Source organism: Micromonospora sp. C95, assembly GCF_018070465.1.
Lineage (GTDB): Bacteria > Actinomycetota > Actinomycetes > Mycobacteriales > Micromonosporaceae > Micromonospora.
Genome location: NZ_JAGPXT010000032.1, coordinates 1 through 57,671, shown reverse-complemented (window position 1 = coordinate 57,671; position 57,671 = coordinate 1). Strand labels below are relative to the sequence as shown.

General features: G+C 71.4%; 35 protein-coding genes and 2 pseudogenes (1 of these 37 running past the window's edge). 17 read left to right on the top strand and 20 right to left on the bottom strand.

The window, feature by feature from the left end:
- Positions 1-2,284: pseudogene (locus KBX00_RS29900) on the bottom strand (C2 family cysteine protease); its annotated part reaches 1,112 nt to the left of the window's first position; the annotation flags it as partial.
- A gap of 1,206 nt (positions 2,285-3,490) precedes the next feature.
- Here KBX00_RS29900 and KBX00_RS29895 point away from each other — a divergent pair.
- Positions 3,491-4,438: a hypothetical protein gene (locus KBX00_RS29895; RefSeq protein WP_374225367.1), complete on the top strand. Its 948-nt coding sequence runs from the start codon at positions 3,491-3,493 to the stop codon at positions 4,436-4,438.
- A 2,946-nt stretch (positions 4,439-7,384) separates the two neighbouring features.
- Here KBX00_RS29895 and KBX00_RS29890 read toward each other — a convergent pair.
- The 3 genes and pseudogenes from KBX00_RS29890 to KBX00_RS25645 form a co-directional block, all read right to left on the bottom strand.
- A pseudogene (locus tag KBX00_RS29890) lies at positions 7,385-16,870 on the bottom strand (toxin glutamine deamidase domain-containing protein); the annotation flags it as partial.
- Between the two features lie 1,974 nt (positions 16,871-18,844).
- Positions 18,845-19,186 (bottom strand): hypothetical protein, encoded by a 342-nt coding sequence (locus KBX00_RS25650; protein WP_210830621.1) that lies wholly within the window; start codon positions 19,184-19,186, stop codon positions 18,845-18,847.
- Positions 19,183-19,575 carry a YbaB/EbfC family nucleoid-associated protein gene (locus tag KBX00_RS25645; protein ID WP_210830620.1) on the bottom strand — a complete coding sequence of 131 codons (393 nt, stop codon included), beginning with the start codon at positions 19,573-19,575 and terminating at the stop codon, positions 19,183-19,185. Before KBX00_RS25645 ends, KBX00_RS25650 begins: the two co-directional genes overlap by 4 nt.
- Before the next feature lie 151 nt (positions 19,576-19,726).
- On the opposite strand from KBX00_RS25645, the gene mycP (KBX00_RS25640) reads away from it, so the two are divergent.
- Positions 19,727-21,025: a type VII secretion-associated serine protease mycosin gene (mycP, locus tag KBX00_RS25640; RefSeq protein ID WP_301548610.1), complete on the top strand. Its 1,299-nt coding sequence runs from the start codon at positions 19,727-19,729 to the stop codon at positions 21,023-21,025.
- A 101-nt stretch (positions 21,026-21,126) separates the two neighbouring features.
- Here mycP (KBX00_RS25640) and KBX00_RS25635 read toward each other — a convergent pair whose 3' ends face one another.
- The 3 genes from KBX00_RS25635 to eccB all read right to left on the bottom strand — a co-directional run bounded on the left by KBX00_RS25635 (position 21,127) and on the right by eccB (position 23,345).
- The gene (locus KBX00_RS25635; protein WP_210830619.1) at positions 21,127-21,417 is read right to left on the bottom strand and encodes a WXG100 family type VII secretion target; all 291 of its coding nucleotides are present in this window, start codon (positions 21,415-21,417) and stop codon (positions 21,127-21,129) included.
- Positions 21,418-21,431: 14 nt separating this feature from the next.
- Positions 21,432-21,761 carry a WXG100 family type VII secretion target gene (locus KBX00_RS25630; protein ID WP_164449591.1) on the bottom strand — a complete coding sequence of 110 codons (330 nt, stop codon included), beginning with the start codon at positions 21,759-21,761 and terminating at the stop codon, positions 21,432-21,434.
- Between the two features lie 156 nt (positions 21,762-21,917).
- Complete coding sequence (eccB, locus tag KBX00_RS25625; RefSeq protein WP_210830618.1) at positions 21,918-23,345, bottom strand: type VII secretion protein EccB; 1,428 nt, start codon at positions 23,343-23,345, stop codon at positions 21,918-21,920.
- 140 nt (positions 23,346-23,485) lie between these two features.
- Here eccB and KBX00_RS25620 point away from each other — a divergent pair, with 140 nt between their 5' ends.
- On the top strand, positions 23,486-24,232 hold the full coding sequence (locus KBX00_RS25620) for an SUKH-3 domain-containing protein (RefSeq protein ID WP_210830617.1): 747 nt from the start codon (positions 23,486-23,488) through the stop codon (positions 24,230-24,232).
- Positions 24,233-24,295: 63 nt separating this feature from the next.
- Positions 24,296-25,033 (top strand): SUKH-3 domain-containing protein, encoded by a 738-nt coding sequence (locus KBX00_RS25615; RefSeq protein WP_210830616.1) that lies wholly within the window; start codon positions 24,296-24,298, stop codon positions 25,031-25,033.
- Between the two features lie 8 nt (positions 25,034-25,041).
- Here the strand turns inward: KBX00_RS25615 and eccD are convergent, their stop codons facing one another.
- The gene (eccD, locus tag KBX00_RS25610) at positions 25,042-26,430 is read right to left on the bottom strand and encodes a type VII secretion integral membrane protein EccD (protein WP_210830615.1); all 1,389 of its coding nucleotides are present in this window, start codon (positions 26,428-26,430) and stop codon (positions 25,042-25,044) included.
- A gap of 129 nt (positions 26,431-26,559) precedes the next feature.
- Between eccD and eccCa the strand changes: the two genes are divergently transcribed.
- The 5 genes from eccCa to KBX00_RS25585 all read left to right on the top strand — a co-directional run bounded on the left by eccCa (position 26,560) and on the right by KBX00_RS25585 (position 34,949).
- Entirely contained in the window at positions 26,560-30,522 is a 3,963-nt protein-coding gene (gene eccCa / locus KBX00_RS25605) for a type VII secretion protein EccCa (protein ID WP_210830614.1), read from the top strand.
- A 132-nt stretch (positions 30,523-30,654) separates the two neighbouring features.
- Positions 30,655-31,275, top strand: a complete 621-nt coding sequence (locus KBX00_RS25600; RefSeq protein WP_210830613.1) for a hypothetical protein — start codon at positions 30,655-30,657, stop codon at positions 31,273-31,275.
- Positions 31,276-31,307: 32 nt separating this feature from the next.
- Positions 31,308-33,053 (top strand): WXG100 family type VII secretion target, encoded by a 1,746-nt coding sequence (locus KBX00_RS25595; protein ID WP_210830612.1) that lies wholly within the window; start codon positions 31,308-31,310, stop codon positions 33,051-33,053.
- A gap of 106 nt (positions 33,054-33,159) precedes the next feature.
- Positions 33,160-34,461: a type VII secretion-associated serine protease mycosin gene (gene mycP, locus KBX00_RS25590; RefSeq protein ID WP_210830611.1), complete on the top strand. Its 1,302-nt coding sequence runs from the start codon at positions 33,160-33,162 to the stop codon at positions 34,459-34,461.
- 17 nt (positions 34,462-34,478) lie between these two features.
- Positions 34,479-34,949 (top strand): hypothetical protein, encoded by a 471-nt coding sequence (locus KBX00_RS25585; protein WP_210830610.1) that lies wholly within the window; start codon positions 34,479-34,481, stop codon positions 34,947-34,949.
- 3 nt (positions 34,950-34,952) lie between these two features.
- Here KBX00_RS25585 and KBX00_RS25580 read toward each other — a convergent pair whose 3' ends face one another.
- The 3 genes from KBX00_RS25580 to KBX00_RS25570 are packed head-to-tail and all read right to left on the bottom strand — an operon-like array spanning position 34,953 to position 37,068.
- The gene (locus tag KBX00_RS25580; protein ID WP_210830628.1) at positions 34,953-36,209 is read right to left on the bottom strand and encodes an SseB family protein; all 1,257 of its coding nucleotides are present in this window, start codon (positions 36,207-36,209) and stop codon (positions 34,953-34,955) included.
- Positions 36,203-36,688, bottom strand: a complete 486-nt coding sequence (locus KBX00_RS25575; protein ID WP_210830609.1) for an SUKH-3 domain-containing protein — start codon at positions 36,686-36,688, stop codon at positions 36,203-36,205. Before KBX00_RS25575 ends, KBX00_RS25580 begins: the two co-directional genes overlap by 7 nt.
- The gene (locus tag KBX00_RS25570) at positions 36,685-37,068 is read right to left on the bottom strand and encodes a YwqJ-related putative deaminase (RefSeq protein WP_210830608.1); all 384 of its coding nucleotides are present in this window, start codon (positions 37,066-37,068) and stop codon (positions 36,685-36,687) included. Before KBX00_RS25570 ends, KBX00_RS25575 begins: the two co-directional genes overlap by 4 nt.
- A 188-nt stretch (positions 37,069-37,256) precedes the next feature.
- Here KBX00_RS25570 and KBX00_RS25565 point away from each other — a divergent pair, with 188 nt between their 5' ends.
- From KBX00_RS25565 to KBX00_RS25545, 5 genes are all read left to right on the top strand, one after another.
- Positions 37,257-38,936: a right-handed parallel beta-helix repeat-containing protein gene (locus KBX00_RS25565; RefSeq protein ID WP_210830607.1), complete on the top strand. Its 1,680-nt coding sequence runs from the start codon at positions 37,257-37,259 to the stop codon at positions 38,934-38,936.
- 31 nt (positions 38,937-38,967) lie between these two features.
- Entirely contained in the window at positions 38,968-40,446 is a 1,479-nt protein-coding gene (gene eccE / locus KBX00_RS25560) for a type VII secretion protein EccE (RefSeq protein ID WP_210830606.1), read from the top strand.
- The gene (locus tag KBX00_RS25555) at positions 40,443-41,135 is read left to right on the top strand and encodes a hypothetical protein (RefSeq protein ID WP_210830605.1); all 693 of its coding nucleotides are present in this window, start codon (positions 40,443-40,445) and stop codon (positions 41,133-41,135) included. The genes eccE and KBX00_RS25555 overlap by 4 nt, the downstream gene beginning before the upstream one ends.
- A gap of 112 nt (positions 41,136-41,247) precedes the next feature.
- A complete protein-coding gene (locus KBX00_RS25550) occupies positions 41,248-45,621 on the top strand; it encodes an ExeM/NucH family extracellular endonuclease (protein ID WP_301548608.1) in 4,374 nt (1,457 codons plus the stop codon).
- 198 nt (positions 45,622-45,819) lie between these two features.
- A complete protein-coding gene (locus KBX00_RS25545; protein WP_210830604.1) occupies positions 45,820-47,220 on the top strand; it encodes a rhodanese-like domain-containing protein in 1,401 nt (466 codons plus the stop codon).
- A gap of 33 nt (positions 47,221-47,253) precedes the next feature.
- Here the strand turns inward: KBX00_RS25545 and KBX00_RS25540 are convergent, their stop codons facing one another.
- From KBX00_RS25540 to KBX00_RS25530, 3 genes are all read right to left on the bottom strand, one after another.
- Positions 47,254-48,705, bottom strand: a complete 1,452-nt coding sequence (locus tag KBX00_RS25540) for an ATP-binding protein (RefSeq protein ID WP_307869079.1) — start codon at positions 48,703-48,705, stop codon at positions 47,254-47,256.
- Entirely contained in the window at positions 48,702-50,360 is a 1,659-nt protein-coding gene (locus KBX00_RS25535; RefSeq protein WP_210830603.1) for an FAD-dependent oxidoreductase, read from the bottom strand. Before KBX00_RS25535 ends, KBX00_RS25540 begins: the two co-directional genes overlap by 4 nt.
- Before the next feature lie 118 nt (positions 50,361-50,478).
- Positions 50,479-51,042: a TetR/AcrR family transcriptional regulator gene (locus KBX00_RS25530; RefSeq protein ID WP_210830602.1), complete on the bottom strand. Its 564-nt coding sequence runs from the start codon at positions 51,040-51,042 to the stop codon at positions 50,479-50,481.
- A 108-nt stretch (positions 51,043-51,150) separates the two neighbouring features.
- On the opposite strand from KBX00_RS25530, the gene KBX00_RS25525 reads away from it, so the two are divergent.
- Positions 51,151-52,083 (top strand): SDR family NAD(P)-dependent oxidoreductase, encoded by a 933-nt coding sequence (locus KBX00_RS25525; RefSeq protein ID WP_210830601.1) that lies wholly within the window; start codon positions 51,151-51,153, stop codon positions 52,081-52,083.
- A 20-nt stretch (positions 52,084-52,103) separates the two neighbouring features.
- Here KBX00_RS25525 and KBX00_RS25520 read toward each other — a convergent pair whose 3' ends face one another.
- The 4 genes from KBX00_RS25520 to KBX00_RS25505 form a co-directional block, all read right to left on the bottom strand.
- Positions 52,104-52,703 (bottom strand): hypothetical protein, encoded by a 600-nt coding sequence (locus tag KBX00_RS25520; protein WP_210830600.1) that lies wholly within the window; start codon positions 52,701-52,703, stop codon positions 52,104-52,106.
- A gap of 93 nt (positions 52,704-52,796) precedes the next feature.
- The gene (locus tag KBX00_RS25515) at positions 52,797-54,044 is read right to left on the bottom strand and encodes a sigma-70 family RNA polymerase sigma factor (RefSeq protein ID WP_210830626.1); all 1,248 of its coding nucleotides are present in this window, start codon (positions 54,042-54,044) and stop codon (positions 52,797-52,799) included.
- A 56-nt stretch (positions 54,045-54,100) separates the two neighbouring features.
- Positions 54,101-54,436, bottom strand: a complete 336-nt coding sequence (locus tag KBX00_RS25510) for a YciI family protein (RefSeq protein WP_307869077.1) — start codon at positions 54,434-54,436, stop codon at positions 54,101-54,103.
- A gap of 150 nt (positions 54,437-54,586) precedes the next feature.
- Entirely contained in the window at positions 54,587-55,753 is a 1,167-nt protein-coding gene (locus tag KBX00_RS25505; protein ID WP_210830599.1) for a low temperature requirement protein A, read from the bottom strand.
- 138 nt (positions 55,754-55,891) lie between these two features.
- On the opposite strand from KBX00_RS25505, the gene KBX00_RS25500 reads away from it, so the two are divergent.
- On the top strand, positions 55,892-56,884 hold the full coding sequence (locus KBX00_RS25500) for a DUF817 domain-containing protein (RefSeq protein ID WP_210830598.1): 993 nt from the start codon (positions 55,892-55,894) through the stop codon (positions 56,882-56,884).
- On the opposite strand, the gene KBX00_RS25495 is transcribed toward KBX00_RS25500, so the two are convergent.
- The gene (locus KBX00_RS25495; protein WP_099848783.1) at positions 56,853-56,975 is read right to left on the bottom strand and encodes a 50S ribosomal protein L36; all 123 of its coding nucleotides are present in this window, start codon (positions 56,973-56,975) and stop codon (positions 56,853-56,855) included. The two genes, KBX00_RS25500 and KBX00_RS25495, sit on opposite strands and share 32 nt — an antisense overlap.
- A gap of 108 nt (positions 56,976-57,083) precedes the next feature.
- A complete protein-coding gene (locus KBX00_RS25490) occupies positions 57,084-57,461 on the bottom strand; it encodes a helix-turn-helix transcriptional regulator (RefSeq protein WP_210830597.1) in 378 nt (125 codons plus the stop codon).
- 87 nt (positions 57,462-57,548) lie between these two features.
- On the opposite strand from KBX00_RS25490, the gene KBX00_RS29480 reads away from it, so the two are divergent.
- On the top strand, positions 57,549-57,671 hold a 123-nt coding region (locus KBX00_RS29480), incomplete at its 3' end, for an NAD(P)-binding protein (RefSeq protein WP_301547485.1).

The window sequence follows — 57,671 nt, the reverse complement described above, 5'->3', positions numbered from 1 at the left end:
GCGGCTCAAACAACTGGGGTATGTTCTCCGGTCGATGCCCGGCGAGGGCCGCCATCGTGGCCAGCATCCCGCAGTCACCCAATATGCCCTGCTGCACCTGCGTCCGTCCGGGCTGGCCGTCGAAGAGCGGCGCCGGCTGGCCCGTTGCCGGCAGCAGGGAGCGCCCGTACTCGATCGGATGCTTGCGCTTCGGATCGGGCAGCGTCACCCGATCCGCCACAACGGTGACCTCGTCTGCTGTCACCGTCGGGGTGACCTCGACCTCGACGTCCGGGTCGGACGGCATCATCGCCTGCAGCGCCTCGGTCAGCGCCGTCGGCACCAGCCCCATCCGCCGCGCATCCGACTGGTAGTGGAAGCTGTGCGTGGCGAGCACCGCCATGGCGGCGGGATTCGACCCGTACTCGACGTTGAAGGCGGCGTAGGTACGCGTCCGGTCCTCGTCGAGCAGCGCGTTCCGGCCTGCGGGGGTGTTCAGGTCGTATGCGGGTACGGACCTCTCCAGGTTGAACTCGGGAGCGCCTTCGAGGGTGTACGGGCGCAGGTCGACGCGGCCGGTCAGGTCGACGTAGATGCCCTCGGTGGCGAGTCGGTCGGCCAGCGGCGGGTCGACCTGGCGGACCTGGTCCAGCAGGTTCGGCGGCAGGCCGATGAGCTGCCCGGCCAGGGCGGGCATCCGGGGCAGGGAGGACTGGCTCTGCTCCCCGTGCACGGCCAACTCGCGCAGCTTCGCGGCCACGTCGGCGGCGGGCGGCGGCTGGAGGTCGGGGGCGAGCCGGGTGCGGTAGTCGAGCGCGCGGAACCGCTCGACCATCGTCTGGTTGGGGTTGACGGCCAGGGCACCGCTCACCGCCTCCGGTGTGATCACCGGCAGGCTCAGCTGCATCACGTGGGTCCACACGTCGGCAGGCAGGACGGCGAGGCGGGCGGCTGCGTCGGGCGTACCCCAGCGGAGGCCCAGCCGGTCGACCAGGATGTCGATCTCGGCTCGCAGGGCGAGCCGGGTGGCGGGGTCGGCCTGGGCGTACCAGGCGGCCATCAGGCGCAGCTCGGCCACCCGACCTCGGTCGCGGACCGACAGGCCACCGGGGTCGATCGGTACCTCCGCCGCGCCCTGGTCGAAGAGCCCCACCTGGGCGGTACCAGTCTCGTGCCGCGCCAGTAGTTCGGCGGCCTCGTGCGCCACCGCGCGGTCGACCGCCATGTCCCCGGCGCGGTCGGAAACGGTGAGGGTGAAGGTGCCGTCCAGGTTGCGGATGGTCTGCGCCACCACACCGTCGGCAAGCGGCGCGGCGGTGACCCGGACGTGCAGCGGCGCCAGGCCGGGCGCACGCACCTCGAAGGCGTCGGGGCCGACCGCCACGATCTGATCCGCGCCGACCTGCTCCGCCAGGCTGGGCAGCACCAGCCTGGCCCGGTCCAGCACGGCCGGGGCGTCGGCAGCAGGCCGGCCGTGGCCGTGGAACGCCGAGCCGGGCAGCGCCGTCACGCTGCTGCGGGCCAACTCGACGTGGGCGTACCAGGGGCTCATCAGGTCGAGGAAGGCGCGCAGCGGCATCGGCGCCGGATGCTGCGAGTTCCACGGGTTGCGCAGCTGGACCTCGCCGTCCCTGACCGACACGATCTCGTAAGCGTGCCCCGCGACCAGTCCGTACGGTGGCTTGCCCCCGGGCTGGGTAGCGTAGGCGTCGGCCGGCCGGCTGCCGGTGATCAGTGGGCTGCCGGCGGACAACAGAGCCGCCAGTCGTGCCTCGGCGTCGGCTTCCCGGCCCGGTGTCGGGTTCAGTTCACTGACCCCGGTCGGCAGGCCGGTGAGCTGACCGAGCAGCTCCGCCTGCACCAGGCGGCTGCTGCCGTTGTCGAGACGGGCGTAGCCGAGCGGCGCCGCCTGAGCGGCGTCCACGCCCGGCCGGGCGGTCCACTGTTGCTGCCACTGGTCGTGGCGCTGCTGGGTCCAGGTCCGGTCGATCGCCGCGATCGCCTTCTCCAGCAGCGACGCCCAGGCCGATCCGACCACGGACTGGTCGGCGTACGCGCTGTGGCCGTTCGAGTTCGGGTGCAACGGCACGTCCGGGAAGACGGTCACCCGCAGCTGTCGACCGGTCGGCGTGATCGCGCGGTCCGGCCCACTGGTCTCGTGCAGCACCACGTCGACCGAGCCGTCCGGGTTCGGGTGGAACATCTGCGCGACCGTGTCCGGCAGTTGACCAGCCACCGAGCCGATCACGGCGATCATGCCGCAGTCGCCGAGGGCTCCCTGCTGGACGTCCTCCCGCTTCGGTGGCCCGTCGAACAGTGGCGGCGGTTGCCCGGTGCGGGCGTCCAGCGCCGCCCCGTAGACCGGGCCGGGCTGGTGTGCCGATTCGGGTGGCAGGGTCACCCGGTCTGCCGCGACGCGGATCTCTCCGGCCGTCTCCGGTGTCGCGGAGTTGTCCACGTGGGCGGCGGTGGTCGTCGGCACCGGGGTGATGCTGCGCAGAGCATCGGTCAAGACGTCCGGTACCAGCCCCATCCACCTGGCGGTGCCCTGGTAGTGGAAGTCGTGTCCGGTGAGCAGGGCCGCCGCCTGGTCACCGTGGAGACCGCGTAGCGCTGCCCGGGCCCGTTGCCGGTCCTCGTGCAGTTGGGCGCGCCGCCCAACCTCGGTGGTCAGATCGAACGCCGGGCGTGCGGCGCCGAGGTCGACGGCGGGCACGCTCGGCACCATGTACGGACGCAGGTCGTAGCGGCCGGTCAGGTCGACGTAGATGCCCTCGGTGGCAATCCGGTCGGCGAGCTGCGAATCCACCGCCCGGATCCGGTCGAGTCTTGCCTGCGGGAGGCCGACGATCTGACCGGCGAAGGCCGGCATCCGTGGCAGGCCGGCCTGCGCGTGTTCGGCCTCGGTCGCCAGCTCCCGCAGCCGGGCGTCCAGGTCCGCCTGCTGGGGCACCTGGAAGTCCGGCGCCAGTCTGGCCCGGTAGTCGAACAACCTGATCCGCTCGACCTCGGTGAGGGTCGCGCCACCGGCAAGCACCGTGGCGACCGCCTCGGGCGTGATCGACGGCACGCTGAGCCGCATCAGGTGCGCCAGCACGTCCCGAGGTAGGACCGCCCACCGTGACCGGACGTCCGGGTCACCGACCCGCAGGCCGAGGTGACCGGCGAGGGCGTCGATCTCGGCGCGCACGGCAGGTCGGGTGCCCGGGTCGGCGGCGTCGTACGTGGCGGCAAGCAGCCGGATCTCCGCCATCCGGCCCCGGTCGTGGGCGGTCAGCCCGGTCGGGTCGATGGGGCCCTGGACGTTACCCGGGTCCAGCGGACCGACGAGCGCCCGACCGGCCTCGTGCAGCGCCGCCAACTCGGCGACTTCGTGCGCCAGCGCCCGCGCCACCACCGGATCGGCGGCCCGGTCGGAGACCGTGACGGTGAGGACGCCGTCCGGGTCGCGGGTCGATCGGGCCACCAGGCCGTCGGGCAGCGGAGCACTGGCGAGCCGTACGGTGAGCGGATGCTGCCCGGCAGTGCGGATCTCGAACAGGTCCGGCCCGATCGGGGTCACCGCGTCCACCCGGGCGTACTGCGCGATCTGCGGCAGCGCGGACCGGGCCAGATCCAGCACCGCCGCCGGGTCGGCCACCGGGCGGCCCAGACCGTGGAAGGTGGAGCCCGGAACGGCACCGGCAGTGATCGCGTCGCCCGTCGATACCCTGGCGTCATGGCCACGCCCGCCGACCTGTACGCCGCCATCCTCGCCGACCCCGACGACCTCGACCTGCGGCGACGCTACGCCGACGCCATCGAGACCACCGATCCCGAGCGGGCCGATCTGATCCGCCTCGACCTGGAAGGGGCCGACGGCACCAGGGAGATGCTGTTCCTGCACCGGCGGATCCACCCGCGCCTCGCCGATCCCGTGGCTCACCTGCTCGTCGACTGGCGAATCCGCAACGGCCTCATCGAGTCGGTCACCATGACCGCGCGTACCCTCATCGACCACGGCGACGAGGTCTGGGCCCACCACCCCGTCCGCCACCTGGTCCTGACCGAAGCCGCCGGCCTCATGACGGACGTCGCCCAGGTCGCCTGCCTCGACCGCCTGGTCGCCCTCGACCTGCGCGGAAACCCGATCGGCGACGACGGACTCGCCACCCTCGTCGACTCCCCGCACCTGCGCCGGATCCGCTGGCTGGGCCTGGCGCGCTGCGGCATCGGCCCGGCCGGAGCCGAGACCCTCGCCGCCACCCGCAACCTGCCCGCCCTGCGCTACGTCGACCTGCGGCGCAACCCCGTCGAGGTCACCGCCCAGGGCCACGGGCAGCACATCGACGGATCGCCCGTCTGGGTCGAGATGCCTCCGCTCGGGCAGGAACTGATCGCCCGGTACGGCCCGCTGCCCTGGCTCGACATCCAGTGGGGCTGGAAGCTGTACAGCATCGCCCTCTGGGATGAGGTCTGAAGGAGAATCCGGCGGCGCGCCGCCGTCGATCGACGGCGGCACCGGCGGGACACCGCGGTTCGCCTCGGCGATTCGCTGGGCGTGGAACCGGATGCTGGGCGGGATGCCCTGCGAGTCGTCGGGCAGTGCCGCTGCCTGACGCAGGACGACCTCCGTCAGGCCCTCATCGACCCTGGCCAGGAGCGCCCCGGCCACGCTGGCACCGCCGAGGACCCTGAGCTGACCACTGCGGTCACGTAGCCCCAGCAGGTCAGGGACCGGGTCCTTCGTGCGGATGGACGGTCCTTCGAGTGTTGCCAACTCGATTTCGGACAGCAGGGTGTGCACGCCACCGGGAAGCCGGGGCTCCTGCCCGATCGAGAGCACCACTCGGTCGTATACCTGCTCGGTGCCGTCGCTGAACCCGACGACGAACGCTCCGTCGACCGTGTGCCGGATGCCGACGACGCTGCGCAGCGCCATGTCCGACACGCGGGCCTGGGCAGCGTCTGAGTACGCACCGAGGCCGGGCAGGTTGTTACGTCGGTTATCGCCGCCGCTGAAACTGAACTCCAGTTGCGCTCGGGCGTCGACGATGGGATCACCCGTCACCCGGTCGGCCGGTAGCGGCCTGGCCTGGGCCGACCAGTCGATGCGCCCCGCTGCGGAGGCAGCGGCCTGCTCGATGTCCCATGCGCCGGACGGTCCCGCCCCGTAGACCAGTACCCGGTCGCCCGGCTGGTAGGTGTCGGCCAGGTTCTGCCCGCCGAAGTCGACCGGCGACGCGGCCGGGCGGGGATCGGTGAACGAGCCGTCCCGGGCGTGGCCGAGTCGGGCCGCGACCTCCTCGGGCAGTGCCCGTGGGTCCACCGGGTCGCCCGCCGGGTCGTGCACCTGCCCGGTCAGGATGTTCACCGCGTGGCCGCTGGACGGGTCGACCACCAGCGGGTCGGTCAGTCGGCCACTGAGATCGGTGAGCAGTGGCAGATCCGAGGCGTCCGTACCGCCGAGAACGGCTCGTACGTGCGGGGGGAGGCTTTCCAGACCGACGACCGCACCAGCCGGGTCGCGGAACACTGGTGCGGTCCCGGAGCGGTTCACGCGGTAACCGGTGGTGGGGTCGACGTACTCGCCGGCGGTGCCGGTCGGCGCGGTGGGCACCCGGGAAGGGCCGGGACCGGTTGCGATGTCCAGTGCTGCGGTGAAGAACTCCCGCCCGCCGATGGTCACCCGGAAGTTCGCACCGTCGGGCCATCCGGTGGCGTCAGCCGGGCGCGGCGTGACCGAGGTGGCCAGTCCCTGGTAGGTGGGCATGCCGTTGAGCGCGCGGGCCGCGCCCACCGCGTCGGCGAACACATCGGACGGGGTGAACCCGGTGCCCTCCTCGCCCAGGTCGGACGGTTGGAACGGCAGCCCGGGAAGTTCCAGCTCGGCGGGGACCTGCCCCATCAGCAGCGTCTGCCGCTCCGCCCACGGGTCGTGCCCCTGAGAGACGCAAAGCACCGGTGGCAGACCGTTCCCGGGGTCGGCGGGAGCGCCCAGGGTGACGAAGTCAGCGGTGGCGGCCCAGCCACCACCGATCACCAACCGGCCGAAAACATGATCGGGTGCCGCGTCCAGCGCGGAGTCCACCCGGGCGGTAAGCGCGACGTCGGCCTCGTTGCGCAGGGCGGTCGCCTGCTGGGCCCAGGCTCGGGCCTCAGCACGGACCGCCGATTGAGCGACGCGCAGTTGTCCGACGAGTTGCTGCCCGTCGCTCTGGGCGAGCCCGAGCAGGTTCTCGACCTCCGGGGCGAGGGTGCCGAGATGGTTCCGGATCAGATCCAGGCGCGCCTGGGCCGCTTTCGGGCCGACCACTGGCACGTTGGCGCCGTGTCCGTGAACGGGGGCGGCCGGCTCCTGCTCCAGCAGCCCGGAGGCAACGAGCAGACTCAACGCCTCGGCTCGTAGTTGACCGGCTCGGGCCGGCTCTGACGTGGCGGCGCTGTCGGTGAGCACGACCCGCAGTTCGGCGAGGCGGCCCATGTCCCGGGCGGTGAGAGTCCGGGAACCGTTGCCCTCCGGCCGAGCGCCCTCGGCGAGCGCCGCGGTGGCGTCGACGCGCAGCCCCGCGGCCCGTTCCTGAGCGACGGTGTCCACCTCGGTCAGGGCCGCGGCCACGGCACGGCGGACGTGGTCCGGATGCGCCCCGGTCGACACCCGCACCACCGCACCATCGGGGTGGTACTGCACGGTGGCGACGGGGACGAGCGGCACGTTCGCCGCAGGATCGGTCAGCTCGATGCGTACCCGGTACGGACCGTCCAGCGTGTCCAGGGTGACGGTGCCGGTGGCCGGGTCGACGCGGGCGCGGTCGGGCAGTGCCCCGCCGTCCACGGCGGCCTGGATGGCCTCCCCGGTCCGGGCGGGATCGGCGTCGAGCAGCGCACCACCGAAGGTCGTACCGGCAGCGGCCCGGCGAAGATCGGGCCCGTCAGTGGCGGTCGCGGGGTCGGTGCCCGGTCCCGGAGGGCCACCGGGACCGGTAGGTCCGGTGTCCCCGGTCGGATCGTCCGACGGAATCGAGCCGTCGGTCCGGGTCAGGCTGTCGGGTCCGCCTCGGGCCACACCTGGCGACCCTTGATCCTGCCCTCGCGGCGCGCCTGCGCGTACTCCTCCATCACCCGACGTGGCGGCAGGCTGGTGTGCGCGGTGACCACTCCCGAGCGGTCGATGATGTAGCTGCCCTGGCCCACGTGCATCCCCGAGGCCCGCTCCTGCTCCGACAGTCTCTCCCGGGCCAGCCAGCCGAACTCGAACTCCCGTAACACGATCGGATTCCCGGTTCGCAGCAGTCGGCTGATCAGCGTCAGCGCCTCGTCCTCGGTCAACTCGCCCCTCTCCGTCAGGCACCATCATCGCCCAGAGTGCGTGGGTTTCCCGCACATCGGCGGCGGGCATCTCCACCGACGTCGTGCCGGTCTGCGGATCCCACCACACCGGCGCGTCAGCGTCCGCCGGAAAGACGATCACGAAGGCGTGGGAACTGTCGACCTCAGGTCGGCCAGCCTCGTCGAGCACCACATTCCCGGCCGCGTCGAGCAACAGCCAGTCGGCCACCACCAGCGCCGACGCCCCGGGGCCGGCGTCCGCCACCTGCCGGTAGAGGTCCGCGTACTGGGCGGTGACCGCGTCCGTACGAGCGGACAGGTCCGTCGGCAGGCTGCCGGAACCACCGATCCATTCCCCGCCGATCCACGCCTCGGCGCGCTCCAGTCCGCCCCGCTCACCCGTGACGCGGTCGATCGAGCCGTCGGCGAAGCGGTCCGCCCAGCGCGGTACGGACACCTGCGGCTCGCCGTGGAAGCTGGCCAGCGCCGCCAGCGACGAGTCGAGGCAGTTGTTGCCGCGACCGGGCTGTTCTGGTCCGCCGTCGTTGACCAGCAGCCCGTACGGATGGGTCGACGGGTCCGCGAAGACCGCGTACCCCTGCCCGGTGGCGAGGCTCGCCGCGAGATCGTCCTGGAAACGTGGATCCTCAAGCGGAGCCAGTTCACCCGGCCCGAACCGTCGGCTCTCCGGCAACGACGGGCCACGAGGGGCGGTGTTCGCGCCGTCCGTCGATACGCTGCCGTCATGGCCATGACCGCCGACCTCTACGCCGCCATCCTCGCCGACCCCGACGACCTCGACCTGCGGCGACGCTACGCCGACGCCATCGAGACCACCGACCCCGAGCACGCCGAGCTGATCCGCCTCGACCTCGACGGCGGGAGTACCCCCCGACGTCTGCTGCTCCGGCGGAGGATCGGACCACGGCTCGCCCGTCCCGTCGAGCGGCTGGTCGACGACTGGCGGCTGCGGCGCGGATTCGTCGAGTCGGTGACCATGCGTGCCGACGCCTTCCTCGACCACGGAATCGAGGTCTGGCGGGACGTTCCCGTCCGGCACCTGGTGCTTACCGACGTTTCCGGACGCGTCGCCGACATCGCCGCGTCGCCCCTGCTGGGACAGCTGGTCGGACTGGACCTGGGCGGAAACCCCATCGGCGACGCCGGTGTGCGGCACCTCGCTGGATCCGGCTTTCTGGGCCGGCTGCGTTGGCTCGGTCTGTCCCGCTGCGACATCGGCGCCGCCGGTGCCGAGGCGCTGGCCGCCAGCCGCAACCTCCCCCACCTGCGCTACGTCCAGTTCGACCGCAACCGGGTCGAGATCCTGCCGTACGGCGTCGGCCAGGACATCGACGGCAGACCGGTCGGCGTCGACGTGCCCGCTCTCGGGCAACGTCTGATCGACCGGTACGGACCGCTGCCCTGGCTCGACGTCCGCTGGGCCTGGGAGGGGCCCCCGAGGTACCACGACGTCTAGGTCGTCCGGCCCGGACGGGGCACCGGGTACGGTCTGACCGTCACCCGGTGCGGTCGGCGGTGCGGGTCGGTTGGCCTCGGCGATCCGTTGCGCATGGAACCGGATGCTGGGCGCGATACCCCGGGAGTCGTCGGGCAACGCATTGGCCTGGGCGGTCAGGAGGGCACGTACCTCCGACGGGGCGGACGTCTCGGCCACCACACCCGGGGCGACACTGGCCGCGCCCAGGACGCGGAGCCGCCCCGAGGCGTCCTGAAGGCCCAGCAGATCGGTCTCGGTGTCCGGAACGGCCACCGGTCCGTCCAATGGCGCCAGGCCGAGCCCGCTGACCAGGTTGGCGACACCCCCGGGGAACTCGGCCGCCTGGCCGATCGAGAGCACCACCCGGTCGTACGCCTGTCGGCTGCCGTCGGTGAACTCCACCAGGAAGCGGCCGTCGACGGTGTGCCGGAGGCTGACGATCTCCCGGAGCGATCGGTCGACCTGGCTCTGCACGGTGTCGGCGTAGGCACCGACGTCGGGCAGTGTGTTCCGCCGGTTGTACCCGCCGCCGAAGCTGTACCGCAGGCGCGCCTCGGCGTCCTGGTCCGGGTCACCGGTGAGCTGATCGGGCGGTGGGTCCATCGCGCGGGCCGACCAGTCGACGCTCGCGGCGGGCGACGCCGCGGCCTGCTCGATGTCCCACGCGCCGGAGGCACCCGCGCCGAAGACGAGTACCCGGTCACCGGGGCGGTACGCGTCGGCGAGGTTCTGCCCACCGAAGTCGACAGGTGGCGCGGCCGGTCGAGGATCACTGAAGGATCCGTCCGGAGCGAAGCCCAGCCGGGCACCGACCTCGGCCGGCACGGCACCGGCGTCCAGCGGCGTGCCGTCGGGGTCGACAACCTGGCCGGTCGTGACGTCCACGGCGTACCCGGAGGTCGGGTCGACCACCAGCGGATCGGTCGGTCGCCCGGTCAGATCCGCGAGCAACGGCAGATCGCCCCGGTTGGTGCCCGGACCACCGAGAACGGCTCGTACGGGCGCCGGCACGCTCTCCGGTGCGATCGGGTTGCCGTCCGGGTCCTGGAACAGCGGCGTGCTGCCCGAGCGGTCGACGCGGTAGCCGGTGGTCGGGTCGACGTAGGTGCCGGTGGCGTTTGTCGGGACGCTGGGTACCCGGGACGGTCCCGGCCCGCTGACGATGTCGACGGAGCTGGTGTAGATGTCCCGGCCGTTGACGGTGAGTCGGAAGTTGGCGCCGTCGGGCCAGCCCGTGGCGTCGGCCGGTCGAGGAGTGATCGAGGTGGCGGTGCCCTGGTAGGTCGGCATGCCGGAGAGCGCGCGCGCCGCGCCCACCGCGTCGGCGAAGACGTCGGAGGGGGTGAACTGGGCGCCCGCCTCGGCGAGGTCGGCCGGCTGGAACGGCAGGCCGGGAAGTTCCAGCTCCGACGGAACCTGCCCCATCAGCAGCGCCTGGCGTTCCGCCCACGGGTCGTGCCCCTGTGAGATGCAGAGCACCGGTGGCAGGCCGTGGCCGGGGTCCGCCGCGGCACCCATGGTGACGAAGTCAGCGGTCGCGGCCCAGCCACCGCCGATGACGAGCCGGTCGAAGACGTGGTCGGGCGCCACCCCGAGGGTGGCGTCCACCCTGGCGGTCAACGCGAGATCGGCCTGGTTGCGCAGTTCGGTGGCCTGCTGCGCCCAGGAACGCGCCTCGGCGCGGATCGCCGACTGAGCCGCCCGGATGTCCGCCACGAGCTGCTGCCCGTCGCTTCGCGCGAGCCCGATCAGGTTCTCCACCTCGGTGGCGAGCGGACCGAGGTGATGGTGGATCAGGTCGAGGCGGGCGCGGGCCGCTTCCGGCCCGACGACCGGCGTGTTGCTGCCGAGCCCGTGCACGACGTGCGCCGGTTCCTGTTCGAGGAGACCGGAGGCGACGAGCAGACTCAGCGCCTCGGCGCGTAGTTGGCCGGCGGTTGCCGGATCGGCGATGGTGGCGCTGTCGGCGAGCACCACCCGCAGCTCGGCGAGGTGGCCGATGTCACGTGCGGTCAGCACGCGGGTGCCGTCACCCTCCGGCCGGGCACCCTCGGCGAGTGCGGTGGTCGCGTCGAACCGCAGCCCCTCGGCCCGTTGCTGGGCGATCGCGTCCACTTCGGCGAGCGCCGCCGCCACCGCCCGCCGGACGTGGTCCGGGTGGGCGCTCGTCGACACCTGCACGACGGCCCCGTCGGTGGTGTAGCCGATGGCGGCCACCGGGGCGACCGCCGCGTCAGCTGCGGCCGGAATCAGCTCGACGCGTACCGGATAGGGGCCGTCGAGGGTGGTCAGGGTGACTGTGGCGGTGGTGGGGTCGGCACTCGCCCCGTCGGGTAGTGGCCCTGCGGTCAGGGCCGTCTCGACGGCGATCGTGGTGCGCCCGAGGTCGGCGTCGAGCAGCGCGCCGCCGAAGGTCGTACCGGCTGCTGCCTGCCGCAGGTCGGGGCCGTCCGGGTCGGCTGCCGGCCCGGAGTCGACCGGCGGCGGCGGATCGATGCCTGATGGCCCAGCCACCCCGGCCGTTTCGACCGGCGGCGTCAGGCCGTCTGTTCCTCCGCCGGCCAGACCTGTCGACCCGTCATCCGGCCCTCCCGGCGGGCCTGCGTGTATTCCGTGATCAGCAGCGGTACCGGCAGACTCATCTGGACTGTGATCACTCCCGTCCGGTCGATGATGTAGCTCCCGTGGCCCAGTTGCCTGCCCTCCGCCCGTTCCTGTGGTGACAGCTGTTCCTTCGCCAGCCAGCCGAACTCGAACGGGTGCAGCTCGATCTCGTTCGCCGTGCCCAGCAGGCGCCTGATCAGCGTCAGCGCCTCGTCCTCCGTCATCGGTAACCCTTTCCGCCATGGTCTCCATCGACCACAGCGCATACGTCTGTGCCAGGTACGCGGCCGGGGGCTGCGGCCACGTCGTCCCTCGTTGCGGATCCCACCAGACCGGCCCCTCTGCGCCCTCCGGATAGACCAGGACGAAGGCGTGCGAATCCTGAACCTGCACGTGCCCCCGGTCGAGGACGACTTCACCGCTGCCGGGATCCGTCCTGACCCATTCGGCCACGACGAGGGCCGCCGAACCCGGACCGGCCGCCGCGACACGCTGATGAAGCTGCGCGTACTGCTCGGCGACCGCCGCCGCGTGCTCGGCCGGGGTCGTCGGCAGCCCCTCCGACCCGCCGGACCACTCGACGCCGAGCCACTCCTCGGCCCGGTCGAGCCCACTCGCCTCGCCGGTCACCGTCTCGATCGAACCGTCCGGCCGGACGTCCAGCCAGCGGGGGAAGGACACCCGGGGGTCTCCGAAGAAGCTCGACAACGCCGAGAGCGCGGAGTCCATGCAGTTGTTGGCGCGACCTGGCTGGCCTGGGCCGCCGTCGTTGACCAGCTGACCGTACGGGTGGGTGGACGGATCGGCGAACAGGAGGTACCCGTCCGGTGTACGCAGGCTCTGCTCGACATCCCACTGGTAGCCAGGATCCTCCAACGGCGCCAGCTCGCCCGGCCCGAGCCGCCGGGTCTGCGCCAATCCGTGGTCGGTGTCGAGCGGCACCGCCGACGAGGTTCCGGCCGCGTCCGGCGAACCCGGGCTGGCCTGGCTCGGCTCGCCTTGGCGAGCCGGAGCACCTGTGGGGTCTGCGGTCAGACCGCCGAGCGGCAGATCTCCGTCAGCTCGTCCTCCGTCGGCAACGGCACCGTCGCGAAGTGCGCCACCTGGCGCTCGGCCGTCGCCCGGTCGACCTGCTGGATCTCGTGGCGTTCCGGATTCGCCCACAGGATCGCCGCCGCCACGTCCGGGCGGAACGTCCACGCTCGCTTCGGTCGGTCCCAGATCACCGCCTGGGTCGGCCCGGCGCTGTCCGCCTCCGCGATCAGGTTCACCGGCGGGCCGTCCGGATCCTCCGGTCTCCGCAGGAGGAAGTAGCCGAACGTCAGCGGTGCCATGCGCGCCCCCCATCAGGTCAGGGTCCAGACCCGGCAGGTCGGACAGGGCCAATCCTCGCGCGGCGAGCACGTCGGCGAACGCCAGGCCCTGCTGACCGAGCCAGTCGAGGTACGACTGACGGATGCTCGCCTGCCGGGGCGACGCCATCCACTTCGCGAAGCTGGTGTCCTTCGGCGTGTCGAACCGGGCACTGTCCATGCCGCCCGGCATGCTCGCCGCGATGCCGTTGGCCTTGTTGACCGCCAGGATGTCGAGGAACGCGTGTACGCGGGCCGCCGGCGACTGCGCCGAGTCCCGCATCACCTCGTACTGGTCATGGGTCTGTTTGCCGACGTGGTAGCTGGTGTCGGTCGGGAACTGCAGCTCGAAGGTACGCCCCGACGGTGCCGTCAGTGTGCAGTTCAGGCCGAAGAACCGGTTTCCCGGATGCCAGAAGTTCTTCAGGTCGGTGATCTGGTATCCCTGAGCCTCCAGCGAGGTCAGCAGCGCATCCACCGCCGGCCCGTACGCCTCGGACTCCGGCCCACGCACCGAGAACCGCACCACGTCGTTCACGGAGTCCAGCGCCGTACCGATGTCGTATCCGAGGGGCTCCAGCTCGGTGCGGTACTTACGGGCCAGGGACTCGGCGCCCTTGACGCGGTGCTGTTCGCCGAGCGTGCTGAGCGCGTCCGCGCCGGTGAGTCCAAGCTGCGCGTTCACCTCGGCGTTGACGCTGTGCAGGTCGGCCAGGATCTGATCGGCTTCGGTCCGCGCCTCGGACAGGGCATCGAGCAGGGCGGCCTGGTCGGTGTCCGGCAGCCCGTCCAGATAGGGGCTTGCGGCGGGATCGGCATCCGGTGCGGTGCCGGGATCGCTCAGTCCGTCGGACTCGGGGCCGGCCAGACCTGCCGGCCGGTGATCCGGCCCTTCCGGCGGGCCGCCGCGTACCGTTTCATGATCAGCGGGGGCGGCAGGCTGGGATGCACGGTCACCACCCCCGTCTGGTCGATGATGAAGACCCCCTGGCCCAGTTGCCGGCCCTGCGTCCGCTGCTGTGGGGAGAGTGTCTCCTGGGCCGCCCAGCCGAACTCGAACGGGAACACCGCCACCGGGTTGTCCGTCCCCAGCAGCCTGGTCATCAGTTGCCGGGCTTCCTCCCTGCTCATCGGCATGGGTGGGCTGCACCTCCATCGACCACAGGTTGTGCGTCAGTCCAACATAGTCGCCGGGCAGCGGATCGGTGGTGGTGCTGCCGAACTGCGGATCCCACCACACCGGCCCGTCTGCGCCCTCCGGATAGACGAGCAGGAAGACGTGCTCACCGGCTGGCTGCGTGTTGCCCTCGGCGTCCAGCAGCGGATCTCCGGTGTTCTCGTCGAGCTGGATCCAGTCGACGGCGACGACCGCCGCCGCGCCCGGACCGGCGTCGAGGACACGCTGGTAGAGCTGCTCATACTGGTCGGCCAGGGCGGCCGACCGCTCGGCCGGCGCGCCCGGGAGGGCGTCGTTGTCGCCGGTCCACTCGCCGCCGATCCAACTCTCGATCCGACCGAAGCCGTCCAACTCGCCGAGCGTCGTGTCGACGGTCCCGTTGTCGAGCCGATCCGGCCAGCGCGGGTACGAGACCTGCGGGTCGCCGTAGAAGCTGGCCAACGCCGCGAGGACATTGTCGACACAGTTGTTTGCCCGGCCGGGCTGATCCGGCCCGCCATCATTGATGAGTTGACCGTACGGGTGGGTGGCGGGGTCGGCGAAGACCTCGTACCCCTCCGGGGTCCGCAGGCTGTCCGCGACATCGTCCTGGTACTGCGCATCCTCCAGCGGCGCCAACTGTTCCGGCCCGAACTGGCGCGTGTCCGACATCGGCCAGCCCTGCATGTCCGGCCAGGCAGCCGGAGCGGCGTCCGGATCGGCGTCCGGATCGGCGTCCGGATCTGGATCGCCCTCGCGGATCGGGTCGGGATCTGCTCCGGCGTCCAGACTGCCCGGCGTCGGGTCCGAGGTCTTCGGGTCAACCGGCGTGGCGTCCGGTGTGCTCGGGTCGCTCGGCGTCACGTCCGGGCTGGTCGGGTCGGCGGCTGCGCCGGGCCGCCCGGTCGGGGAGCCGTTCTGATCCCGACCTCCGGCCGGCAGGTCCGCGGTCGAGTCCGGCGGCACCGGCGCCGGTCTGCTGGCTTCGGGTCTGGTCTGGCTGACCGGATCGCCCTCGGCATCCAGCACGATCGACCAGACGCCGTCGACCTCACCGGCGTAGAGTGGGGCGGTATCGGAGATGTTTCGACGCTGGCCGTCTACCCAGATGACCGTGCCGTCGTGGTTCACCGCATTCCACGTGTGCGCCTGGCCACTAGCGTCCATCGAGCGTCCGATGATGATTGCCGCAGCACCGGGCCCAGCCGCTCGGAGAGCTTCAGCGACCGCTTCTAAGGCCTGAGCACCGCTGCCTTGATGGCCGAAGCTGGACCCCAACGCCTGCTCCTGCCGGGCCGTGCTGCCCCGCTCCACCTCGGCTGACGGGACCGTCGGCGCCGCCACGTCGGGACGGCCGTACCAGGCCGACAGGACGGACAGCCCGACATCGGCGCAGTTCGTGCTACGTCCCGGGACGGTCGGCCCGCCATCATTGAGCAGCCCAGCCCACGAGCCGACACGTGGATCCGGGTGGACGGCAGGTCGTCCTGTGGCTGGGTCTCGAGGCATGGCCGCATCGAGCGCATCCTGGTCGGCTTGGTCCGGCGGCAGCAGGCCCTCCGGCTGGCCGTATGGGCGGCTATCGCTCAGCGGACGACCGTTGCCAACCACCCCGGGTACGGACGGCTGGTAGACAGCAACGTCACGATCCGGGTCGGTAATCGGGTCGACATTGAGCTCTGGCAGGACATGCGCACACGATCCGCACGGCGGTCGGTAACGGCCAAGCTCATACGTGATGCCGCCAGACCGGGCAGTGGCGATCTGATGTGTCACGATCTTGGCGCCTCGGAGAGCGTCCAGCGCATACTGCTCGAAGGTCCCTGGCTCCCCTGCACTCCGCCATTGCTGTTCAAGCAGGTAGAGCTGATCGGAGACCAGGGCGACCTCGGCGCACTTACCATGTCCGCCGCCCTTACGTGTACCAAGCTTCGCCGCAGCCCGGTCAAGCGCCGCCTGGACAAGCGGGTGCACGGTGGGTTGGGTCGCCGGGTTGGTGCTCTTGTCGGCGGTCATGCTGGTGTGCGTCGTGATGGTGCCGTCGGGCATCAGCAGCGCACCGGCCATGCCGGGCTGCTTAGCCTTGGATATCGTCCCCGCCTTGACCTCTCTGCGGACGGTTTCGGCCAGCGTCCGTGACGCCTCGATCAGGGCCTGCTCCGCTTCGGGGCCGTTAGGGTCGCCGTCCACCGACGTCGGATCCAGCTGCCAGCTGTGAGTACCGCGTCCGGTCGGTCCCTCCGACCGCCTGAGGGTCTGCGGGTCGACCGGACCCGTCGCGGTCTCGGGGCCGGGGTTCGTCGGCCCGCTCTGGACAGTGCCGCTGCTGGTGGGCACCGGGATCACGACTGGTCCGTCGGTGCTCTGCCGGGCCGGATCGGTGCGTTCGGAGTTCGGGTCCGTTTCGGGAGTCGGAGCTGTATCCAGGGACGGTGTCGCCGGCTCGATGCCCGCCGTCTGTGCCGGCACCGTCGGGGTGAGCCGGTCAGCCGGCACGGGTGTCGGCGTGTCCGGCCTCGCCTGTGTCGGTTGAGCCGGAGTGGCCTGTTGGGCCGGCGTACCCGGCTGTTGGGTTGGCCCGACCTGCTGAGTGGGTGCGGTGGGCTGTGCGGGGTTCGCCGTGGTCGGGCCCGTAGCGGGCGCGAGGGAGATCGAGCCTGCCGAGTTCGCCGCTGTCGGGTTGACGGTCGGTCCGACCGGCGTACCCCGGCCGGGGGTCGGTTGCGTGGCGGTGTTGCCGGAGGGCTGCTGGGTGCCCGTGGTCTGGGTACCGCTCGTGGCCGGCGTCGCGCTGTTGGGGGTATTCGCCACCTGCGGGCCGGCCGCGGCAGGTGCGCCAGTGGGGGACGCCGGGTTCGTCGCGGCGGTCGGGCCCGTTGGCGTGACCGTGGCAGGAGGTGCCCCTACCGCCGGAGCGGAGGGTGCCGTCACCGGGCCTGCGGTCGCCGTACCCGGTAGCACGGTGGGCGGCATGTCCCCGGTGGAGGAGGGGCCTTCAGACACCGGGCTGCCGGTCGTCGTCCGGCCGGACCCGGTCGAGCCGTCGCCAGCCGGGGCGGCGGTCACCTCCGACGGTGGGGCAGTGACCAGCCCGCCGTCGGTCTGCACCGTCGCTTCGCTCGTCGTCCGCCCGCTGGCCTCGGTGTCGGTGTTCGTACCGGTGCTGGTCCGATCCGTGCCGGGTGATTCGGTTACCGGCGCGCTTCGGCCATCCGGCGCGCCACTCTGGTCGTTGGCGGTGGTACCGCCGTCACTGACGGCCGGAGTGCCGTCCGGAGCAGTGGCCGCCACGTCGGCGGGGACGGCCACCGGGATGCCGGTGGAGCCGTCGACGTGCGACGGATTGACGGCCGTGGCCATGTCTCCGGTCGTTGCCCCGCCATCCACCGCCGGAGCAGCGGAACCATCGGTCGTCGGTGCCACCGAACCATCCGTCGAGGGAGGCACGAGGCTGATCGAGCCCGCTCCGCTCTCGGGCACCGTACCGGCGCCGCTCTGGACCGCGCCGCTGCCAGTGTCGGTCGTCCCGGCATCGGAGGTGCCGCCCGCACCGCTGGAGCTGCCAGCACCGTCCGAACCTGATCCACCGACGCCCGCCGCAGCGTCACCGCCGGAGGCAGCCGAGCCGCCATTCGAGGCCGAGCTCGTGCCGCCACCGGTCGCACCGGCACCCGACGTGGCGCCGCCCCCGGTCGAGCCGGCACCGGCGCCGTTGGCGCCTCCGCCGAGGTCGCCGAGGCCGTTCGCCCCGCCGACGCCGAGGCCGGGGTCGGTCCCCCCGGCAGGACCGACATTCGGCGTGACGTCGATCCCCGGCCTGCCGAGGATCGCGTTCGTGCCCCGCGCCATCAGATTGCCGGTGGCGCCACCGGCGAGGGTCGCGCCGGTGCGGCCGGCACCACTGGTGAAGCCGCCCAGAAAGGCTTCAGCTCCCGGCATGGCCCACTGTCCGTTGACCGTGCCATTGGCGAGCACGCTGGCTGCCGGCGAGATGATGGCGTTCTGGACACCGGAGCCGAGACTCGTGCTGCCCCACCGCACCAGGCCGCTGCCCCGGAAGGAGAGCTGCGACGGACTGAACGAGAACGGCATGCGGGGTGCCGCCCGCCGGCCGGCCCAGCTCATGCCGGTGCCCAGCACCGCGCCGTAGGCGCCACCCACGCCGGCGGTGAGGGTCCGGTTGCCGTCCCACTGTCGCCGGGTGCCGGTGTGCATCTGGTACGCCTGGGCACCGACGTCGATGATCAGTTCCTCGCCGATCTCCTCCAGCAACTCACGGCCGAGGCGGTTGAGACCCTGCCGGAAGCCCTGGCTGGTGACCGCCTGGCCGATCCGCGTGCCGGCCAGTCGCAGCGCAGCCCGCATTCCCGCCCGGGTCAGTAGTTGCCGACCCATCTGGGCGATCAACCGCCGGAAGGCGATCGTCACCGCCTGCCGACCGCCGGCCAGGATGCCCGGGATGGCACCGGCGGACACCCCGCCCAGCCAGGCCATCAGGAGCGCGACGAAGACCGCGATGACGGTGATGATGACCGCGATCAGCACGGTCAGCTTCGCGTACTCGATCTCCAGAGCGGCCTGGTCGCAGCCAGCGGCGTACGCTGCCGAGATCTCCTGGATCAGCGGCAGACCGGTGTTCGGGTCCACGCCGATCTGGTTCCACAACCCGCCGAACGCCTCGCCGGCACCGCCGCCCCAGCTCTGCAGGATCTTCATGACCGCCGGGTCGGCCTGGCCGAGCGTCTCGCTCACCGTGTCGGCCAGCGCCTGCCACGCGTCGGCCAACTCCCGCATGCGATCCTCGTCGCCGCTCGGCCACGCCTCCCCGGCGCTCACCCAAGCAATGGCGTCCCAGACCCACGCGTACTCGCCCAGCGTGTTCCTGGGATTGGGTATCGCCACCCCGATAGCCCCTCTGTCCGATGTCGACCCGTAGCGGGTGGGCTGCTACTTGTCGTCGCCGCCGAAGAGCGTCTTCACCATGTCGTCGGTGTCGACGGTGCCCTCGACCGCGCCCTTGACGGTCGGCCCGAGCACCTCGACCAGCGGCACCAGATCCGCAGCGAGGTCGAGGACCTGCTGCGCCGGCTGATCGTCACCGCCGAGGTAGGTCTTGTTGAACTCGTTGCCCGGCTCGTCGTCACCCCAGGGCCGGTCGCCGTTGAGCGTCTCGATGGTCGCGGCGAGGTTTCGCCAGGTCATGGCGAGCCGAGCGCCGGCCGCACCGAGTTCGTTGGCACCCTCCAGCGCGGCGTCGGGCTTGACGAAGGTCTCGCGTAGCTCACTCATCGCCTCTCCTCCCCGGGCAGTTCGCTGTCCAGCTGACGGAAGATGCCGTCGAGATCATGGTCGATGTATGCCTGGAACTGGCTGTCCGGCACGAACGGTCGAACCAGCTTCTCGACCTCGGACATGGCCTGCTCGGTCGCCCGCCGGATGGTCTCGGTGACCGTCGCGGAGAGCTCCTTCGAGTTGGGCCGGCGGTAGATGCGTGGGTCGAACTCGACCTTCGTCACCTGGCCACGGGGACCGACCGTGACGGTGACCAGGCCGTCTTCGGAGGTAACGGTGGCCTTTACCGCCTTGAGCTGTTGCTGCAGGTCGCCGACGCCGGAACGCATCCGCTCGAACTGCGCCATCAACTCGTCGGCACGGGCGCGCAGCGCCTGTACGTCCATGGCGTGTTCCTCCCCGCGCAGGTCCCATCCGCCGCCCACGCCGGGGCGTGACAACTCGACCATACTGAATGGGCACGACATCGGGATGCCCGGTCTGGATGCCGCCCACCGCTAGGATGCAGCGGGACCGGTTGACGGGAGGCGTGCAGACATGTTCCGGAACCGTCCTGTGACGACGTTCGCACTGGTGAGCATGCTGTTGGCTACGACGCTGACGATTCCCGTGGCGAGCCCGGCGGCTGCCGCACCGGCGATTTGCGATAATCCGAGCGATCCGGGAGAGGTCAACACCGAGACGCCCTGGCATCAGCGCTGGCTCGCCCCGCAGCGGGTGTGGCCGTTCAGCACCGGTGCGGGCGTGCGGGTCGCGGTCGTCGACTCCGGCACCGACAGCAGCCACCCCCAGCTGGCCGGGCGGGTGGCCACCGGCTTCGACGCCCTGCGCGGCACCCCAGGTGGCGATGTGGACTGCGTGTCTCACGGCACCGCCGTGGCCAGCATCATCGCCGCCCGCCAGCAGGACGGGGTCGGCTTCCACGGTCTGGCGCCGGATGTGACGATCGTGCCGATCCGGGTCAGTGAACGCAACGCCAACGAGGGCCCGGGCGCGGGCGGCGACACCGTCACCGGGGCCGTCTTCGCGCAGGCCATCCGACGCGCCGTCGACGACGGTGCCGACGTCATCAACTTGTCGGTGACGCTGTACCAGCCGGACCCGGACGTGGAACAGGCCGTGCGCTACGCGCTGGAGAAGGACGTCGTGCTGGTCGCCGCCGCCGGTAACCAGCATCAGGACGGAGCCCGCCCGGATCCGCTGCCCTACCCGGCGGCCTACGACGGCGTGATCGGTGTGGGCGCCATCGACCAGTACGGTGCGCGAATCCGGCAATCCCAGATCGGGCCGTACGTGGACATCGCCGCACCAGGCGGTGCGGTGGTGGCCGCCACCCGGCTGGTTGGGCACAACACCTACGACGGGACCAGCTTCGCCGCCCCGATGGTGAGTGCGACCGCCGCGCTGATCCGCGCGGCGGAGCCGAACCTGTCGGCCCGGGAGGTCGCCCGGCGGATACTTGCCACCGCCGACCCGGCCCGGGGTGACGCCGCACGCGGTTACGGCAGCGGGGTGGTCAACCCGTACCGAGCGGTCACCGAACGGCTCACCACCGGGGAGCCGGTGGCTCAGCCTCCGCTGCCCGACGTGCCGTACGACGCGGCAGCGCAGGCCCGCGCGGAGCGCTGGGCGCTGTTCGGTCGGCTGGCGCTCTGGATCGGCCTCGCGCTGGCCACGGTTGCGGTCGGAGTCGCGGTGCTGGCCGCACTGCTGCCGCGCGGCCGTCGCACGCGGTGGCGGCCCACCCGCCCATCGGCCGCTACCCCGGCGGAGGCCGAGATCGACGAGCCGGAGGAACTTTTCTTCCGGGTACCGAACTCGATGCCGCGCGGTTGACCGCGGCGACGGCGCTCGTCATCCGACGGTCGCCGCTGCTGCCCGCGCGAAGGCTGATGGCCCGGCGCGGGCCGGGCCATCACGTGCTGCGGTGTCGGTTCTCAGCCGCCGAACTTCGCGCGGTTGGCTGCCTCGCGGGCCTGCATCTTTCCGGCCGACTCGCGCAGCGCCTTCTCGATCCGACTGAGCAGGTCACGAAGGTCGTTGGCGGCCGACTCCCACTCGTTCTGCCGCTGGAAGTACGCCTCGCGGGCGTCACCGTCCCAGGTCGCCAGCAGCGGCGCGATGCCGGACTTGAGCCCGTCCAGTTCTCCGGTCAGGTTCCGGACCGCTCCATTGCAACTGTCCGCCGCGGCGTTCAACCCGGCGAAGTTGTACCGAATCTCCGTCATGAGTCTCTCCCCCGTCAGAGCTTCAGCGCCGCGGTGATCTGGCCGGCGGTGGCACCCGCACTGTCCATGTCGGCCCGGATCTCCTCGTCACTGACGTCGTAGTCCTTACCGGCCGACCCAACCGCTTCGGCGATCGCCCGCAGCGCGACGTTGAGGCGGGCCATGTCCTGGTCGAACCGCTCACGCACCTGCTGGAAGGAACCGGCACCCGCACCCCTCCACTGGTCGTACAGCGGCGCGAGCTGGTCCATCAGCGAGTTGAGATTGCTGGTGAGCCGATCGGCGACTGCATCGACGTCACCCTCGGTCTTCAGCATCAAGCCGGTGTCGGTATTCATCGACATGGCGGAAGTCACCCCCGTCCTCAGTTGATCGCCCCGACCCGTCGGGGCGTCCGGTCAGTCGGTGCTCGCGCACCATCGTCGTACGAACGGTAACGGGTCGTGTCCAGCCCGCGCTAGACCGTGACTCGTTCCGCATTTCCATTGTGGCTGGTCAGGTCACTCCGGGTCGAGCGCGAGTTTCGCCGTCGTGGGATCGAGTACCGGACCTGCGGGCAGTCGGACCACCAGGCTGGCGGGCAGCCGTACCGGCTGCACCTCCGAGTAGCCGAGGATGGCGGGCACCCCCTCGGAAGCGAGCGGGTAGCGGTGCCCCAGGTCGGTGACCAGGTTCAGGGTGCCCGTCTCCTGGTCAGGGGAGGAGACCGCGGCAACCAGGACGCCGTGACCCGGCTCGATGACGACCCGATCGGCGAGTGGGATGCCGTCACCGGTCTGCTCACCGGTGCGTACCGGCTCTCGCACCGGTTGAACCTGCGCGTCCAGGAGCAGCGTCGGCTCGTCCGCGCCCGGTTGGTAGGCCGCGCAGATCGCCGGCTGGTCTCCGGCCAACCGGGCGATCTCCGGCCGCTGCTCCGGCGCGCGGTGCCGGCCCTGAGCCGGTGCGCCCGCCTTGGGCGCCGCTGCGGCGGTACCGGCAGCCAGTTCGATCGGGTAGGGCCTCGCCTCTCCCGGGTACGCCAGCTGGGTCTCCGCGTCGGCCAGCACCACATCCGCCTGGAGTGGGGTGATCGGCACCAACCGCGCCCGCTCGGCGAGGTAGTACTGGCGGCTGCCGCCCTGGCTCTCCACCACGAAGACCTCACCGACCCGGGCGTCCGGCAAGGCGGTCGAGGTTGCTCCCCGGTCGGCCACCCGTCGAGGCGCGATCGGCTCGCCGGCGGGCAGCGCGTTCAGCCACGCACCGCCCACCTCCACCACCGGCTCGGCGCTCATGGTCAGGCCCTCAAGCACTACCTTCTCGCTGCGGATCTCGTACCGGTGGTCGTGCCAGACCAGGTGCAGCCGGTCCGTCTTGCGGTCGCGGACCAGCAGCGCGCTGTCTCCCGGCTCCCGCCCACCGCTGGGTGCCCGGCCCACGGTGAGCACGGTAGTGGCGACGATCCCGCCGGCCGCGTCACGGGCCGGTTGGGTGCAGAGGGTCCAGGGCCCGTCCAGGATGCGGCCGGCCGGGGGCAGCGCGTCCGGGGCGAACGGGATGCCGATGCGTGGGCCACGTGGGGTGCCGACAAGCGAATTCCGGGAGACCGAGACGGTCGGCGCCGCCGTCTCCATGGCCAGCAGGGCAGAGGCGTAATTGAGCACCGGGTGCAGCCGGCCCTCCCGGTACAGGTAGCGGGTGCCGGTCTCCTTTTCCAGGATGACCGCACCGCCCTCCTTCCACTTGGTCGCGCCGCCGGGCCGCAACAGGCCGTACACCCCCACCGCGGCCAGACAGAGCACGGCCACCATGACGCTGGCGAAGCCGGCACCGCCCAGCCGGCGGAACGGTGCCGCCTCCGGATCGGGCTCGCGCGCCACCAGCGCGGAGGTCATCCGCTGAACGAAGAACTGGTACGACTGGACCTGGTCCCGCCGCGACGGCATGGCAGCCTCCCCTGGCGTACGCCGGCACGGTCACGAGCGCCGGACCGCGGTGCCTACCATAGGCACGGCGTCGAGCCGCCCGGTGCCCGCATCCGGCGTCGGCCGGCGGAACCGACGACGGCAGCCCGAGGAGTCCTTCGATGATCAGCCGCGACGAGGCCCTGGCCATCGCCCGCGAATGGGCCCGCGCGGGCAGGCCAGGCCCCGCCCCCGAAGTGGACCTGTACGAGTTCGACCTCGGTTACGTCGTCTGGCGCGTTCTCCCGGAAACGGGCGTCGTTGACGGCGTGCCCATACCGCCTCCGTCGACGGGGTATCCGCGAGCGGTCGTTGACCGCGAAACCGGTGAGGTATCCCAATGGGCGTCGCTCTCCGCACCAATGGTGGCCGAAGAGTACGCACTCTACCGGGCAGCCGAAGGACGCTTTCCCCCCGACGTGCGACGGGTGCTGGACCGGGCCGGCTGGTTTCCCGGTCGTGACTTCAGCGCCGGAGTGAACCACTGGATGGTCAGTTTCGCTGACGAACTGGCTGGATTGGAATGCCCGCCGATCGTCCGGGCAGCACTAATCGAGTTCGGCGGCCTGGAGCTGCCGCAGCTCGACAGACCCGGTGAACCGGAAGGTGGCTTCACCAGCTATCTCTTTCCAACCGTGGGCGGAATCGTCACGGACAAGGCGCGGGCCTTCGCCGTAGAGTTCGATAACCCGGTCTATCCGATCGGCAACAACGAGGACGGGCCGTCCGAACTGGTCGCCGACGCACAGGGACGGGTCTTCATGCTGCACTGGGCCGACGATTTCTTCGTCGGCCCGGACATCGACACCGCCATCGTCAACCTGATCCGAGGTACCGAGATGTCCGAGGCCAGCGACCGTGACTGGTAAGCCCGACCTGGCCGCAGATTGCCCTTGGCCGTCGTCGAGGGACAGGGCAGCCCGAGGAGTCCGATGATCAGCCGTGACGAGGTCCTGGCGATCGCCCGCGACTGGGCCAACGAGCAGACGACATTCGATGTGACCCTGTTCGAGTTCGATCTCGGATATGTCGCCTGCCTGGTAGAACCCGTAGCCGCCGTGACCGACGGTCCGCCGCTGCCGCCTCCGTCCACCGGGTACCCCCGCCTGGTCATCGACCGGGAGACCGGCGAGGTCTCCCAGTGGTCCTCGCTGCCGTGGCAGACGATCGCCGAGCGGTACACGCAGCGCCGAGCCGCCGAGGGACGCTTCCCGCCCGACGTGCGGCACGTACTGGAGCAAGCCGGCTGGTTTCCCGGCCGCAAGTTCAGAGCAGCGGTCGATCACTGGATGGTCCGCTTCGCCGACGAACTGGCTGGGCTGGAATGCCCGCCGGTCGTCCGCGCCGCCCTTGTCGAATTCGGCGGCCTGCAGCTGCCTCAATTCGGCCGAAGTGGCCGCCCGGGCGGCGGCTTTACCAGCTACATCCACCCAACGGAAGGCGGGGTGGTAACGGTGGCGGCCCGGGCCTTCGCCGAGGAGTTCGACAACCCCGTCTATCCGATCGGCAACAACGAGGACGGACCGTCCGAACTGGTGGCCGACGCGCAGGGGCGCGTGTTCATGCTGCACTGGGCCGATGACTTTTACGTCGGTCCAGACCTCGACTCCGCAATCGTCAAACTGATCCGCGGCGGGCCCATGGCCGAGGCCCACGATCGCGACTGGTGACGGAGACGTCAGCCGTTGATGGCGCGCATGAAGGCGTACAGGCCGAGCACGCTGCACGCGACCGGAACCACCGCCAGTTGGAGGAGGATGTCGAAGATGTCGCCGAGCCGGGCCAGCCGGGGCGACGGCGCACGCCGGCTGTAGGCGAGCCCGGCGGCGGCCGACAGTCCGGCCGCGACCAGGGCCACCGGCAGCACGGCCAGCACCCGCGCTCCCGTCGACGCGTCGGCCGCACCGATCAGGGGCAGCAGGCCCAGACCCACCAGGCCGACGGCCAGCATCGGCACCCGGTGTCGAACCGTCGACACCAGTCGGGCGCGCAGCAGGTAGCCCAGCGAGATGATGCCGGCGAGCAGCAGTGCGGAGAGAGTGCCGGTCGCGGTGAGCACGATCAGGCCGCCGATGGTGATGACGAACGCCCCGAAGACCATGCCGGTGAAGACCTCGTCGGCCCGGGCGGTGGCCTGGTAGATCACTTCCCGCCTGGGCTGCGGCTCGTCGCGCAGCAGGTCTGCGGCGGTACGCGGCAACGCCGGCATCGGCATCTTCCCGAGCCGCACGGAGAGCAGCGGCATGGCCGGCAGCAGCAACGCCACCGCACCCACCACGATCGCGCTGCCCTGTGCGGCGTCCATCGAGCCGAGCGCGATCAGCCCGCCGACCATGCCCCAGAAGCCGACGAAGACCGCGGCCACGAAGACCCTCGTCGCATCGCCGACTCCGAGCAGACCGAGCAGCCCGGAGAGCAGCAGCACAGCGGAGCCGAGCAGCACGTGCGGGGCGCCCAACGCCCAGACCGACTCGCCGGTGCCGATCACCAGCACACCGCCGACGAAGGCGTAGGGCAGGCCGGCGGCGGCGACGACCGCACCGGCTAGGGAGTCGGCCATCGCCCGGGACAGCACGATCCCGCAGACCAGCAGCAGACCGGCCGCGCCGAGGGCCACCGCACCGCCGAGCCAGCCGGGCTCCTCGGACGTCACGATCACGACCAGGCCGAGCAGCAGCAGCACGCCGGCCACGATCAGGCCGGTGAGCCGGGTCGCGAACGGGCTCCAGGCCACCCCGCGCCGTCGGGCACCGTCGGCGACGGCCTCCATCAGGTCGTCGTACGCCAGCTCCGGCCACTCGGTGCGGCGTGGCACCAGGTGCAGCGTCTCGCCGTCCCGGACGTTCTGCGCGGCGAGCGTACGGGCCAGGTCGACCGGGCTGCCGTCGGTGCGTCGCAGCATCCAGCCTCCGTGGCTGGTGCCGTCCGATGGCTCCTCGTCGGCCTGTCGGAGCACCGCGGGCAGCAACCCGACGAGCGGCAGGTGCTCGGGCAGGGCGAGGTCCAACCGACGGTTGGGGGCGACCACGGCGATGCGCGCGAGTCCGGTTCCGGCCTGGGTGACCACTATCGACCCCTCGGTACGAGGAGCGGGCCGACGGCCCGCGGCTGTCCTGACGGGCAAAGGCTACCTACCATGTGCCGGTGACGCGGGGGCGGTTCACCGCGGCGCACCGAGGCGACGGAGGTCTGTCACGTGAGCACGGTGGTCGTCAAGCGACCTGCCCGCCAGCCGGAACCGGAGTACCCCTCCGGCGAGGTGCTGCTGGACGCGCCGCCCGAGGTGCCCGCGCCGAGCGGCAAGGCGTGGGGGCAGATGCTGATGCTGCTGCCGATGCTCGCCGGCTCGTTCGCGATGGCCCTGATGTTCGCCGGCCGGGGCGGGTCGACCCTCGGCTACGTCACCGGTGGCCTGTTCGGACTCTCCGCGATCGGGATGCTCGGGTCGCAGTTGACGAACAACTCCGGCGGCCCGGGCAAGCAGGAGATGCTGCAGAAGCGCCGCGAGTACATGACGCATCTGTCCCGTCAGCGGCGTCGGGTGCTCAAGACGATCCGCAGGCAGCGGGAGGCCGCCTTCTACCGGCATCCCGACCCGGACGTTCTCTGGTCCCTGCCGCTGGGGCCCCGGTTGTGGGAGCGGCGGCGTGGCGACGTGGATTTCGCCACCGTACGGATCGGTCTGGGGCCACAGGAGCTGGCGACTCCGCTGGTGCCGCCGCCGGCCACGTCGCTGGAGAAGTTGGAACCGATGTGTGCGCTCGCGCTGCGGCGGTTTCTCACCAGCTACGGCGAGGTGCCCGACCTGCCGGTGACCATGGCGCTGAACGGGTTCGCCCGGGTGCACCTGCGCGGCGACACCGAGGCCGGCCGGGGCATGGTCCGGGCGGTGCTCGCGCAGGCCACCGCGTTCCACGCGCCCGACGACATGCTCGTCGCGATCTGCGTAGCGCCGGACCGGCGGGCCGCCTGGGAGTGGACGAAGTGGCTGCCACACGCCCTGCACCCGTCCCGCACCGACGCGCTCGGCCAGTTGCGCCTGGTGGCACCCTCGGTCACCGGCCTGGAGGCGATGCTCGACGACGTGTTGGCCAGTCGGCCCCGGTTCAACGCCAGTGGCGGTACGCCCCAGGTCGCCGGGCCGCATGTGCTGGTGGTGATCGACGGTGGCGACACCGCAGGTTCCGATCACCTGATGACCGAGGGCGGGGTGGAGGGAGTCACCCTGCTCGACCTGTCCACTCCGGCGCCTCGCCTGCTCGACCGGGCGCGGCTGGTGCTGGAGGTGGCGGCGGACCGCCGGTTGCACAGCATCACCGTGGATGGCCAGGCCGAGATCGGCCGGGCCGACGACTGCCGGGTGGCCGAGCTTGAGGCGTTGGCCATGCAACTCGCTCCGCTGCGCCTCTCCGCCGCCTCCCGGGGAGGCGGCGACACTCCGCTCACCACCGAGCTGGGCCTGGCCGAGCTGCTCGACCTCGGCGATCCGTACGAGTTCGACGTGGATCGGGCGTGGCAGCCGCGCCCCAATCGCGACAAGCTGCGGGTGCCGATCGGGGTGGGCGCCGACGGCGGGCCGGTGGAGCTGGACCTCAAGGAGTCGGCACAGGACGGCATGGGACCGCACGGGTTGCTCATCGGTGCGACCGGTTCCGGCAAGTCGGAGTTGTTGCGCACCCTGGTGCTGGCACTCGCGGCCACCCACTCCTCGGAGAGCCTCAATTTCGTGCTTGTCGACTTCAAGGGTGGTGCCACCTTCACCCGGTTGGACGGCCTGCCCCACACCAGCGCGGTGATCACCAACCTGGCCGACGAGTTGCCGTTGGTGGACCGGATGACCGACTCCATAAACGGCGAGTTGGTCCGACGGCAGGAACTGCTGCGCGCGGCGGGCAACTACGCCTCGCAGCGTGACTACGAGAAGGCCCGGGCGGCGGGCGCACCGCTGTCGCCGCTGCCGAGCCTGCTCATCATCTGTGACGAGTTCTCCGAACTGCTGACCGCCAAGCCGGACTTCATCGACATGTTCGTGCAGATCGGCCGGGTCGGTCGGTCGCTCGGCGTACACCTGCTGCTGGCGAGCCAGCGCCTGGAGGAGGGGCGGCTGCGAGGGCTCGACACGCACCTGTCGTACCGCATCGGCCTGCGGACCTTCTCGGCGATGGAGTCCCGGGTGGTGCTGGGGGCCACCGACGCGTACGAGCTGCCCCGGTCACCGGGGCACGGCTACCTACGGTTCGGCACCGAGCCGCTGGTCCGGTTCAAGGCCGCGTACGTCTCCGGCGTCTATCGGAGCAAGACCGCGGCGGCGGTGGCGGCCGGCGACGGCGAGGACCGGGTACGCGAGTACACCACCGCCTACGTCGCCCCGCCGGTGAGCCGTGCGCCGAAGGAGGAGATCGCGCCGGAGCCGGCCGACGGGGTCGGCGAGAGTGTGCTGGACATCCTGGTCGGCCGCCTCGCCGGCCGAGGCAAGCCCGCGCACCAGGTGTGGCTACCCCCGCTGGCCGAGCCGCCGACGTTGGACCAGTTGCTGCCGCCGATGACCGCCGATCCCGCCCGGGGCATCACCGTCGCGCACGCTGGCCTGCTCGGCGAGCTGCAGGTCGCGGTCGGCATCGTCGACAAGCCGTTCGATCAGCGCCGCGACGTGCTCTGGTTCGACCTGGCCGGTTCGGCCGGCCACGCGGTGATCGTCGGCGGCCCGCAGAGTGGCAAGAGCACCCTGCTCCGAACGGTCGTCACCGCCCTGGCGCTGACCCACACACCACGCGAGACCCAGGTCTACTGCCTCGATCTGGGCAGCAGCGCGCTGTCGTCGCTGCGCGACCTGCCACACGTCGGCTCGGTGGCGACCCGCCTCGACGCCGGCCTGGTCCGGCGTACCGTCGCCGAGCTGCAGCTGCTGATGGGCGAGCGGGAGCGGCGGTTCGCCGAGCGCGGGGTGGACTCGATGGGCGAGTACCGGCGGGCCCGGCGGCACGGCCAGCACGACGACGACCCCTTCGGCGACGTCTTCCTGGTCATCGACGGTTGGGCCACGCTGCGCACGGAGTTCGAGGACCTGGAACCGACGATCAATGACATCGCCAACCGGGGGCTGTCCTTCGGCATCCATCTGATCGTGACCGCGAGCCGCTGGATGGACCTGCGGCCGGCCGTCCGGGACGTCTTCGGCACCCGGCTGGAGTTGCGGTTGGCCGACGCCAGCGACTCCAACCTGGACCGGCGGGCGGCGATGAACGTGCCGGAGAAGTCACCGGGCCGGGGCATCACGCCGGACGGACAGCAGTTCCTGGCGGCGCTGCCCCGCGCGGACAGCGCGCAGGAGGCGGAGAGTCTGCCCGAGGGGGCGCGGAAGCTGGTCACCGATCTGGCCGCCGCCTGGCAGGGGCCGGGCGCACCGCCGATCCGGTTGCTGCCGCCGGTGGTGCCGTACGGCAGCCTGCCGAACACGGGCCGCCCGGGGATCCCGATCGGTATCGCCGAGGTGGACCTTCAGCCGGTGCACGTGGACTTCGCCGCCGACCCGCACTTCATCCTGTTCGGTGACGGCGAGTCGGGCAAGAGCACCTTCCTGCGGGCGCTGGCGCAGACCATCGTCGACCGCAACGAGCTGACCGAGGCGCGGCTGGTCATCGTCGACTACCGGCGCAGCTTGCTCGGCGACATCGACACGCCGCACCTGATCGGGTACGGCTCGACCGCCCAGGTCACCGAGGGCATCATCAGCGAGGTCGCCACGGTGATGCGCGACCGGCTACCACCGCCGGACATCAACGCCGAGCGGTTGCGGGCCCGCGACTGGTGGAAGGGTCCCGACCTGTACGTGCTTGTCGACGACTACGACCTGGTGGCGGGCGCTGGGAGTAACCCGTTGACGCCGCTGCTGGAGTTCCTGCCCCAGGCTCGGGACATCGGCCTGCACGTGGTCATCGCCCGGCGTACCGGCGGCGCCAGTCGGGCGCTCTACGAGCCGGTGCTGATGCGGCTCCGGGAGATCAGCACGCCCGGCATCGTGATGTCCGGCAACCGGGACGAGGGGGTGCTGCTCGGCACCGTGCGGCCGGGGCCGTTGCCACCGGGCCGGGGTTGGCTGGTGTCCCGGCGCGGCGGTACCCGGTTGGTGCAGCTGGTGCACCTTCCGCCGCGCTCCTGAGCCCGGTACGGGGTTGCCCGATCGGGCTACTGTCGGCCAGAGTGGACTTACGGAACGCGGCTGCCTGACCCCCGAACTGTCGGAGAAGGAAGCAGCCGCGCTGGCATCGTGTGGGTGAACGGGGGAGGGAACATGGGCGACGAGTGGCTCGTCGACGAACAGATCGACGTCGACATCCAGCAGCTGAAGGATTTCGCGCTGGCCATCCAGAAGGAGATGGAGACCAACTTCCAGCCCAGCTTCGACAACGGCCTGCGCCCCATGCTCACGGTGCAGGCACCGTTCGGCGGCGGCGGAATGAACGAAGCCGCGTTCTTCCGGGGCCGACACGACGAGAGCCGGATGGCCATTTCCAATCTGATGGCCGACGTGATGAAGGGCCTCACCTCGCTCAGCACGGCCGCGATGTCCATCTCGGCGGAGTATCTGACGGGGGACGCGCTGGCCCAGGCCACCAACGACGACGTCTACAACGCGTTCTCCGCCGTCGACGGTCAGGACACGCTGAGCGGCCGGTGGCAGGAGGGCGCGGAGAACCCCGCCGACGCGGTGCCGGACGCGGCACTGAACCCGGAGCCGATGGATCCCTACTACGGCCTCAACGCCTGCCCCACTGGCGGGCAGAGCGAGGAGACTCCGGAGTGGGCGCGGGCCGAGGTGGTCGGTGAGGGCTCGGGCACGTATCTGATCCACGGTGACGGCGAACGCATGCACGACGAAAGTCTCCGGCTGAATCAGTCGGATCTCCGGTGACGGTGTCACGGGGCGAGGCCTGAGGAGCGGGGATGAGCGACGACTACTACGGATGGCAGCCGGTCAGCTATCCGATGTACTCAGGTGTGTCGGACGACTACGCGGCCGAGCGAGCCGACCAGGCCACGCCGTACCAGCCCACGGCCTGGGACTCGGTCAACATCGAGCAGATGTGGGAGTACGTCCGCAAGGAGAGCGACGAGCGGACGACGGCACTCGCCGACATGTGGCGGCGCGCGGCTGACCTGTTGCAGACCACGCGGGACAACCTCAAGCGCCACGCCGATTCGCTGGACGCTCGCTGGCAGTCGCCTGCGGCTCGGGTCTTCATGTCCCGCGTGGGTGCCACGCTCCACTCGCTCGACGAGTGGAGGGAGGTGGCCAGCAACAACGCCACCGGCCTGGACCAGCTCGCCAGCAAGATCGAGACTGCCCAGCGGGAGATGCGGACGCTCTGGGAGCAGTACCAGGCCGAGCAGACCCAGCAGGGGGAGCGCCGGACCAGCGACGAGGGCTTCCAGCCGGTCGACCTCGTCGACTGGATCCCCGGTGTCACCGGCAACGACGCCAAATCCTACGAGGACGTGCAGAACGAGTACCACCAGCGCGCCAAGAACATCGCCAAGCCGCTGGCCGACCTCTACATCGACGTCTACATCTCAAACATCTCCCGCGGCGGGAAGTTCAAGGGCCCGACGGACGCGGTGATCACCAATCCGTCAGGCGTGCCCCGCCCGGGCGCTCCGGGAGCGCCCCCGCCCGGCGCACCAGTGAACGGGGCCGCCCCGAACCGCCCGGCCATGCCGGCCCGGCCGGATCTGCCGACTCGGCCCGGTGGGGCCGACGCGCCGACCGGTGCCGCACCACCGCCGCCACCAAATCTTCCGGAGGGCGTCGGCCTGGCGGGGGGCGCCGCCGCGCCGGTCGCCCCACCGCCGACCGCACCGCCGGTGACCAGCGCACCCACGGCACCCGTGCCTCCGGGTCCGGTGGTGCCGCCGGTGGCCCCACCCGGGCCGCGACCGGGCAACCCCGGGCTGAACGCACCGAACTCGGCGCGACCGAACGCACCGAGGACCACCCTGCCGGGTGCGGGCGGTCCCGGCGCGCCCGGTGGCCGTGGGCCGGGGCCCAACCGGCCCACCCTTCCTGGTGCCGGCGGCCCGGGCAGCGGATCCGGGGCACCAGGTGGCCGGAAGAGTCCCGCGCCGAGCCGCCCGACCTTGCCCGGCAACACCGGCGCTGGCGCTCCCGGCGGTGGCCGGGGTCGGCCGGGTCTGGGCAGCCGGCCGGGCGCTTCGGCCACTCCGCCGCCGTCGAGTCCGCGGCTGCCCGGCTCCACCGCCCGCCCAGGTCAGCGCGGTGCCGCCCCAGGAAAGCCGGCCGCACCTCCGCCGAGCCTCGGCGGTCAACGGGGTGCCGCGCCGGGCGGGCCGCCCAAGGCCAGCGCTCCGCCGAGCGGCAAATCGGCCGCCGGTAAGCCGGTGACCGGCAAGGGCGCTGCCGGTGCCCGGCCCGATCTGCGCGGACGTGCCGGTACGGGCACCGGGCGACCTGCGCCGACGACGGGGCCGGCTCCGTCGCTGGGCGGTCGGCGCGGCGGGCCGACGACCCCGTTGCCGCGTAAGGGTGGGCTGCGCGACGCGGAGCAGGAGACCTGGGAGTACGGCGACGGTGACGACGAGTTGTGGGTCACCGAGTCGTCCGCCGCCGGTGTGGTGGAGGCCCCTGTCGAACACCGTCCCCGGGAGCAGGGCAGGACGCTCGGCCAGAGCTGACCGCAGTCGGGCCGGTCACCCAACCCTGGGTGGTCGGCCCGTACCATGCGGTGACCGTCCATTCGCAGCCGTCGCCGTGGCGGCGCACAGAGGAAGGCTGACGGGCATGCGTGTCCTCACCCGATCGGCAGCCGCCGCGCTCGCCACCGCGGGCGTTCTGACGGCCGTCGCCCTGCCCGCCGCACCCGCCCACGCCGACTCCGTCCGCGACAGATCCTGGCACGTCAAGAGCCTGGGGCTGGCCGACCTTCACCAGATCACCAAGGGTGAGGGCGTCACCGTGGCGGTGGTCGACACCGGGGTGGACGCGACGCACCCGGATCTTCGCGGCAACGTCCTGCCCGGCGTCGACCTCTACGACGACGACACCAAGGGCCGCCTCGACCGTCAGGGACACGGCACCGGCATGGCCTCACTGATCGCCGGTCACGGGCACGGCCCTGGCGGCCGTGACGGGGTGCTCGGCGTGGCACCGAAGGCCAAGATCCTTCCAGTGACGATCAAGAAGGACGGCGCCCCGTGGATCGCACCGACGGCCCTCGCCGCCGGCATGAACTGGGCGATCGACGCCGGCGCCGACGTGATCAACGTTTCCCTGTCCAGCAGCTTCAACGAGGAACTGAACCGGGCGGTTGAGCGCGCCTACCAGAACAACGTGATCGTGGTCGCCGCAGCCGGCAACGACGACCAGATCCTCGTCGGCGCGCCGGCCTCGCATCCCGGCAGCATCGCCGTCAACGCTGTCGACCGCAAGGGCGTCATCAGCAAGAAGGGCTCGGTGCCGGGGACCTTGGACCTACCGATCAGCATCGCCGCTCCCGGTCAGGACATGAGGCTGGCTCGCCCCGGTGGGCGGTACATCACCGCGACCGGCAGCAGCAGCGCCACCGCGATCGTCTCCGGTGCGGTCGCCCTGATCAAGGCCGAGTACCCGGACCTGACCGCATACCAGACGTTCCAGCGGCTGCTTGAGACCACCAGGGACGCCGGTGAGCCGGGCCGCGACGAGTACTACGGATGGGGCGTGCTCGACCTGCGGGAGGCGTTGACCGGCGAACCCGACGGGCGGGGCAGCCGCACCGCAGCAACCGGCGAGCCAGAGATCGACGAGGCACTCGCTGCCGCACGGGCAGCCGGAAGCGACGGTCCTGACTGGGCGGAAGTCGTGATCGTCGTGCTGGTCTGGGTGGTCTTCCTCGCCTTGCTCGTCGGCGGAGTAGTGGCCGTCGTCAAGCTCCGTCGCCGTTCACGCCGTCGCCGAGAAGCCAGCCTGGCCCCGGAACCCGCGCTCACCGGCGGTGGGCCTGCCGCACCGCCAGCGGCGGGCTTGACGCTCGGCTCGACCGATCAGACCCTTTCTGATTCCGCTAGGGACGGTGAAGCCGCCTGGCGCCGTCCGGCAGAATGAGCAGAGGGGACGCACAGGTGTCGAATACCTCAGCGGAGCCCGGCTCCGCGCAAACGCCGACGCCACGCCGGCGGCCGGTCGTCGTCACCATCGCCGTCCTGCTGATGGTGCCCTCGATCGTCATCTGGCTGATCGCCGGGGCCGCCTTCTTCCGGGCGATGCTGCGCGCCGAGGGTGACGGGCTGGGCAAGGTCCTGGTGGTGGGCATCGGTGCGGGCGTACTCGCGATCGCGTTGCTTGTGGTGCTGCTCGCGGCCATGGGGATCTTCATGGCCTGGATCGGCGACAATCCGGCCGGGCTGGCCGTGCCGGCCGGGTTCACCTTCGGCCTCTTCGTCGTCGTCATCGTCACGCTGCTGGCGCAGGGCAAGCTCAGCTATCACCCGACGATGGTCACGCCGCTGGTGGTGGGCGGGCTGGCCGGCGTGTCGCTCGTCCTGATCAAGAGTCCACCGGCGCGGGCCTGGTTCGCCAGCCGCGGTAGCTAACGGCTAGGCCGGGGACCAGCGGCGGGCGGTGGCGTCGAAACGGGCCAGCAGTTCGTCCCGACCGTCCGCGTGCAAGCAGTGCAGTCCGGTGCCGTCCGGTACGACGATCGACTCCATCCGTGGCTGCCCCCGGCCCCACTCCTCGGGCGTCGCCTCGCCGGGTGGCCAGCGCAGCGCCGCCACCCACTCGTCCGACTCCTCGAACGGAGAACCCTCACCGAGCAGCCCCAACCTTCGGTACAGCCGGATCGGGGTGTCCCGTCCCGGTCCGTGCCAGGCGTGCACCAGTCCGGCCGCCCGGTCGTACCCGCCGTCCAGGTAGGACGTCAGGTAACGGTGCGGGATGACCAGTTGCAGCAGCAGCGGTGCGGCCGGGTCGGGACCGTCGTCTTCGGTTTCCGGTGCCGGACGGGGCACCGGTACGCCCACCGCCGACGGGTCGGCGTATCTGGCCGTGTCGCGGCGCACCTGCTCCTGCTCGGCTGCCTGGTTGATCACCTGTCGCAACTCGCCGAGCCAGTCGCGCAACGTCAGCAGCGCCTCGCCGGGCAGCGCCGCGGCCAACGGCGTCTCCGGATTCAGCAGCAACTGCCAGGAGATGTCCGGCCAGTGGTCGGTGAGCTGAAGGCTGCTGACCACCACCAGGTCACGCTCGCCGAGCGCCTGTCGCAGTCGGGCTTCCGAGCTGAACACGGGCAGGCTGACCCGGCCCTGCTCGTCGGGGAGGGTCCACCACGGGAACTCGGGGTCGGACAGGTCTCGCGTCGCCGGTCCGTCCGGGTCCACCGGCAGCACCAGTTCGGCCCGAAGCAGGGCGGCCATCAGTGCGTTCGGATCCTGCCGCCGGACCGCCTCGCGCAGCGGTCGCTCGGCCTCCACGACCGGCGCGGCCAGGGCCCTGAGTTCGTCAGCGGCCAGTCGGACGCCGATCGGCAACCCGGGGTCGATCGCCAACATCCATTCGTCGTCGGGCCAGTCGACGGCGAGATCGACCAAGCCCGACACCCGGTAGCTCACCGACTGGCCGGGCAGCCCGGCGGCGATTGCCGCCGGCGAGGTGTACGCGATCACGTGCGTGACGCCGTCGTGCTGGCCGGTCGCCCAGGCCACCGTTTCCCGGCCGGCCGCCGCACCGGGCGACACGGGCAGCAGCAGCGGACCGGCGACGAGTTCGGTGAGGAAGCCTTCCCGGTCGTCGGCGTCGGCGGCGGCCAGCAGCGCACGTTCGGCGGCCGTGCTGGGCTGCCAGCCGGTCACCAGGTGCCGTCCGTGCGTACCCGCTCAGGGCGGTGACCGAGCACGAGCCTGGTGAGCGCCTCGTCGAGATCCGCGCCGAGGAACCAGTCTCCGGTGTGGTCCAGCACGAACACCCGACCGTGCTCGTCGAGAGCCAGGATTCCGCTGCCGTCGCCCTCCTCACCCAGCGGGCTCAACGGCGCGCCGATCGTCTCGGCAAGCTCGGCGAGGGTCTCCACCGAGTGCCGCACCAGGAACGGGTCGAGGTGGACGTCGCTCGGTGCGACCTGTTCACCTTCCCCTTGCGGGCGAACCCGCAGGCCACCGAACTCGGCGTACGCCTCGATCGCCCGGGCCGTGACGGTGTGCTGACGACCATCCGGCGTGGCGTAGGCGGCGATCCGCAGGCCCCACTCGCGGCCCCGGCTGTCGTCGGATCGGTCGGGTGACCAGCCGGCGGCGGCGAGGGTCTGTGCCACCAGGGGTGGAAAGCGTTCGGTCATGTCAGCGCCTCCACACCGAACCAGTCCAGCAGAGCGGCGCAGGAGCGGCAGGGCGGCTGCACCTGGCCGTGGCGCGGGTCACCCTCCTCCCGTACCCGGGTCACCCGGATTTTCGCGCCCCACAGCAACGCGCGGGCTCGGGCCGCGTCGAGCGGTGGACCGCCGGCCTCGGCCGCGTAGAGCCGGTCGGAGATCAGCACCGCCTCGGCGCACCAGCCGGCATAGCGCTCGCGTTGCTCGACCGGCAGCCCGTGCAGGAAACGCCGGACCACCGGATGCAGGTCGGGGGCCAGATCGCCGCGTACCGAGGTGTGCGTGTGGACGGTGCCGCCGGTCAGCAGCGCACCGGCCGCCAGCGGCAGCGTCCGTGGCTGCGCCATCCGTCCTCCCGGGTGTCGACAGGGGATTCCCGGCGAACTTTCGCCCGGCCCGCCAGCGAGCCTAACCGTGACCGTCCGTCCGACGGGGGTGACGTCCGGGCACCACCGGCATCGAGGGGCTCACACCGTGTCGACCGCCTGGGATATCGTCGGTCCAGCCCCCTCTTTCGCCGTCCAGAGCCGGAGCCATGACGCGCACCCTTCTCGTCTCCCCGGATCAGCCCGGTGCCTACCCCTCCATCGGGGAGGCACTGGCGGTGGCCAGCGACGACACGGTCGTCTCGGTCAGCCCCGGCACCTACCACGAGGCCCTGTTCGTCAACGATCGTGGCGTCAGCGTGGTCGCGGCGCAGGGCCCGGGCACGGTCACCATCGACGCGTCCGCCGGGGCGTACCCGACGGTGTCCTGCAACTCGGGTCGGTTGGAGCTGCGCGATCTGGTCCTGCGGGCGGGTGACGCGCCGGTCGTGGTGGCCGACCGGGCGAGGCTCACCATGACCGGGTGCGAGCTGAGCGCCGGCTTCGGCGCGGCGATCCAGGTGGCCAACCGGTCCGAATTCGCACTCAGCCGTTGCCGGGTGACCGGCGGACGGTACGGCCTGGTGGTGGAGGATTCCGACGGCAGCGTCGAGGGGTGCGAGTTCACCGATCTCAGCGAGGACGGCATCATCGTGCGGATCGGTGCGGCCCCGACCATCCGCACCAGCACGGTGACCCGCTGCGGCAACCGGGGCATCTACATCTACCAGTACGGCCGACCCGTCATCGAGACCTGCGACATCTCGCAGACCGGACAGGCCGGTGTGGCGGTGGTCCATCAGAGCGCCCCGGTGCTGCGTCGCTGCCGGATCCGCGACACCCGCGGGCCGGCGGTCTCCTTCGCCCGGGGCTGCCGGGGCACCGTCGAGGAGTGCACCACGGAGAACACCGGCCAGCCGGCGATCGAGATCGCCGAGGGAGCCGACCCGACCGTCGTCGAGGGTGCGGTCAACCGGAAGGCCGCCTTCGGCGCCGACGCTGCCCGCGCGAGCACCGGCCAGGACACCGCCCGGGTGGAGAAACTGCTGGCGGACTTGGCGGCGATGGTCGGCCTGGAGTCAGTGAAGGAGGAGGTACGTGCCCTCATCGACGAGATCCAGGTCAACGAGTGGCGGCGCAGCGCCGGGCTGCCCGTCGGCGCGGTCAGCCACCACCTGATCTTCGCGGGTGCTCCCGGCACCGGGAAGACCACCGTGGCGCGCATCTACGGTGATCTGCTGGCGGCGCTGGGCGCACTGCCCGGCGGGGCCTTCCGCGAGGTCTCCCGACGTGACCTGGTCGGCCAGTACATCGGCCACACCGCCGAGAAGACCGCCGCCGCGTTCGAACTGGCGCGTGGCGGTGTGCTCTTCATCGATGAGGCTTACACGCTGTCCCGGTCGTCGGGCACCGGCGGCGACTTTGGGCAGGAGGCCATCGACACGCTTGTCAAGCTGATGGAGGATCACCGTGACGAGATCGCGGTGATCGCGGCCGGCTACACCGGCGAGATGCTGCAGTTCCTCGACGCCAACCCCGGTCTGGCCTCCCGCTTCGCCAAGACCGTGGAGTTCGGCAACTACTCCCCGGAGCAGTTGGTCGTCATCGTGGAACGAATGGCCAACGGCGACGAGTACCTGCTCGCCGATGGCGTCTCCGAGGTGCTCCGCGAGCACTTCGGCACCATCGAACGGGATCAGAACTTCGGCAACGCCCGGGAGGCACGCAAGCTCTTCGAGGGCGTCCGGAAAGCGCAGGCCCAGCGGTTGCGGCAATCCGGCCAACGGCCGAGCCTCGACGAGTTGCGGACCGTGACCGTGGCCGACGTGCGCGTCGCGATCGGGCGATGACGATGCGGCGCCGGGCAGGGAGGGACGTGCGGTGACGCATCCGGGTGCGGCGCAGCCGGGCGAGCCGGGTTGGCAGCATCACCCGGGGGCGGCGGCACCGCCGCAGCAGCGCATGCCCCAGCAGGGTGCAACGCCGGCACCGACGTTGGGCGGCACCGGGCCGGGACACAACTGGGCGGCCCAGCGCGGGCAGGGGCGGGCCACGGTCGGCACCGCGTACACCAGTCGGGCCGCCGCGGCGGCACCGGCCGCCGTTGCCGCGCCCGCCGCCCGGGCCCCGGAGAGTCGGAGCGCCCGGCAGGCCACGGCCGTCCCGACGGGACAGTCCGTCGCCGAGGGCGCCGCCGGGGGCGCCGCGCCAGTTCCGGTCGTACGTCCACACCGACGGCAGCCCCGCGTCGGCGGGATCCACGTGGCTCAGCTCGTGGCCTGGCAGGCTGGCGCGGCGGCGGTGCTGGCAGCCACACCGCACGGCCTGCCGCTGACCGTCGCCGTGGCCGCCGCCGCCGTGCTGGTGCTCGCTCCGACGATGGTGCGCCACCGAGGTCGATGGCTGCACCAGTGGCTGGCGGTGTGGTGGGCGTACCGGGGGCGCAGCAGACAGCTGGTCGACGCCGGTTCCGACGGCCCGTGGCAGCTGTTGCGCCACCTGGAGAGCACCATCGAGCTGGATCAGGTCGAGATCGACGATCAGCCGGCAGTGCTGCTGACTCACCGGAGCGGGCTCAGCGCGGTGCTGGAGGTCGACCCCACCGAGGGCGCGCTGCTCATGGGCGCGCCCCAGGCCCTGCCGTCGCCAGTGGCCCTGCTACCGGCCGCCGACCCGAAGACGCCGGTGGTGACGGTGCAGGTGTTGATTCAGGTGACCCCGGCACCCCGTGCCCGGGCGGCGGCGGTCGACCGTGCGTACCGCGAGCTGACGAACGGTGGCGTGCCGGCCAGCCGGCAGGCGTGGGTGGTCCTGCACGCTCCGCGTACCCCCGACTTCCATGCCGACCGCGACCTGCGGCCGGCGCTCACCGCAGCGATCCGGCGGACCCGGCGTCAGCTGCGGCAGGAACGGGCGACGGCCCGTCTGCTGAATCGGGACGAGGTGCTCGCCGCAGTCGCCCAGCTGACCCATCTCATCGGCGGTGCGGGGCGTACGGACCGACCGTTGGTCCGGGAAGGCTGGCGGAGCTGGTCGGCGCAGGGTGTCCCGCAGAGCTGTCACCGACTGCTCGCCTGGCCCAGCCGGGCGTGGGAACTGGATCCCCTGCTGCGTGGGCTGCCCGCCGCGGCCGGCGTGGTGTCCGTCTCGGTGGCGCGGGAGAACGATCGCCCGGGCGACGACGACGCTCTGGTGGAGGTGGCGTTCCGGCTCATCGGCGCCGACCCGGCCGGGCTGGCCGCCGCCGATAGCGCGCTGGACCGGGCGGTCCGCGATCACGGTGGTCGCCTGCAGAGACTCGACGGCGAGCACGCCCACGGCGTGGCCGCCACCCTGCCGCTGGGAGGCTTCCTGCGATGAACGGTGTCGCCTTTCCCAGCAGCCGGATGGGGCTGCACGTCGCGGACGGTGCCGCAGTCGCCGGGCTACGGCTGGTTGCCGGTGGCGGTGGGCTGGTCGTCGGCCGTAACCGTCAGCAGGAGCCGGTGGGGCTGCGGGTGTTCCGGGCCGAGCCGACCCGGTTGATGCTCACCGGCGGGGTGCGTGCGGCCGAGCTGCTCGCCTTCCGGTCCCTGGCGCTCGGCGCCCGGCTGTTCATCCAGACCGCGCGGGAGCAGGAGTGGGACGCCTTCCTGCGGCGCTGCGTCATCGGCCGGGAGATCGCCTCGTTCCTGCCGCCCGGTGTCGCTCCTCCGGTGCCGGCCACACCGACCGAACCGCAGCTCGTGGTGATCGACACCGGCCCGGTGACCGGGCCGGACACCAATCTCAGCGCACCCTGGCGGGCCACCCTGGTGGTCCGCGACGACCTGGCCGGCTGGGATGTCGAGGTCCTGGTGCGCAGCGACATCGTGGTGCTCCAGCGGCTGACCGCGGCCGAGGCGGCCACCGCCGCGAACGCCCTCGGTCTGGCCAGCGTGCAGAGCTGGTTCACCCAGCTGCATCCGGAGATGGTCGGTCTGATCACCAAGGGCAAGGTGCAGTGGGTGATGCTCAGCATGACCAGCACCGAACGGCAGTTGATCGGCCCGGTCGCCCGGGTCGGCTGAACAACAAGGACCGGCGTCACGGTCTTTGCCGCATTGGTACACCCGACGGCTCCCACACGGTCACCGGTGCCGCTTATCCTCCGACGGTCTACTCCCTTCGGAGGCCGCTTACATGCAGCGCACAAGAAGTACCCGACTACTCACAATCCCGGGCGTACTGGTCACCGCCACCACGCTCATCCTCTCCGGTGGCACCACCGCCGTCGCGGACCCGGCGCCCACCACGCCGTTCCTCAGTGAGATCCACTACGACAACGCCGGCACGGACACCGGCGAGGCGATCGAGATCGAGGGGCCGGTCGGTTTCGACCTGACCGGCTGGCAGATCGTCCTCTACAACGGAGCCAACGGCGCGGCGTACGGCACCAGGACGTTGAGCGGTGCGGTGCCGGCCTCGGGTGTGGTCGTCGAGTCGTACCCGACGGACGGCGTCCAGAACGGTTCCCCCGACGGCGTCGCGCTCGTCGCGCCCGGCGGTGACGTCGCCGAGTTCCTGACCTACGAGGGCACCTTCACCGCGGCCGGCGGACCGGCGAGCGGCCGGACCGGCGTGGACATCGGGGTGCAGGAGACCTCGTCGACCCCGGCGGGCCACTCACTCCAGAAAATCGACGGGACCTGGCAGGCGCCGGCGGCGAACACCTTCGGGGCCCGTAACGCCGCGCCGGACCCGGACCCCGATCCGGACCCGATCGGCTGCACCGTCACCGTCGACCACACCATCGCCGAGGTGCAGGGCACCGGTACGGCCACGCCGGTCGCCGGCAGCCGGGTGACCGTGGAGGGCATCGTCACCGCCGACCACCGCACCGGTGGCTACAACGGGGTGTACGTGCAGACGGCAGGCAGCGGCGCCGAGCGCCCGGTCGCCGCCGGAAGCGCCTCGGACGGCATCTTCGTGTACCTCACCACGAACACCGCGAACCACCCGTCGGTCACGATCGGCGACCGGGTCCGGGTCAGCGGCACGGCGAGCGAGTTCAACGGCCTCACCCAGCTGACCATCGCGGCCCGGACCGACGTCCAGGTCTGTGCGCAGGATGCACCGCTGCCGGCACCGGTCCCGGTCGAGCTGCCGCTGGACGAGGCCGCTCGCGAGTCGGTCGAGTCGATGCTGGTGGCCCCGGTCGGCGCGTACGCCGTCGCCGAGGTGTACAACACCAACCGGTACGGCGAGGTGGCGCTCACCGCCGGTGACCAGCCGGCCCGGACGCCGACCGACGTGGCCCGCCCCGGCTCGGAGACCGCGCAGGCCCTGGCCGCCGAGAACAAGCGGCGTCGCCTGCTCGTCGACGACGGCAGGACGACGAACCTGGCCACCGCCGGGCTGCTGCCGCCGTACGTCTCGCCGGCCAGCCCGTTGCGGGTCGGCGACCAGGTGGAGGCGTTCGGCGCGTCGGTGCTGTCGTACGGCTTCAACGAGTGGCGTCTGCAGCCGACCCGCCCGGTCGACGCGGATACCGCACCGGCCGCCCGGACCACGTTCAAGACCACCAACCCGCGTACCGCCGGGCCCGTCGACGTTGGCGGTGACCTGCGGGTGGCCAGCTTCAACGTGCTGAACTACTTCGTCCACTTCGGCGGCGACGCCCGGGGTGCCGTCAACGAGGCGGCGCTTGCCAAGCAGGAAGCGAAGATCGTTTCGGCGATCTCCGCGCTTAACGCCGACGTGGTGGCGTTGGAGGAGATCGAGAACTCGGTCCGGTTCAACGCCGAGGATCCGCAGCAGGCACTCAAGCGCCTGGTCGCCGCCCTGAACAGCGAGGACGGCGCGGGCACCTGGGACTACGTCCGCACTCCCGCCGAGCTGCCCGGCGCGACCGAGCAGGACGTCATCACCACCGCGATCATCTTCAAGCCGGCCAAGGCTCAGCCTGAGGGCCCGTCGCGGTCGGTGAACGACGAGACGGTGTGGTCCAACGCCCGCGAGCCGATCGCGCAGACGTTCACCGCCGGCTCGGTGGACTTCGTCGTGGTGGCCAACCACTTCAAGTCCAAGAGCGGTGCCGGCACCGGTGACAACGCCGATGCCGGGGACGGTCAGGGCGGATGGAACGGCGACCGGGTCCGGCAGGCCGGGGCGCTGGCCGCCTTCGTGGATCAGGTCAAGGCGGACAGCGGGACCGACAACGTGCTGCTGCTGGGTGACTTCAACGCGTACACCCAGGAAGATCCGATGCAGGTCCTGTACGACGAGGAGTACCGCAACCTCAACGACACCGGAAAGACCAGCTACGTCTTCAACGGTGAGTCCGGCTCACTGGACCACGCCCTCGCCTCGCCGTCGCTGGCGTCGCGGGTCACCGGGGTCGACGTCTGGCAGATCAACGCGGTCGAGTCGTACGCCTTCCAGTACGACGGCCTGGCCGCGTTCTTCGCGCCGGACCCGTACCGGGCCAGCGACCACAACCCGCTGGTGGTGGGCATCGACACCGGTTCCGGCACCGGCCCGGTGGACCTGCAACTGCTGAGCATCAACGACTTCCACGGCCGACTGGAGTCACCAGCCACCGTGGGAGGTCAGCCGGTCGGCGGTGCGGCTCAGGTGGCCGGTCTGGTGAACCAGCTGCGGGCGGAGAACCCGAACACCGCGTTCGTCTCCGCCGGTGACAACATCGGCGCCTCCACCTTCATCTCGGCGATCGACGAGGACAACCCGACGATCGACGCGTTGAACCAGGCCGGCCTGCTCGCCTCGGCGGTGGGCAACCACGAGTTCGACAAGGGCATGGCGGATCTGACCGGCCGGGTCACCGACCGGGCCGACTTCCCGTACCTGGGTGCCAACGTGTACCGGGGTGACACCCGGGCGCTGCCGGCGTACGCGGTGGACACCATCGGTGGCGTCCGGGTCGGGTTCATCGGCGTGGTCACCGAGCAGACCGCCTCGCTGGTCAGCCCGGACGGCATCGCCGGCATCACCTTCCGCGACCCGGTCGCCGAGGCCAACATGGTCGCCGGCCAGCTCAAGGACGGCAACCCGGACAACGGCGAGGCCGACGTGGTGGTGCTGCTCGCGCACGAGGGCGCCGCGACCGAGAACATCGACTCCCCCGAGGCGCTGGCGAACGACCCGGTGTTCGGCGAGTTCGCCCGCGCCGACGCCACCGTCGACGTCATCTTCAGCGGGCACACCCACCAGCCGTACGCCTTCGAGGTGCCGGTTCCCGGCACCGACAAGCTGCGGCCGATCGTGCAGGCCGAGGACTACGGCAAGCGGCTGGGCAGGGTCACCCTGACCTTCGACCCGGAGACGGGCGCCATCACCGCCGCCGACGCGTCCCTGGTGGATGTCGTCGGCGCGCCGCAGGACCCGGCGGTGGCGGAGATCGTGGCCGCGGCGAAGGTCCGGGCGCAGGAGTTGGGTCAGCGGAAGCTCGGTGAGATCACCGCCGACATCCGGCGGGCCTACACCGACGGCAACGAGGATCGGGGCAAGGAGTCTGCGCTCGGCAACTTCATCGCCGACGTGCAACTCGCCGGCACTCGGGACGCCGGCCGGGGCGGGGCGCAGATCGCGTTCATGAACCCGGGCGGTCTGCGGGCCGACCTGTTGTACGGCGAGGACGGCACGGTCACCTACGCCGAGGCCTTCGCCGTCCAGCCGTTCGCCAACGACATGGTCACCAAGACCTACACCGGTGCCGAGATCAAGCAGGTGCTGGAGCAGCAGTGGCAGCCGGCGGGCGCGTCCCGCCCGGTGCTGTGGCTCGGCGTGTCGGAGGGCTTCAGCTACACCTACGACCCGCAGGCCGCCCAGGGCTCGCGGATCACCTCGATGACGTTGAACGGCACGCCGATCGACCCGGCGGGCAGCTACCGGGTGACGGTGAACTCGTTCCTCGCCGCCGGCGGGGACAACTTCACCACTCTCGGCGGCGGCACCGACCCGGTGACCACCGGCGACAACGACCTCACCATGCTGGTGAACTACTTCGCCGCCAACTCGCCGGTGACCGCGGACACCGAACCGCGGTCGTCGATCGGTCAGGGCGGGCCGGAGTGCACCACCACGATCACCGGCAAGCACGCCAAGCCGCTGCTGGTGACCACCGGCCTGACCTGCGTACAGGACGCCACGATCTCCGGTCCGGTGTCGATCGCCGCAGGGGCCTCGCTGCGGGTGACCGGCGGCACCATCAACGGCCCGGTGTCCGCCACCCGGCCGGTGCTGTTCGAGCTGTCGGGTACGAAGGTCTCCGGTCCGGTCACGGTGGCCGGTGCCACCGGCGACCTGAAGATCAGCAAGGCTCGGATCAACGGGCCGTTGTCGCTGGTGTCCAACCTCGGTGGGGTGCGGGTCGACGAGGTCACGGTCAGCGGCCCGGTGAGCGTGACCGGCAACTCCGGCAGCCAGCCGGTGGTCGTCGCAGCGAACACCGTCAGCGGCCCGCTCGCCTGCTCGGGCAACACCCCGGCCCCGGTGAACGAGGGCCGGGCGAACACGGTGCGGGGCCCGGCGTCGGGTCAGTGCGCGCGCCTGTGACCGGTAGGTGACTACGCCGGTCCGCGGTCGGAGCAGTTCCGACCGCGGACCGGCCCCGGTTCGCTCCGGCCAACCCATCCGACTGGGCGACAGATACCCCCGGGGGTATAGTCGGAGACGGCTACCCCGATCGAGGCCGCATCTCCGCCTCCCGGTCGGGTATCCACCCGCTGGAGACGAGGAATCGAGGAGCTGGACATGACGGTGCAGGTGTCGGTCATCACGACGTCGTCCCTCGGCGACCGCAGCTACCTGGCCACGGACGGCCGGATCGCGGTCGTGGTGGACCCGCAGCGCGACATCGACCGGGTGCTGTACCTCGCCGGCGCGGCCGGCGTGCGGATCACCCACGTGGTCGAGACGCACCTGCACAACGACTACGTCTCCGGCGGGCTGGACCTGGCCCGGCTGACCGGGGCGCGTTACCTGGTCGCCGCCGCCGACGAGGTCGGTTTCGACCGGGTACCGGTCGACGACGGCGATGTCATCGAGGTGTCGGAGACGCTGCGGCTGCGCGCCGTGGCCACCCCCGGCCACACCTTCCACCACCTGTCCTACGTACTCGACGAGGCCACCGGGGCGGGCTGGACCCCGGCGGGGGTCTTCACCGGAGGATCGCTGCTGTTCGGCACCACCGGTCGCACCGACCTCCTCGGCGCCGAGCACGCACACGAGTTGGCCCAGCGTCAGCACACCTCGGCGAAGCGGCTCGCCGACCTGCTGCCGGACGGGGCGCAGGTGTGGCCGACCCACGGCTTCGGCAGCTTCTGCTCGGCCAGCCAGGCCGACGCCCCGGACTCGACGATCGGCCGGGAGAAACAGGTCAACCCGGTCTTCCGGCTGGCCGCCACCGAGTTCGTCACCGAGACCCTGGCCGGCCTGGACGCCTACCCGGCGTACTACGCGCACATGGGGGTGGCCAACACCGCCGGCCCGGTGCCGGTGGACCTCAGCCCGGTGGCGCGGGCCGACGCCGCGCAGTTGCGGGAGCGCATCGCCGCCGGGGAGTGGGTGGTCGACCTGCGACACCGCAAGGCGTACGCGGTCTCGCACCTGGCCGGCACGGTGAGCCTCGGCCTCGACGGCCCCATGGCGACCTGGCTCGGCTGGCTGATCGACTGGGGCACCCCGGTCACGCTGCTGGCCGAGACACCCGAGCAGGTCGCCGACGCCCAGCGCGAGCTGGTCCGGATCGGCATCGACCGGCCCGCCGCCCAGGCGACCGGCGCGCCCCGGCAGTGGGTCGACGAGCCCGCCGAGCTGCGGGAGCTGCTCGTCGCGGACTTCCCGGCGCTGGCCGCCGCACAGGCCGGGAAGCCGCCGGCCGGGCTGCCCGCTGCGCAGGTCGTCCTCGACGTGCGGCTGGGCAACGAGTGGCGGGACGGCCACGTCGAGGACGCGGTGCACGTGCCGCTGCCCGAGCTGCCCCGCTGGCTGGCCGAGATCCCGGCCGGCACCGTCTGGGTGCACTGCGGGTCCGGCTACCGGGCCGCCCTCGCCGCCTCCCTGCTGGCCAACGCCGGCCGTGACGTGGTGCTCGTCAACGACCGCTTCGACCACGCCGAGGCGGCCGGCGTACGGCTTGACCGCAGCGCCTGAGCGGGCTGGCCCGATCGCGGCCGGCGGCCCGGTTCAGCCGGCCGGCGGTTCCGGCGGACTGATCGGCAGCAGCACGCGGAACAGCGTGTTGCCGGGCACGCTGGTCACCCGGATGTCGCCGTGGTGCTTGTTGACCACGATCCGGTAGGAGATGTCCAGACCGAGGCCGGTGCCCTCGCCGACCGGCTTCGTGGTGAAGAACGGCTCGAAGATCCGGGGACGGATCTCGTCCGGGATGCCCGGGCCGGTGTCGGCGATCTCGACGATCAACCAGTCGTCCTGGCGCAGAGTCCGGACGGTCAGCACGCCGTCGCCCCCCATCGCGCCGAGCGCGTTGTCGATCAGGTTGCTCCAGACCTGGTTCAGCTCGGCGGCGTACGCCGGGATCGATGGCAGGCCCCGGTCGTACTCCCGGACCAGCCGGACCCCGGCGGAGATCTTGCCCTTGAACATCACGAGCGTGGCGTCGAGCAGCTCGTGCACGTCCACGACCTGGTACGGCGCCCGGTCGAGCTGGGAGTACTGCTTCGCGGCACCGACCAGGGTGGAGATCCGGGTGGCGGCGTCCGCGATCTCCCGCATGAGCAGTTCGGTCTCGACCGTGTAGGTCAGCCAGCGCACCGCCGGTTCCAGGTCCTCCTCGCCGACCGACGCGCGGACCCGCTCCAACCAGTCGACGTCCAGCCCGCCGCCGACAAGCGTCGACGCCAGCTCCCAACCGGCGGCCAGGCCCCGGTCGTCCAGCCAGTCGGTCAACTCGTCCTCGGCGTCACTTGTCGCCAACGGCGAGAGCGTCGGCGCCTTGGCCACCCGCTCGACCGCCTCCTCCTGGAGACCCACCAGAGCATGCAGCCGCCGGCCGTCGAGCCGGCCGTCGGCGATCATGGCGAGCTTGTGCCGCATCCCGGCGATCCGCTCGCGCAGACTGGTGGACGCCCGCACCGCGGCGCTCGCCGGGTTGTTCAGCTCGTGGGTCAGGCCCGCCGACAGGGAGCCCAGGGCGAGCAGCCGCTCCCGCTCGCCGATCAGCGTCTGGGTGTCCCGCATGCCGATGAACATGCCCTCCAGCAGGTGCATCGCCATCGGGAACCAGGTGCGCACCGCGTGGGCGAACTGCTCCGCCGGCAGCACGAAGAACTCGGCATCGGTCAGCGCCCACATGCTGTTGCGGTACTGCCGGTCGTCACCCAGGTACGCCTGGGTGGCACCGCCGTACACGCCACGCTGGGCGGTACGGCTGATCTCCACCTGGTCGCCGTGCACCGTGCGGCAGAGCCGTACTGTGCCGTCGAGCAGGACGAAGAAGCACTCCGCCGAATCACCCTCGCCGTAGACCAGGTCACCTTCGTTCCGCCGCTCGACCCGGCCCTGGTCGGCCAACCAGCTCAACTGGGCGTCGTCGAGCGACTCGAAGAGGAACAGCGTCCGCAGGTCGTCCGCAGTCAACCGCCGCAGCGGGCCGATGCCCGGATCCCCGCTGGTCACTGTGCCTCCAGGTACCGGTGCACAAGCGACACGGCCATCGCGCCCTCGCCGACGGCGGAGGCCACCCGCTTCACCGAGGCCGCGCGTACGTCACCGGCGGCGAACACCCCGGGCACGCTCGATTCGAGGTGGTACGGCTCGCGGGGCAGCGACCAGCCCGCCGGTCGCCGCCCTCCGGTGACCAGGTCCGGTCCGGTGACCACGAATCCCCGCTCGTCGCGAACCAGCGTGCCGTCCAACCATCCGGTACGGGGCTCCGCGCCGATGAAGACGAACAGCCAGGACGTGCCCACCTCCCGCTGCTCGCCGGTGCGGGTGTCCCGCAGGCTCAGTCGTTGCAGGTGCTCGTCACCTGCGGCAGCCGCCACCTCGGTGTACGGGTGCACCATCACCTGGTCGATGCGGCCCAGTTGGTCGATGAGGTATCGGGACATCGATGCGGTCAGGTCCGCGCCCCGGATCAGCAGGTGCACCCGCTTCGCATAGCGGGAGAAGTGGACGGCCGCCTGCCCCGCCGAGTTGGCCCCGCCCACGATGTAGACGTCCTCACCCACACAGCTCGGTGCCTCACTGGCCGCCGAACCGTAGAAGACGCCCCGGCCGGTGAGGTCGGCCAGCCCGGGCGCACCGAGCATCCGGTACGACACGCCGGTCGCCAGCACCACCGAGTGGGCGGCGAGCGTCTGACCGTCGCTGAACCGCAGCAGCCGCGCCGATCCGGCTTCGGTCAGGCCCACCACCTCCCGGGTGCTGAGCAGTTCCGCGCCGAACTTCAACGCCTGCCGGCGGGCCCGGTCGGTGAGCTGCGCCCCGGAGACCCCGTCGGGGAAACCGAGGTAGTTCTCGATCCGGCTGCTCTGCCCGGCCTGTCCACCGGTGGCCAGCCGCTCCACCAGGACGGTGCGCAGACCCTCCGAGGCCCCGTACACGGCGGCGCCCAGGCCGGCCGGACCGCCGCCGACCACCACCAGGTCGTAGAAATCCGCGGTGGGGTGGACGTCCAGTCCCACCAGGCCGGCCAGTTCCGCCTCCGAGGGTGCCACCAGCGCCTTGCCGGCGGGGGTGACCACCAGCGGGACGTCGGCCGGAGTGACCCCGGCCGCCGTGAGCAGCCGGCCGCCCTCGGGATCGTCGGTCAGCAACCAGCGGTACGGGACCAGGTTGCGGGCGAGGAAGTCCCGCACCGTGAACGACTCGGCGGACCAGCGGTGTCCGACCACCCGGATCTCGCTCTCCCCGGCGGCGGGGCTGGCCGCCCACGCCTCCAGCAGCGAGTCGACCACCGGGTAGAGCTTCTCCTCCGGCGGATGCCACGGTTTGAGCAGGTAGTGGTCGAGGTCGACCAGGTTGATCGCGTCGATCGCCGCGCCGGTGTCGGCGTACGCGGTAAGCAGCACCCGGCGCGCGGCGGGGAACAGGTCCATCGCGGCTTCCAGGAACTCGATGCCGGTCATCTCCGGCATCCGGTAGTCGGCAAGCAGCAGCGCCACCTGCTCGCCACGCAGCTTGACCTCGCGCAACGCCTCCAGTGCCTCCGGCCCGGAGGTGGCCCGCACCACCCGGTACCGGTCGCCGTAGCGGCGCCGGATGTCCCGTGCGACCGCCCGGGAGACCGCCGGGTCGTCGTCGACGGAGAGGATGACCGGGTTCGCCATGCGCCCATGAAATCACGCCCGTGTTCCGTAGCCGTTGCCGCGGACAGCCGTGGCCGTCGAGCGGTGTCCCACACCGCAGCCGGCGGCCAAGCCCCGGCCGGAGCCCTGGTCAACCGCACTATGCCCGGATGCCGCGCAACAGGATGTCGGTGTACAGCTCGGTGTCGCCGCCGACGCGGGCCGCGTGCTGCAATCCGCAGAACAGCGCCCGGAGGTCGTCGGCGGTGATCTCCGGGCGGATGACCCCGGTCTCGCGGGCCCGCTCCAGCAGCCGGTCCACGGCCTCGGTGAGCGCCCGGACCAGTTCGGTCGTCTCCTGGCACGCGGCGTCGGGCGCGGACAGCACCACGGCGAGTGCCGGGTCATCGAGCTGGTGTTCCAGTGCTGCCCGGAGCAGGCGGGCCAGCCCGGCGGCGACGTCGGGAGAGGCCACCGCCTGCTCGGCGGCCTGTACCAGGAGGGCGAACCGTTCGGCGGCCAGCGCCTCCAGCAGTGCCTGCCGATTGGGGAAGTGCCGATAGACCGTCCCGACGCCGACCCCGGCCGCCTTGGCGACCGCGTTCATCGGCAGTTCCAGGTCGCCGGCAGCGACCCGCGCGCGGGCGGCCCTCAGCATCCGGGCGCGCACTCTGGCCGAGTCCGCCCGGAGGGACTCGGTCTTCGTCGTCGGGCCGCTTGCCACGGTACGAGGATAATCCATCCGAGGACCAACGGATTATTTATCCGGTGACGTGATACTGTCCGTGGAAGAGATCGGATAAATAATCCGATCCTGAACCGGAGGTGGACCATGCCTGCTGCCTGGACGCTCGACGAGATCCCCGACCAGACCGGCCGCACGGCCGTCGTCACCGGCGCGAACAGCGGCCTGGGCCGAATCGCCGCCGAACAGCTCGCCGCCCGAGGGGCGACGGTGATCATGGCGGTCCGCGATGTCGCCAAGGGTGAACGGGTCCGCGCCGGGATCGCCGGGCACCTGGAGGTACGCCGGCTCGACCTGGCCGACCTCGACTCGGTACGCGCCTTCGTCGGGCAGTTGCGGGACGAGGGCCGCGAGATCGACCTGCTGCTCAACAACGCTGGCGTCACCGCCACCGGCCAGGAGCACTCCCCGCAGGGGTACGAGCCCATCTTCGCCACCAACCACCTGGGCCATTTCGCCCTGACCGGCCTGTTGCTGGACCGCTTCCGTCCGGACCGCGATCCACGGGTGGTCACCGTCAGTTCCGCCTTCTACCGCCTGCTGCGTGGTGGACCGGACGCGGACGACCTCGCGGGCCGGCCCGCCGCCCCGGAAGCCAAGCGGTACATCCGGTCCAAGCAGGCAAACGTCCTCTTCGGTGCGGAGCTCGACCGCCGGTTGCGACGTGCCGGTAGTCCGGTACGCAGCTTCCTGGCCCACCCCGGGATGGCCCGAACGCCCATGCACCACCAGGCCGGCGGCGCAGCGGCCTGGGCCTTCACCCGAATCGGTGGCCTGCTGTTCGCCCGCAGCCCACGGCGCGGCACCATCCCCCTGCTCTACGCCGCCACCAGCGCCACCGCCGAGACAGGCGTCTTCCTCGGTCCCTCGCTACGAAAATGGGACAGCCGGGTGCACGCCCGCCCGATCATCTCGCCCGGCGACGACCTCGCCCTCGCCGGCAGGCTCTGGCAGGTGTCCGAGGCCGCGACCGGCGTCCACTATTTGAGTCGGACAGCTGACCCGGCGGCCCGAGCATGACCGGCGCGGCACGCCGGCGGTCAGGATCGTCCGCCGGTGGCCGCCGCTACGGCGCGGAAGACGATCGTCACGCTGAACGAGACCCCATCGACCTGGTACGCGTAGCAGCCCGGACCACTAACCGTCGTGGTGGCGGGCAGATCGCTGTCCGGGCGGCTGAGCACTGCGTAGTGCCCGCCGTCGCGTGACTCACCGGTGTAGGAGAACCGCACCGTCGCGTTGCCCGTCGCGTCGATCCGCGCTGCCCGCACCAGCACCGGCCCGGTGTAACCGGAGCCGATCCACCGGACCTTCTTGGTGAACGTGCCGTCCGCTTCCCGGTCCTCGTCGCGCAGTTGCAGGGCACCTTCGGTGAAGTAGTCGGCGACCGGGTACAACGGGCCGGGACCGAGCACCCGAGATGCCTGGTCGGTGTCGGGCCAGGATTGCGGTTCGGTGACCGGGCAGGCGTCGGCGGGCGGCACGGTGGGCAGCGCGAGCGGTGGTGCCGAGAACTCCAGGGGTGGGACGGTCGACGCGGGTGCGGACGCCACCGGGGTGGCCGGCGGCGGGGCGCTGTCGCAGGCCGCCGCTGCCGACATCAGCAGCACGGCCACCACCACGCTTGTCACTCTCGTCACCTTCGCAGTATCGACCGATACCGTCGTGGTCGCCGCCCCGTGCGACCGGCAGGTGCCGCTGACCGGACCGGCGGCCACTGTTCGTCGCACCGACTATCCGGATCGGGCCCGGTTGAGCAGCGCCCGACGCTCGGCTTCACCGGGCACCCGGTCCGCTGCCGCACGAAACAACACCGCCGCCCGATCACGATCACCCTGGCGTTCCAGGAGGTCCGCCTCCACGGCCAGGGCCAGTGGGTAACCGTCGAGTCGGCCGCCCGAGCGTGCCTCCGCGAGCAGCGACAATCCGACCTCCGGCCCGTACGCGCATCCGTGTGCGACGGCCCGGTTCAGCGCGACCACCGGGGTCGGCTGAAGCAGTAACAAGTGGTCGTAGCAGTCCGCGATACGCCGCCAGTCGGTCTGCTCGGCGCTGGCCGCGGTGGCATGGCAGAGCGCGATCCGGGCCTGCCACGCGTACGGGCCGTGCTCCGGGAGCCTGGCGATCAGGCGCACGCCCTCGGCGATCGCCGCGCGATCCCAGCTCGACCGATCCTGTCGGTCCAGCGGCACCAGGTCGCCGTCGGCGTCCCGCCGGGCGGCGCGGCGGGAGTGCTGCAACAGGAACAGCGCCAGCAATGCCGTCGCCTCCGGTTGTTCCGGCATGAGCCGGACCAGCAGCCTGGCCAACCGGATCGCCTCCTCGGCGAAGGCCGGCTCGCCGTCCGCGTCGTATCCCTGGGTGAAGAGCAGGTAGAGCACACCCAACACGCCCGGCAGCCGCTCGGTCAGGGCGTGGCCGCGCGGCACCCGATACGGGATACCCGCCTCGGCGATCCTCGTCTTGGCCCGGGTCAGCCGCCGGGTCATGGTGGACTCGCTGACCAGGAAGGCCCGAGCGATGTCGGCGGTCGGCACCGCACAGATCGTCCGGAGGGTCAGCGCGACCCGTGCCTGCGGGGAGAGGGCCGGATGGCAGCAGGTGAAGATCAGCCGTAGCCGGTCGTCCACCACCTCTTCGTCCGGTACCGGCTCCTCGGTGGCGGCGGTCAGCGCCAGCACCGCCACGTCACGCAGCTTGCGCCGCTCGACCGAGGCCCGCCGCAGGACGTCGAGGAGCCGGTTACGGGCAACCGCCATCAGCCAGCCTGCCGGGTTGGCCGGCACCCCGTCCACCGGCCAGCGGGCCAGTGCCCGAGCCAGCGCCTCCTGCGTGCAGTCCTCGGCCAGCGTCCAGTCACCCGTTATCCGGATCAGGGCAGCCACGATCCGCGGGTACGCCTCGACGGCGGTGGCCGCGACGGCTTGCGCCGCCGCGGCCCGCCCGGCCGCCGGGCCCCCGTTCCCGGCCTGCCGCTGCACCGCCGCACCGTCTTGGTCCGACGCCTGCGGCACCACGATCCCGGCGGCCGGATCCGTCACTGCTCGAACTCGGCGAACGGGCGGAGTTCGATCCGCCCGGCCCACGCCATCGGATGCGCCCGGGCGACCTCGATCGCCTCGTCGAGATCGGCGCACTCCAGCAGGTCGAAGCCGACGATCATCTCTTTGACCTCGGCGAACGGTCCGTCGGAGACCAGCAGTTGGCCGTTGCGGACCCGCACCGTGGTGGCGGCCGACGCCGGTGCCAACTGGGCACCCTGGAGGCGTCGGCCGGCCGCGTCGTTCTCCGCCACCCACACCTCGACGTCGGGGTGGTTGCTCGGCTCCGGGTCCGGCTCGGTGTCGGTGCAGACCAGCATCATGTACTTCACGTCAGTGCCTTTCGGTTGACTCGTCAGGACCGGTGGTTCCACCGACATGACGAACGGCGAACCCGGCGTCCGGACACCCGAAGGATTTCATCTTTCGCTCGGATTCACGTCAGGCACGTTCGGTCGGTCTCCACGTCGACCGCGCCGTCGTCACGCCCACCGGCGTCGGCGCAGGCGGGTGGCCAGGGTGTCACCGTGGGCGATCAGGATCAGCAGGCCGGTGATGATCGCCGAGTTGAGCAGCAACGACTGTTCGTGGCCCACTGCGGCGGCGATCAGAATGGCGGCCATCCCGATCAGCCGTTGCCAGGAGAACCGGCCGTGCACGGCCAGGGCCAGCAGGATCCAGCCGGTGAGAAAGAGCGTCGGCCCGGCCGCCATCGTCACGACGGCGGCCGGCTCGTGGGAGAACGGTTCCATGATCATCAAGCGCGATCCGACCCCGGTCGCCAGGACGCCGGCGATCATCACCAGATGCAGGTAGCCGGCGAGCAGGCCCAGCCTGCTACCGAGCGATCCCATGGCCTCGATCGCGGCACCCAGCCGCATCCCGCCGGGCACCAGGTAGAGCCGACCGAGACTTACCGCGTTGACGAACATCAGCGCGAACGCCGCACTCCGCCCCAGGTCGAAACCGCGTTGGCTGAACGTGATGCCAGCGGTCAGGATCAGCTCGCCCAGGGCGATGATGAAGATCTGCTGGTACCGCTCGGAGAGATGCTCCCCGATGATCTGAAGGTTCTCCCAACTGCTGCGCCCGAGCCCCGGCGTCGGCCACCGCAGTCGCGCCATCGAGTAGTCCAGCACCACCGCCGCCGTCCAGAGGACCACCTGGGCCGGCCCGACGAACGCACCTGCGAGCCAGAGCACCCCGGAGACGGCGAACCAGATCGCCACCCGCAGGGTCCGCAGTTGCAGCGGATGCCCGTGCAGGGCCGGCAGCAACAGGGCGGCCCGCCCCAGATGGATCGCCACGTAGGCACCGGCGAACACCAGCGCGTGTCCGGCATACGCGGTCGGTGCCGCAGCGGCCATCAGCATCCCGCCGAACATCACCCAGAGCAGCAGGCCGCTGATCAATGGCGTACGCGGCTCGAACCAGTCGGTCGACCAGGCGGTTACGAACCAGACCCACCAGATGGCGGCCAGCAGCAGCGCCGCGCGGAACGCCCCGCCCACGCCGAGGTCGTCCTCAAGAGCGCGGGACAACCGGTTCAGCGCGAGGATGAAGGCCAGATCGAAGAAGAGTTCCAGGAACGACGGCCGCCGGGAGATCTCGCGCCGTCGCAGCAGCCGCGCCGGCAGCCCACTGGACATCCCCGCCCTCCGCGCATCGCCGGTGATCGCACCCCAGTCGTACCACCCAACGGTCCTACTCCGACGCCGAACAGCGAGGTCAGCGTGCTGTACCGAGCCCTCGGTCCGCGCCGGACGGCGCGCACTAACCTCGGAGCGATGCAGCACACCCCCGACGGGCGACCCACCCTCACCACGGCCGAACGCGCGATCGATGCCCGCTTCCGCGCCGGGCTGGCTCGGCTACCGGGGCACGGGCCGGCCGGCTGGTTTACCGAGTTCGTGGTCTTCGGTCTCAAGCAGGCCTGGGCGTGCGTGTTCGGTGCCGCCATGCTGGCGATCATCTCTGCGGCACACCTCTGGTACCCGGAAGACGCCGCGTTCGCCCGCAACGACGCCCTCACCGTCGCCGCCGTCGCCATCCAGGTCGCCATGGTGGCGGGGCGGTTGGAGACCCTGCGCGAACTCCGGGTGATCGTCCTGTTCCATCTCGTCGGCACGGTGATGGAGCTGTTCAAGACCCACGTCGGCTCGTGGACGTACGAGCCCGACGGCGTACTCCGGCTCGGCGGGGTGCCCCTGTTCAGCGGCTTCATGTACGCCGCGGTCGGCTCCTACCTGGTCCGGGTGAACCGGCTGTTCGACCTGCGCTTCATCCGCTATCCGAGACGCTGGTCGACGGCCCTGGTGGCGACCGCGATCTATCTCAACTTCTTCACCAACCACTACCTGCCGGATGTGCGATGGCTGCTCATCGCGGTCGTCGCGCTGGTGTTCGGTCCCTGCGTCATGCACTTCCGGATATTCCGGGCGAGATGGCGCATGCCGCTGCTGCTGGCCTTTGTCCTCGTCGCCTTCTTCATCTGGCTCGCCGAGAACATCGCCACCTGGTCGAACGCCTGGCTCTACCCCAGCCAGGTGGATGGTTGGCATCCGGTGTCACTTGCGAAGTTGACGTCGTGGTTCCTCTTGATGATCATTTCGGTGGTGCTGGTCACCTGGATCGCACCGCCGCAGCCGCCCGACGACGACCGGCAGCCACCCCGCGACACCGATGAGACCGCGGGTGGCGGGCTGCCGGTCGGCCAGCGGGGGCGGCGCCGATCGTCTCTCGACCAAGTCAGCCCTGGCGGCTCTTCCACTGCGGGTTGAGCCGGTTGACCACGACCACCCGGCCACGTCGGCGCACCACCGTCGAACCCGGCTTCCGCTTCAGCGACCGGAGGGAACTACGTACCTTCATGTCCGTTTCTCCTCGGCTCGGGTCTCACGTCGTACGCAGTGGAAAACGCCGACCTCGGCGGTGGGATTCCCTGACCGGCGGCGGTCGACCGAGGACCTGTGACCCGACCTACCGGTCGGGTGGAGGCGTCGGGTCGACCGCCAGCAGGGCGGCCAGTTGCCGCAGGACCTGGGGCCGGGGCCGGTAGTAGACCCAGGTGCCCCGTCGTTCGGAGTCGACCAGACCTGCCTCGCGCAGGGTCCGCAGGTGATGCGAGATCGTCGGGCCGGTCAGGTCGAAGGCCGGGGTCAGGTCGCAGACGCACACCTCTCCGCCCTCGGCCGAGGCGATCATCGACATCAGTTGCAGCCGAACCGGATCGCCGAGGGCCTTGAACGCGGGTGCCAGCAGCACGGCGGTCTCACCTGGCACCCGCTGCTGCACCAGAGGTGGGCAGCAGGGGGCAGCGGTCAGATCGAGGGAAAGAGGCACCGCCTGCTTCGGCATGCCTCTAGGTTGACACCTGTCTAAGCAGTATGCAAATCTCTGCTTCGAAGAGTATCGAGACAGCTCGTCGAACTTGAGGGGTACCTGATGAGTGATCTGGACCAGTTGCCCGTCGCTGTCATCGGTGCCGGGCCGGTCGGCCTCGCCGCCGCCGCGCACCTGCACGAGCGCGCTCTGCCCTACACCGTCCTTGAGGCGGGCGACGGCGCC

Bases quoted from the DNA above. Each gene is read 5' to 3' on its own strand.
- KBX00_RS29895 (WP_374225367.1), top strand. From the start codon at position 3,491: ATGCTGCCCGGCAGTGCGGATCTCGAACAGGTCCGGCCCGATCGGGGT.
- KBX00_RS25570 (WP_210830608.1), bottom strand. From the start codon at position 37,068: ATGGCGCAGCCACGGACGCTGCCGCTGGCGGCCGGTGCGCTGCTGACC.
- KBX00_RS25525 (WP_210830601.1), top strand. From the start codon at position 51,151: ATGCCTGCTGCCTGGACGCTCGACGAGATCCCCGACCAGACCGGCCGC.
- KBX00_RS25500 (WP_210830598.1), top strand. From the start codon at position 55,892: ATGCAGCACACCCCCGACGGGCGACCCACCCTCACCACGGCCGAACGC.
- KBX00_RS25575 (WP_210830609.1), bottom strand. From the start codon at position 36,688: ATGACCGAACGCTTTCCACCCCTGGTGGCACAGACCCTCGCCGCCGCC.
- eccB (WP_210830618.1), bottom strand. From the start codon at position 23,345: ATGCCGTCGCGGCGGGACCAGGTCCAGTCGTACCAGTTCTTCGTTCAG.
- KBX00_RS25635 (WP_210830619.1), bottom strand. From the start codon at position 21,417: ATGACGGAGATTCGGTACAACTTCGCCGGGTTGAACGCCGCGGCGGAC.
- mycP (WP_301548610.1), top strand. From the start codon at position 19,727: ATGTTCCGGAACCGTCCTGTGACGACGTTCGCACTGGTGAGCATGCTG.
- KBX00_RS25630 (WP_164449591.1), bottom strand. From the start codon at position 21,761: ATGTCGATGAATACCGACACCGGCTTGATGCTGAAGACCGAGGGTGAC.
- KBX00_RS25535 (WP_210830603.1), bottom strand. From the start codon at position 50,360: ATGGCGAACCCGGTCATCCTCTCCGTCGACGACGACCCGGCGGTCTCC.
- KBX00_RS25595 (WP_210830612.1), top strand. From the start codon at position 31,308: ATGAGCGACGACTACTACGGATGGCAGCCGGTCAGCTATCCGATGTAC.
- KBX00_RS25545 (WP_210830604.1), top strand. From the start codon at position 45,820: ATGACGGTGCAGGTGTCGGTCATCACGACGTCGTCCCTCGGCGACCGC.
- KBX00_RS25620 (WP_210830617.1), top strand. From the start codon at position 23,486: ATGATCAGCCGCGACGAGGCCCTGGCCATCGCCCGCGAATGGGCCCGC.
- KBX00_RS25645 (WP_210830620.1), bottom strand. From the start codon at position 19,575: ATGGACGTACAGGCGCTGCGCGCCCGTGCCGACGAGTTGATGGCGCAG.
- mycP (WP_210830611.1), top strand. From the start codon at position 33,160: ATGCGTGTCCTCACCCGATCGGCAGCCGCCGCGCTCGCCACCGCGGGC.
- KBX00_RS25600 (WP_210830613.1), top strand. From the start codon at position 30,655: ATGGGCGACGAGTGGCTCGTCGACGAACAGATCGACGTCGACATCCAG.
- KBX00_RS25505 (WP_210830599.1), bottom strand. From the start codon at position 55,753: ATGTCCAGTGGGCTGCCGGCGCGGCTGCTGCGACGGCGCGAGATCTCC.
- KBX00_RS25555 (WP_210830605.1), top strand. From the start codon at position 40,443: ATGAACGGTGTCGCCTTTCCCAGCAGCCGGATGGGGCTGCACGTCGCG.
- KBX00_RS25615 (WP_210830616.1), top strand. From the start codon at position 24,296: ATGATCAGCCGTGACGAGGTCCTGGCGATCGCCCGCGACTGGGCCAAC.
- KBX00_RS25495 (WP_099848783.1), bottom strand. From the start codon at position 56,975: ATGAAGGTACGTAGTTCCCTCCGGTCGCTGAAGCGGAAGCCGGGTTCG.
- KBX00_RS25650 (WP_210830621.1), bottom strand. From the start codon at position 19,186: ATGAGTGAGCTACGCGAGACCTTCGTCAAGCCCGACGCCGCGCTGGAG.
- KBX00_RS25550 (WP_301548608.1), top strand. From the start codon at position 41,248: ATGCAGCGCACAAGAAGTACCCGACTACTCACAATCCCGGGCGTACTG.
- KBX00_RS25565 (WP_210830607.1), top strand. From the start codon at position 37,257: ATGACGCGCACCCTTCTCGTCTCCCCGGATCAGCCCGGTGCCTACCCC.
- KBX00_RS25490 (WP_210830597.1), bottom strand. From the start codon at position 57,461: ATGCCGAAGCAGGCGGTGCCTCTTTCCCTCGATCTGACCGCTGCCCCC.